Source organism: Paenibacillus sp. FSL R5-0908 (assembly GCF_038006245.1).
In the GTDB taxonomy this organism is placed as follows: domain Bacteria; phylum Bacillota; class Bacilli; order Paenibacillales; family Paenibacillaceae; genus Paenibacillus_AQ; species Paenibacillus_AQ odorifer.
This window is the reverse complement of the sequence record NZ_JBBOUV010000001.1, coordinates 1,037,583-1,095,253: the sequence shown is the minus strand read 5'-3', so window position 1 is coordinate 1,095,253 and position 57,671 is coordinate 1,037,583. Positions and strand designations below refer to the sequence as shown.

The 57,671-nt window shown below is 47.8% G+C and carries 35 protein-coding genes, 15 tRNA genes, 3 rRNA genes and 1 pseudogene (2 of these 54 cut by a window edge); 15 read left to right on the top strand and 39 right to left on the bottom strand.

Features of this window, described 5'->3' with window-relative positions; genetic code table 11:
* On the top strand, positions 1 to 139 hold the end of the coding sequence (locus MKZ09_RS04925; protein WP_076207938.1) for a PucR family transcriptional regulator. 1,136 nt of this gene lie to the left of the window's left edge; only the last 139 of its 1,275 coding nucleotides appear in the window; its start codon lies beyond the left edge, outside the window; its stop codon occupies positions 137 to 139.
* An 87-nt stretch (positions 140 to 226) separates the two neighbouring features.
* Here MKZ09_RS04925 and thrC read toward each other — a convergent pair whose 3' ends face one another.
* From thrC to MKZ09_RS04900, 5 genes are all read right to left on the bottom strand, one after another.
* A complete protein-coding gene (gene thrC / locus MKZ09_RS04920) occupies positions 227 to 1,618 on the bottom strand; it encodes a threonine synthase (RefSeq protein WP_076207939.1) in 1,392 nt (463 codons plus the stop codon).
* A 249-nt stretch (positions 1,619 to 1,867) separates the two neighbouring features.
* Positions 1,868 to 2,371, bottom strand: a complete 504-nt coding sequence (locus MKZ09_RS04915; protein ID WP_076105418.1) for a CYTH domain-containing protein — start codon at positions 2,369 to 2,371, stop codon at positions 1,868 to 1,870.
* 1,492 nt (positions 2,372 to 3,863) lie between these two features.
* Positions 3,864 to 4,829: an alpha/beta fold hydrolase gene (locus MKZ09_RS04910; protein WP_076208535.1), complete on the bottom strand. Its 966-nt coding sequence runs from the start codon at positions 4,827 to 4,829 to the stop codon at positions 3,864 to 3,866.
* A gap of 443 nt (positions 4,830 to 5,272) precedes the next feature.
* On the bottom strand, positions 5,273 to 7,426 hold the full coding sequence (locus MKZ09_RS04905; protein WP_076105419.1) for an alpha-galactosidase: 2,154 nt from the start codon (positions 7,424 to 7,426) through the stop codon (positions 5,273 to 5,275).
* 25 nt (positions 7,427 to 7,451) lie between these two features.
* The gene (locus MKZ09_RS04900; protein ID WP_076208527.1) at positions 7,452 to 10,004 is read right to left on the bottom strand and encodes a beta-mannosidase; all 2,553 of its coding nucleotides are present in this window, start codon (positions 10,002 to 10,004) and stop codon (positions 7,452 to 7,454) included.
* A gap of 246 nt (positions 10,005 to 10,250) precedes the next feature.
* On the opposite strand from MKZ09_RS04900, the gene MKZ09_RS04895 reads away from it, so the two are divergent.
* The 6 genes from MKZ09_RS04895 to MKZ09_RS04870 all read left to right on the top strand — a co-directional run bounded on the left by MKZ09_RS04895 (position 10,251) and on the right by MKZ09_RS04870 (position 17,570).
* Complete coding sequence (locus MKZ09_RS04895) at positions 10,251 to 11,597, top strand: ABC transporter substrate-binding protein (protein ID WP_076138783.1); 1,347 nt, start codon at positions 10,251 to 10,253, stop codon at positions 11,595 to 11,597.
* 107 nt (positions 11,598 to 11,704) lie between these two features.
* Entirely contained in the window at positions 11,705 to 12,598 is an 894-nt protein-coding gene (locus MKZ09_RS04890) for a carbohydrate ABC transporter permease (RefSeq protein WP_076105422.1), read from the top strand.
* Between the two features lie 2 nt (positions 12,599 to 12,600).
* The gene (locus MKZ09_RS04885) at positions 12,601 to 13,434 is read left to right on the top strand and encodes a carbohydrate ABC transporter permease (RefSeq protein WP_076105423.1); all 834 of its coding nucleotides are present in this window, start codon (positions 12,601 to 12,603) and stop codon (positions 13,432 to 13,434) included.
* 35 nt (positions 13,435 to 13,469) lie between these two features.
* On the top strand, positions 13,470 to 15,302 hold the full coding sequence (locus tag MKZ09_RS04880) for a cache domain-containing sensor histidine kinase (RefSeq protein WP_076105424.1): 1,833 nt from the start codon (positions 13,470 to 13,472) through the stop codon (positions 15,300 to 15,302).
* A 17-nt stretch (positions 15,303 to 15,319) separates the two neighbouring features.
* The gene (locus MKZ09_RS04875; protein ID WP_076105425.1) at positions 15,320 to 16,819 is read left to right on the top strand and encodes a response regulator transcription factor; all 1,500 of its coding nucleotides are present in this window, start codon (positions 15,320 to 15,322) and stop codon (positions 16,817 to 16,819) included.
* Positions 16,791 to 17,570, top strand: a complete 780-nt coding sequence (locus MKZ09_RS04870) for a spermidine synthase (protein WP_081386788.1) — start codon at positions 16,791 to 16,793, stop codon at positions 17,568 to 17,570. Before MKZ09_RS04875 ends, MKZ09_RS04870 begins: the two co-directional genes overlap by 29 nt.
* An 87-nt stretch (positions 17,571 to 17,657) precedes the next feature.
* Here the strand turns inward: MKZ09_RS04870 and MKZ09_RS04865 are convergent, their stop codons facing one another.
* The 5 genes from MKZ09_RS04865 to MKZ09_RS04845 all read right to left on the bottom strand — a co-directional run bounded on the left by MKZ09_RS04865 (position 17,658) and on the right by MKZ09_RS04845 (position 23,200).
* The gene (locus MKZ09_RS04865; RefSeq protein ID WP_076105426.1) at positions 17,658 to 18,545 is read right to left on the bottom strand and encodes a sugar phosphate isomerase/epimerase family protein; all 888 of its coding nucleotides are present in this window, start codon (positions 18,543 to 18,545) and stop codon (positions 17,658 to 17,660) included.
* Positions 18,546 to 18,581: 36 nt separating this feature from the next.
* Entirely contained in the window at positions 18,582 to 19,604 is a 1,023-nt protein-coding gene (locus MKZ09_RS04860; RefSeq protein ID WP_076105427.1) for a LacI family DNA-binding transcriptional regulator, read from the bottom strand.
* Positions 19,605 to 19,672: 68 nt separating this feature from the next.
* Positions 19,673 to 21,250 carry a DUF3502 domain-containing protein gene (locus tag MKZ09_RS04855; protein WP_076105428.1) on the bottom strand — a complete coding sequence of 526 codons (1,578 nt, stop codon included), beginning with the start codon at positions 21,248 to 21,250 and terminating at the stop codon, positions 19,673 to 19,675.
* An 80-nt stretch (positions 21,251 to 21,330) separates the two neighbouring features.
* Positions 21,331 to 22,227, bottom strand: coding sequence for a carbohydrate ABC transporter permease (locus tag MKZ09_RS04850; RefSeq protein ID WP_076105429.1), 897 nt, complete (start codon positions 22,225 to 22,227; stop codon positions 21,331 to 21,333).
* A 28-nt stretch (positions 22,228 to 22,255) separates the two neighbouring features.
* A complete protein-coding gene (locus tag MKZ09_RS04845) occupies positions 22,256 to 23,200 on the bottom strand; it encodes an ABC transporter permease (RefSeq protein WP_305953532.1) in 945 nt (314 codons plus the stop codon).
* A 642-nt stretch (positions 23,201 to 23,842) separates the two neighbouring features.
* On the opposite strand from MKZ09_RS04845, the gene bglX reads away from it, so the two are divergent.
* The 4 genes from bglX to MKZ09_RS04825 all read left to right on the top strand — a co-directional run bounded on the left by bglX (position 23,843) and on the right by MKZ09_RS04825 (position 28,955).
* Positions 23,843 to 26,002: a beta-glucosidase BglX gene (bglX, locus tag MKZ09_RS04840; protein ID WP_076105430.1), complete on the top strand. Its 2,160-nt coding sequence runs from the start codon at positions 23,843 to 23,845 to the stop codon at positions 26,000 to 26,002.
* 116 nt (positions 26,003 to 26,118) lie between these two features.
* On the top strand, positions 26,119 to 27,087 hold the full coding sequence (locus tag MKZ09_RS04835; RefSeq protein ID WP_076208528.1) for a metallophosphoesterase family protein: 969 nt from the start codon (positions 26,119 to 26,121) through the stop codon (positions 27,085 to 27,087).
* 186 nt (positions 27,088 to 27,273) lie between these two features.
* Positions 27,274 to 28,026 (top strand): 3'-5' exonuclease, encoded by a 753-nt coding sequence (locus MKZ09_RS04830; RefSeq protein WP_076208529.1) that lies wholly within the window; start codon positions 27,274 to 27,276, stop codon positions 28,024 to 28,026.
* A 176-nt stretch (positions 28,027 to 28,202) separates the two neighbouring features.
* Complete coding sequence (locus MKZ09_RS04825; RefSeq protein ID WP_076208530.1) at positions 28,203 to 28,955, top strand: MerR family transcriptional regulator; 753 nt, start codon at positions 28,203 to 28,205, stop codon at positions 28,953 to 28,955.
* Positions 28,956 to 29,045: 90 nt separating this feature from the next.
* On the opposite strand, the gene aroD is transcribed toward MKZ09_RS04825, so the two are convergent.
* Both aroD and rbsK read right to left on the bottom strand, forming a co-directional pair.
* The gene (gene aroD, locus MKZ09_RS04820; protein ID WP_076138776.1) at positions 29,046 to 29,810 is read right to left on the bottom strand and encodes a type I 3-dehydroquinate dehydratase; all 765 of its coding nucleotides are present in this window, start codon (positions 29,808 to 29,810) and stop codon (positions 29,046 to 29,048) included.
* A gap of 61 nt (positions 29,811 to 29,871) precedes the next feature.
* Entirely contained in the window at positions 29,872 to 30,801 is a 930-nt protein-coding gene (rbsK, locus tag MKZ09_RS04815; RefSeq protein WP_218643151.1) for a ribokinase, read from the bottom strand.
* 256 nt (positions 30,802 to 31,057) lie between these two features.
* On the opposite strand from rbsK, the gene glgP reads away from it, so the two are divergent.
* Together glgP and katA are read left to right on the top strand one after the other, a co-directional pair.
* Positions 31,058 to 32,674 carry an alpha-glucan family phosphorylase gene (gene glgP / locus MKZ09_RS04810; protein WP_076208532.1) on the top strand — a complete coding sequence of 539 codons (1,617 nt, stop codon included), beginning with the start codon at positions 31,058 to 31,060 and terminating at the stop codon, positions 32,672 to 32,674.
* Positions 32,675 to 32,936: 262 nt separating this feature from the next.
* Complete coding sequence (gene katA / locus MKZ09_RS04805) at positions 32,937 to 34,394, top strand: catalase KatA (RefSeq protein WP_076138773.1); 1,458 nt, start codon at positions 32,937 to 32,939, stop codon at positions 34,392 to 34,394.
* A gap of 151 nt (positions 34,395 to 34,545) precedes the next feature.
* Here katA and MKZ09_RS04800 read toward each other — a convergent pair whose 3' ends face one another.
* The gene (locus MKZ09_RS04800; RefSeq protein WP_036686883.1) at positions 34,546 to 34,740 is read right to left on the bottom strand and encodes a sporulation protein Cse60; all 195 of its coding nucleotides are present in this window, start codon (positions 34,738 to 34,740) and stop codon (positions 34,546 to 34,548) included.
* Between the two features lie 396 nt (positions 34,741 to 35,136).
* Here MKZ09_RS04800 and MKZ09_RS04795 point away from each other — a divergent pair, with 396 nt between their 5' ends.
* Entirely contained in the window at positions 35,137 to 35,592 is a 456-nt protein-coding gene (locus MKZ09_RS04795; RefSeq protein WP_076208533.1) for a GreA/GreB family elongation factor, read from the top strand.
* Positions 35,593 to 35,657: 65 nt separating this feature from the next.
* Here MKZ09_RS04795 and MKZ09_RS04790 read toward each other — a convergent pair whose 3' ends face one another.
* The 19 genes from MKZ09_RS04790 to MKZ09_RS04700 all read right to left on the bottom strand — a co-directional run bounded on the left by MKZ09_RS04790 (position 35,658) and on the right by MKZ09_RS04700 (position 42,662).
* The gene (locus tag MKZ09_RS04790; protein ID WP_076208534.1) at positions 35,658 to 36,125 is read right to left on the bottom strand and encodes a YdeI/OmpD-associated family protein; all 468 of its coding nucleotides are present in this window, start codon (positions 36,123 to 36,125) and stop codon (positions 35,658 to 35,660) included.
* A gap of 102 nt (positions 36,126 to 36,227) precedes the next feature.
* Positions 36,228 to 36,298: transfer RNA gene (locus MKZ09_RS04785), tRNA-Gly, on the bottom strand.
* Between the two features lie 12 nt (positions 36,299 to 36,310).
* Positions 36,311 to 36,384: transfer RNA gene (locus MKZ09_RS04780), tRNA-Pro, on the bottom strand.
* Positions 36,385 to 36,416: 32 nt separating this feature from the next.
* Positions 36,417 to 36,493, bottom strand: a tRNA-Arg gene (locus MKZ09_RS04775).
* 10 nt (positions 36,494 to 36,503) lie between these two features.
* Positions 36,504 to 36,578: transfer RNA gene (locus tag MKZ09_RS04770), tRNA-Gly, on the bottom strand.
* A 7-nt stretch (positions 36,579 to 36,585) separates the two neighbouring features.
* Positions 36,586 to 36,670: transfer RNA gene (locus MKZ09_RS04765), tRNA-Leu, on the bottom strand.
* Positions 36,671 to 36,685: 15 nt separating this feature from the next.
* Positions 36,686 to 36,761: transfer RNA gene (locus tag MKZ09_RS04760), tRNA-Lys, on the bottom strand.
* A 7-nt stretch (positions 36,762 to 36,768) separates the two neighbouring features.
* A tRNA-Gln gene (locus MKZ09_RS04755) sits at positions 36,769 to 36,843 on the bottom strand.
* 16 nt (positions 36,844 to 36,859) lie between these two features.
* Positions 36,860 to 36,937 (bottom strand) — tRNA-Asp (locus tag MKZ09_RS04750).
* 25 nt (positions 36,938 to 36,962) lie between these two features.
* A tRNA-Met gene (locus MKZ09_RS04745) sits at positions 36,963 to 37,039 on the bottom strand.
* A gap of 71 nt (positions 37,040 to 37,110) precedes the next feature.
* Positions 37,111 to 37,187: transfer RNA gene (locus MKZ09_RS04740), tRNA-Met, on the bottom strand.
* A gap of 15 nt (positions 37,188 to 37,202) precedes the next feature.
* Positions 37,203 to 37,278 (bottom strand) — tRNA-Val (locus MKZ09_RS04735).
* A gap of 6 nt (positions 37,279 to 37,284) precedes the next feature.
* Positions 37,285 to 37,356: transfer RNA gene (locus MKZ09_RS04730), tRNA-Glu, on the bottom strand.
* Positions 37,357 to 37,372: 16 nt separating this feature from the next.
* Positions 37,373 to 37,465 (bottom strand) — tRNA-Ser (locus tag MKZ09_RS04725).
* A 5-nt stretch (positions 37,466 to 37,470) separates the two neighbouring features.
* Positions 37,471 to 37,546: transfer RNA gene (locus MKZ09_RS04720), tRNA-Asn, on the bottom strand.
* A 3-nt stretch (positions 37,547 to 37,549) separates the two neighbouring features.
* A tRNA-Ile gene (locus MKZ09_RS04715) sits at positions 37,550 to 37,626 on the bottom strand.
* Between the two features lie 57 nt (positions 37,627 to 37,683).
* Positions 37,684 to 37,800: ribosomal RNA gene (rrf, locus tag MKZ09_RS04710) — 5S ribosomal RNA — on the bottom strand.
* A 145-nt stretch (positions 37,801 to 37,945) separates the two neighbouring features.
* Positions 37,946 to 40,871 (bottom strand): 23S ribosomal RNA (locus tag MKZ09_RS04705).
* A 233-nt stretch (positions 40,872 to 41,104) separates the two neighbouring features.
* Positions 41,105 to 42,662 (bottom strand): 16S ribosomal RNA (locus MKZ09_RS04700).
* The 16S, 23S and 5S rRNA genes sit together here with 15 tRNA genes alongside, the layout of an rRNA operon.
* Before the next feature lie 476 nt (positions 42,663 to 43,138).
* Between MKZ09_RS04700 and MKZ09_RS04695 the strand changes: the two genes are divergently transcribed.
* The gene (locus MKZ09_RS04695; protein ID WP_076208088.1) at positions 43,139 to 43,426 is read left to right on the top strand and encodes a hypothetical protein; all 288 of its coding nucleotides are present in this window, start codon (positions 43,139 to 43,141) and stop codon (positions 43,424 to 43,426) included.
* A gap of 44 nt (positions 43,427 to 43,470) precedes the next feature.
* Here the strand turns inward: MKZ09_RS04695 and MKZ09_RS04690 are convergent.
* From MKZ09_RS04690 to MKZ09_RS04660, 7 genes and pseudogenes are all read right to left on the bottom strand, one after another.
* A pseudogene (locus MKZ09_RS04690) lies at positions 43,471 to 46,217 on the bottom strand (alpha-mannosidase).
* A 21-nt stretch (positions 46,218 to 46,238) separates the two neighbouring features.
* The gene (locus MKZ09_RS04685; RefSeq protein ID WP_370511189.1) at positions 46,239 to 49,400 is read right to left on the bottom strand and encodes an alpha-amylase family protein; all 3,162 of its coding nucleotides are present in this window, start codon (positions 49,398 to 49,400) and stop codon (positions 46,239 to 46,241) included.
* Positions 49,397 to 50,716: a glycoside hydrolase family 125 protein gene (locus tag MKZ09_RS04680; protein ID WP_076098666.1), complete on the bottom strand. Its 1,320-nt coding sequence runs from the start codon at positions 50,714 to 50,716 to the stop codon at positions 49,397 to 49,399. Before MKZ09_RS04680 ends, MKZ09_RS04685 begins: the two co-directional genes overlap by 4 nt.
* Before the next feature lie 36 nt (positions 50,717 to 50,752).
* Positions 50,753 to 53,911: an alpha-mannosidase gene (locus MKZ09_RS04675; protein ID WP_076208094.1), complete on the bottom strand. Its 3,159-nt coding sequence runs from the start codon at positions 53,909 to 53,911 to the stop codon at positions 50,753 to 50,755.
* Between the two features lie 4 nt (positions 53,912 to 53,915).
* On the bottom strand, positions 53,916 to 56,210 hold the full coding sequence (locus MKZ09_RS04670) for a glycoside hydrolase family 3 N-terminal domain-containing protein (RefSeq protein ID WP_076208096.1): 2,295 nt from the start codon (positions 56,208 to 56,210) through the stop codon (positions 53,916 to 53,918).
* Positions 56,207 to 57,130: a carbohydrate ABC transporter permease gene (locus MKZ09_RS04665; protein WP_036684927.1), complete on the bottom strand. Its 924-nt coding sequence runs from the start codon at positions 57,128 to 57,130 to the stop codon at positions 56,207 to 56,209. Before MKZ09_RS04665 ends, MKZ09_RS04670 begins: the two co-directional genes overlap by 4 nt.
* 24 nt (positions 57,131 to 57,154) lie before the next feature.
* On the bottom strand, positions 57,155 to 57,671 hold the 3' portion of the coding sequence (locus tag MKZ09_RS04660) for an ABC transporter permease (RefSeq protein ID WP_282579979.1). 389 nt of this gene lie beyond the right edge of the window; the window shows 517 of its 906 coding nt (coding positions 390-906); its start codon lies off the right edge, out of view — the gene reads right to left on this strand; the stop codon is at positions 57,155 to 57,157.

The following is a 57,671-nucleotide window of genomic DNA, read 5'->3' as shown; positions in this document are numbered from 1 at the left end:
ATATAAGCTCGATCTTATTAGCAGACTGCTGGACACCGACTTTACCGATTCTGAAAAAATGTTGGCGTACTATGTCTCTTACAAGGTCGCTGCTTTTTGTGAAAAAGCTAGGGAGCAGACCCGTACGCCGCAACGTTAATGTTAGAAGCTACTATAAACGCACAAACAGCCCCCGTTCTTATCCCAAGAACGGGGGCTGTGCTGTGAAGTAGAACTGTATATGATATTACAATCCGTAAAAAGCTTGCAGCTGACGTACGATTTCATCCTTGTCATGATCCACTACGGTTTGATGTTGTGGCATCTCGAACAATGCTTTAATCTGTGCCGGGAATTCCTGCTTAATATCGATCAAAGTAATTGCCTCATCGAACTTAGCTGGATGTGCAGTCGCAAAGGTAATGCCAATCTCATCCGGGCCATTAAACGCTTCGTAAGCCGCGATTCCACATGCTGTATGCGGATCAAGCAGGTAGCCGTATTCTTTTTGATACTTAGCGATCGTATTCAAGCATTGATCATTCTTCACACCCAGCGCTGCAAAATCCTTCTGCACCTGCTGAAGCGCCTCGCCTTCAACCGTAATCTTGCCTTCGGTTTGCAGCTTGGACATATACGCGGATAACTTCTCAGAATCCTCGCCTACCAGATAATACAGATACCGTTCGAAATTACTGGCCACTTGGATATCCATCGAAGGGCTGTAAGTGCTTGTGAAATTACCTGGTTTGTATTCGCCAGTATTCACAAAACGCTCCAAAATATTATTTTCATTTGTAGCAATGATTAGCTTGTTAATAGGAAGTCCCATTTGCTTAGCCAAATAGCCCGAGAAAATATTACCGAAGTTGCCGGAAGGCACGCTGATATTAATCTTCTTCTCGTTGCTGCCATCGACATGCAGGAATGCATAGAAATAATAAACAGTCTGCGCCAGAATCCGCACAAAGTTAATGGAATTGATTGCACGCAGATGATACCGACCTTTAAAGTCCAGATCTGCGAACAGATCCTTAATCACCTTCTGGCAATCATCAAAGTTACCATGAACAGACAAATTCAGGACATTGCTGTCGTCCACCGTAGTCATCTGCAGCTCCTGCACTTTACTTACCCTGCCATGTGGATGGAGAATACAGATCTTGATGCCTTCTTTGCCGCGTACACCTTGAATGGCCGCCGCTCCAGTGTCCCCAGAGGTTGCACCGAGAATGTGGATGATTTTGTTTTGTTTTTTGGAAATATATGAATACAGCTCACCCATAAACTGCAGCGCTACATCCTTGAAAGCAAAAGTAGGCCCATGGAACAATTCAAGGACATATAAAGATTCATCCACTTGGTGTATAGGTGTTACTTCAGGTGTGCGGAAATTGGCATAACTGGTGTTGACCATTTCCTGCAAATCCTCGTAAGGAATCTCATCATTGGTGTAATAGGCAACAATCTTCAGGAACAACTCCTGATAGCTAAGACTTCTCCACTCTTCCAACGTTGCTGCTGAAACCACTGGAATCTCGGATGGAACCATCAGCCCACCGTCGTCCGCAAGTCCCATCAACACCGTATCAATAAAACCTTTAGGTTCCACATTACCTCTTGTGCTTATAAACTTCATGCTCATCCTCCTGAACCCCTCGTTAATATATGACAAGAATATATGATAAGAAGAAAACCACGTTGTCGTTCTATGTAGAAGACAACTGTTTCTCGCAGAAATATAAGGCTATTATAGTTGCACCACTTATAAGTTCTTATAATTAACTATAAGTTTCACCCTAAACGTTATCCTTAAGCTAGTTAGGGATGATAAAGCTATTTCTGCTTGTTTTTCCTATATACTACCACGTTTACGCGCTAAAGTCCGTTAATTCTTTGTCTTATTTTGCAGCTCTCTCCAGACTGTTTTGTTGCTGTATTGCCGTTCTGTACTAACATCCTTGCCGAACCATTCCGGCTCTTTAAAGCTTTCCGCTTCCTCCAGAGATTCAAATTCAACCTCCAATACGGACAATTTCAGCTGGGAATATACGTCGATCTCAACCGTTGTGCCATTCCACACCGCTGTAATTCGCTCTTTGACCAAAGCTACCGCATTTACAGCTTCAATCATCTGATTATATAAACCCTCTGAGATAAAATATTCGATCTCTTCGCGTTTGATCCCTTTGCCATCCTTAAACGTATGCGTGTAGGTTACCTCACCTGAGTCCAGATCCGTAATTTTACGCACACGAAGCTCTTGCCCTCCATCTATCGCCAGATATGTCTGATCGATACTATGACGGGTAACAATCTTCAATTCTCCCTTTTGAATCAGCTGCTCCGGAAATTCCGGCAGCAGAAACTTGCGTTCGATCTCCAAAGCCATGATGTTTCGCTCCTCTTTGTGTCATATATTTTTATATTAATAATCATCATAGGGGTGTGACAAACCCAAGTCAATGTGGATTATAGGGAAATAGGACATGCTCTAGCTTAAAAAGGCTACCGTGGCGCTTATTGTGGGATTTATGGAGGTTGTGGAAAGATGAGGCTCACCATAGATTACTGGAAACTACGGATAATTAGCGAGTCAGCCGGCGATCATTGGGAAGCGCCATTTGATTAGTTGGTCACGCGATACTGGTCGTACTCACTCATTCGAATAGTTGGTCACGCTCCACTGGTCGTGCTCACCCATTCGATTAGTTGGTCACGCGATACTGGTCGTACTCACCTATATACCTACGGACCGTATAGCCACTATTTGCGAAAAAAGCACATATTTGAGATGCTATCGGACTCAGGTGCAGCTATTTACTCCAAAACACCCCATACGATCGCGATAATTAGCCAATAGCGTCGCTGGGGTCCGAAAGTAGACTCAATAGCCTCTTTTTTAGCAAATAAGGACTCCTGAGTCCGATCGGAAGCAGGGTACCTAGGTACCTAGTAGCAGCCAAGGGAATTCTCCATCAAATGTAATCGGCGCCTTCTCGTTCTTAACCCAGATCAAACCATAATGATGGAGCATCGTTAACTGGTGGTGCCTCCTCATACTTGCTCATACTTCCTCATACCACCCCTACTCCCTATTTACTTACGGACCGCACAGACGCTATTTGCGATAAAAACGCATATTTGAGATGGTATCGGACTCAGGTGCAGCTATTTACTCCAAAACACCCCATACGATCGCGATAATTAGCCAATAGCGTCGCTGGGGTCCGAAAGTAGACTCAATAGCCTCTTTTTTAGCAAATAAGGACTCCTGAGTCCGATCGGAAGCAGGGTACCTAGGTACCTAGTAGCAGCCAAGGGAACTCTCCATCAAATGTAATCGGCGCCTTCTCGTTCTTAACCCAGACCAAACCATAATGATTGGAGCATCGTTAACTGTTGGTACCTCCTCACACTCCCTCATACTCCCTCATACTTGCTCATTCTTTCTCATACTTACTCAACTTTCTCATACTCCCCCACTCCCTATTTACTTACGGACCGTATAGCCTCTATTCGCGAAAAAAACGCACATTTGAGATGCTATCGGACTCAGGTGCAGCTATTTACTCCAAAACACCCCATACGATCGCGATAATTAGCCAATAACGTCGCTGGGGTCCGAAAGTAGACTCAATAGCCTCTTTTTTAGCAAATAAGGACTCCTGAGTCCGATCCGAAGCAGGGTACCTAGGTATCTAGCAGCAGCCAAGGAAATTCTCCATCAAATGTAATCGGCGCCTTCTCGTTCTTAACCCAGACCAAACCATAATGATTGGAGCTTCGTTAACTGGTGGTGCCTCCTCATATCTTACGGACTAATAAAAAACCGAACGAAAATCAGAGGAAATCCTGAAATCCGGTCGGCTCGACAGCAAAACTTATTTTATTTCTTTCATAAATGCCTGAAAGTCTTCTACGATTTCTTTTGCTTTAGTGCGATATAAATAATGTCCCTCTTCAAACTTCACAATTTTTCCATGCACAGAGTCCTTGATTTGCTTTTCATGCTCTGGTATCCATCTATCCGTTGCTGGTTGATTCGCTTGTATAAAGAAAATAAGAGGAAGATTTTTAGGAAATGTTAAACTTTCAGCTGATTTAAAATTAGAATACATCATTCCAGCTTCATTTAATTGGGTGGGATTAAATATATTTTTGCGATTGATCAATCTCATTTGTTCTTTTGTTTTTTCATCAAATGGTAGTTCCGCAATTGGGTCAGCACTAAGTTTCAATTGCAATCTGATTAGACCTGATTTTTTGAGCAGATTTATAGATCTTAATTCAGAAGCTTCGATCTTCCTCTCACTTATCGATGGAACACTACTATCAAGCCCAACAAATGCACTAACTTCATTTTCATACTTGTTAACATAATCTAATCCGTATATACCTGAAATAGAGTGACCCATTAGAATATAACGGTCAATATTAAGAGCCTGTAAAGCTTCATGAATTTCACTTACAATATTCTCTTTGCTGCGCTCCTTTTTGGTCAGATCACTTAATCCATACCCAAAAGGCTCAATCATGACAACTTTGTAAAACGGCGACAGTTCATCTATTAATGCTTTAAAATCAAGAGCTGGCGCTGCTGTGCCATAACCCGGTAGTAGCACGACTGTTTCTTCACCTTTTCCTTGAATATAAACATTCATATTTTTCCCATCTACGGGTACTAACTGACCATAGGGTTCTATTTTACCTTGTTCCGATTTATTGCTGATCAAATTAACTGTATAGACAATAGCGAGAAAAAGCACGATGGCGATGATTATTGCTCCTACTACTTTAAGTAGTATGTTTAGTATTTTACTTGTTCTCGTGCCCGCCTTCATTTTCATTACTTCTTTTATTTCCACTCGTATCTTCTCCTGTCATCAGCTGTGTATTGGACTACCATAACTAACTGCTAAGCTAAGATTAACCAATGAAGATGTACTCCCTATGACCTCAATATGAACGGAATATGAACATGCAAAAAAGCTATAGCATCATACAAAAGGTAGCTTCACAGGATGCCATAACAGGAGGAATATATGTGTGAAGGTGGATACGATCAAGGCTGCTTTGCCAACCGCAGCTTCAACTGATTCAAATTCATCTTTGCCAACAAAAAAAAGCAAACCACGAGCTAGGCTCATAGTATGCTCGTGGTTTGCTCATGGCTTGCTCATGGTTTGCTCATGGCTTGCCCATTGCTTGCTCATGGCTTGCTCATAGCTTGCTCATGGCTTGCTCATAGCTTGCTCGTGCCCGTGGTTTGCTTCCTGTTTATCAATAAACTCTATTCCTGCACCTTCAATTTATAACATCCGCTAACAAAATCCTGCTGGATATCCGGCAGAGCCAGTCCAGCTTGCATTAGCCGATCACCACCGTAAACCTCACCACTTGCCTCCAGAATGTAATCCAGCTCCGGATTTAAACCATTCAGCTTCAGGCTGCGGCGGGGCGGATGCGGCACAGCCATTACCCGGAAGTAATAAACTAATGCCTCTCGCTGATCATCGGACACGAACATCCATGCTGTCTCATTGCCCTCAAACGGGCTTTGCAGCCGGTACAGATTCCCTTGCTGCACAAGACTGCGGATTTGTTTATAGTTCGCAACCTGTTCCTTCACAAGTTCCTTCTCTTCGTCTGTAAACTTCGTAAGATCCAGCTCATAACCGAAATTACCGGACATAGCTACATCTCCACGAAAAGACAGCGGAGTGATCCGTCCTACCTGATGATTCGGCACGGCAGACACATGCGCGCCTATCGAACTAACCGGATACACCAGACTTGTTCCATACTGAATCTTCAGTCGTTCCACAGCATCGGTATCGTCACTGGTCCAGGTCTGCGGCATGTAATGCAGCATGCCTGGGTCGAAGCGGCCGCCACCGCTACAGCAGCTCTCGAACAGGATATGCGGAAACTCTGAAGTTATTTGCTCCAATAGCTCATACAGCCCAAGCACATAACGATGTGCGGTTTCCCCTTGGCGTTCAGAAGGTAACTCTGCAGAGCCAATCTCCGTTAAACAGCGGTTCATATCCCATTTCACATAACTAATGGGCACGGTCGAGAAAATCCGGGACAGTGACTCATAAATGTACTGCCGAACATCCTCCCGTGTATAGTCCAGCACCAATTGCCAGCGAGCTTCGCTGCGGCGGCGTCCCGGCACATGCAGACACCAGTCGGGATGCTTACGATAGAGCTCGCTGTCTGGCGAGATCATCTCCGGCTCGAACCAGAGGCCAAACTGCAAGCCTAGATTATTCACGCGCTGTGCGACATCAGATAATCCGCCTGGAAGCTTGCGCAGATCCTCTACCCAGTCTCCGAGAGAGGAGTTATCTGCATCTCTTTTGCCAAACCAGCCGTCGTCCAGTACGAATAGCTCTATCCCGAGTTTCGCTCCTTCCGCTGCAATCGACTCCAATTTATCCGCATCGAAGTTGAAATAGGTGGCTTCCCAATTGTTGACCAGAATGGGCCGTTCCTTATCTCTATATAACCCTCTGCATAAACGGGTCCGGTACAGGCGATGATAGGTCCTCGACATTTCTCCGATCCCCTCGGAGGAATAAACCATCACTACCTCTGGGGTCTGGAATTGTTCACCCGGCTCCAGCAGCCAGGAGAAATCAAAAGAATTCAGCCCCATCGTAAACCGGGTCATCCCGAAGGAATCGACCTCTGCCTCAGCTTCAAAGCCTCCACTATATACAAGACTGAAGCCGTAGGCCTCTCCATGATTTTCATCCGTTTCAGGTTTCACCAGCGCAGCAAATGGATTTAACTGGTGGCTGCTCATCCCTCTGCGGCTCCCAATGGTCGTACCACCTTGCACCAGACGTCTACGGGTCAGATTACCTTCCCTTGACCAAGCTCCTGCCAAATAGATCATATCCATATCGCCAGACGGGAAATCGACACTAGCACTCAGTGCACGCTGCAATTGCAGCTGCGTTTCCCCTGCGTTGGTAAACTCCACAGAGCGGGTGATTACGTTGGTATGTTCAAAAACCGTATAGCGCAAAATAACACTCAGCTTGGCGTAATCATCCTTAAGTGTAAGCTCCAACGTCTGTGCTTCTTGCGCAGACTCAACATATACAGATGGCAGACCCGGCAGTGAGGGTTTACCCTCAAATACCCGGTACCCGCTGTATTTCAGCTCTGTAATACGAGTGCCGTCTTCGAGCCGAACTTGATAAGCAGGTGTTCTGAAATCTCCTGTGCCGTATTGGGGATATTCCTGCGGGAGCCGGTCGAGACCCGTATTTCCTCCCAGATTCAACAACCCTTCCAAATTGCTGTCACTCCGCAGCTTCTTGCCCCAATACACATGTGCCGGATAATCATTAACAAGCTGAAGAATATAACTCATCCCTGCGCTCTGTAAATGGAATAATCCCTTATCTTCCTGAACTAAAATCCCCATGTGCCAGTCCTTCTCTCCTTAGGATTTACAGCAAATCTTCGCTCACAAAATCAACCATCGATTGAACCTTTAGCCCCTTAGGTGCGGCAGGAATCCAGTCTCTTCCATCGTTCCCGCGTTGTGAGAACTCTATCGTCTTGGTCTGACCTGGGAGAAGGTCAAAATAATTGTCAGAGAATATTCCTTCATCTTCCGAAGTCAGATATACACCTCTAGCCAATACATCACTGGTCACGGTGAAGCTTAATCCACCGCTCTCTGGAGTTTCCAGCACGGTAATTACTGAGCGCTGCAATGGAATTTCTTTTTCCGGAGTAAAATAATGCAGCTTGTGATCTATCACCTGGCCATCCGCCTGCAAGCAAATTCCAAGCAAGACATCACCCACCCCTTGACCTTCTAGCAGGTCTGCCACAGGAGACGAGAATACGATAGCTGCAGAATCAGCTCCCAGCTCAACGGGATGTGCCCACTCTCGCAGCACCGAACCGTTAAACTGATACAAAGTAAGCACCAACTCAGCGCTCACTGCTGTTCTTAAATCAGATACGACATGAATGTCTACCTTCTCACGGCCTGTACCGTCGATAGACAACAGAACATCTTGGAAGCTTGAACGCACGGTATATTGCAGGGCTTTCCAGCGCCCGTTATAATCCATGCCCGCCCAAGAAGCCACCGGCCAGCAATCGTTCATCTGCCAGTATAAAGTGCCCATACAATAAGGTTTATTTCTTCTGTGGCTTTCAATCGCGATTCGGATCGCTTCGGCCTGCAGGATTTGACTCATATATAAAAAGGCTTTGAAGTCCTTTGGCTGCGGCAGATACATATCCATATATTCTTTGATCAGCAGATTACCGCGACCATTCTTCTGATGCGCCAGCATCACCTCTGAGGTAAGCTCCAAATCCTGCTCTTCCGCATAGCTCATTACCGTTTTTAGTTCCGGGAACGACTGGAAGCCATATTCACTCATGAAGCGGCCAACCTTTGTATTATAGTTCTCAAAAGGCTCGATTCCGTGCCAGACGCCCCAGTAATGCACATCCCCTTCGCCCACAATCCGCGTCGCATGCTGATTAACATCGCCAGTCAGCTCCCGCAACGGTGAAGACGGCCAGTAGTCCACTCCCGGATGGAATGTGGCTACAGCCTCCGGCAGAATTTGGTGGAAGATTTTAATATAATCGGCCCACATTGTCGCTCTTTGCTCAGCGCCGAGTTTTTCTTTCCAGCCCCAGCCCATATTTTCCTCGAACTGTGACCAGGCCGAATCAATCTCGTTGTTGCCACACCATAAGGCGATGCAGGGATGATTGCGCAATCTTTTGACGTTATATTCAGCTTCTTTTTTCACATTTTCTAGGAACGCCTCGTCCCCGGGATACATACTGCAAGCGAACATAAAGTCCTGCCAGACCAGCAATCCGTATTCATCACAGAGCTGATAAAAAATATCTTCTTCATATATACCGCCGCCCCAAACGCGCAGCATATTCATATTCGATTCTACTGCCGTGGCAATTTCATGCCGATACCGCTCCTCGGTTACTTCTGTGGTGAAGCTGTCATTTGGAATATGATTGGCACCTTTGGCGAAGACGGAAACTCCATTCAGCGCAAAAGAAAACGAAGCTCCTTTGGCATCACGCTCCCGAATCAATTCAATACTGCGGAGCCCAGTCCGCACACTTTTGCTAACCTCTACTTCCGCACCTTGTACCAATTCTGCCTGGAATGTATATAAATGTGGCTCTCCCAGCCCTCTGCACCACCAGAGCTGTGGCTCGGATATAACCATATTCATCTCTAATTGCTGCTTGCCTTCTTCTAAAGTAACCGCTTGCATCCACTCCAAACCATCGGCACTTATTCGCAGCATTCCCCGCCAAGCAGCAGGAGCATCCACTTCTACAATTGCGGTCAGGCGAGCTTCTTCCTTAGCAATCAAATTTTGACGGATATAGAGGTCTATAATTTGAACAGTGTCACGTCCCACCAGAGCTGCCGCACGCCATATTCCACTGGTCAAGAAACGCGGGCCCCAATCCCAGCCGTAATGATAAGGTGCTTTGCGCGCAAAAATACTAATTCGTTGTTCATCTAATCCCCCAAGCTCGGATTGATCATTTGAGGCAGGCAGCGCGTAACCCAGCCTCGCTAATTTCGGTAAATCTTCCTTAACCACAGAGCGGAACTTCACCCGAATATTATTTTCTCCAGTCTTCAACTGATCTTTGACATCCACTTTCCATGCCAGAAACATATTATCAGCAGCAAGCACATGTACATTATTCACGTACACATCTGCATAAGTATCCAGTCCCTCAAAAACTAGCTCCGTGCAAGCAAACTTCTGCCACTCTTCCCCCAACTGCAACGAGGTTTGATATTCCCAGTCCTTCTTATCGATCCACTGTAGATCATGTTCATTTGTGCCATAAAAGGGGTCTGAAATTTTTCCGTTCTTTAGTAAATCCGTATGGACTGTACCTGGTACAGTCGCCGGAAGCCACTCCTCATCACCACAGCCTCTAAATTCCCACTTCGCAAGATTCATATGCAAATGTTTCATAATACCTCCTAAAAGTTTTGTAAGCATAGACTTCTCAAAAATAGCATAAGACTTCAATTAATTCATTGAACCCTTTTGATATTCTTTGTATTTTGTTATCTGATTGTTAGGTACACGCTAATTATAAACGCAGAAACAAAACAAATAAAGACAATAAATAATAATACAATACATTTATTAACGGCTTCGATAAAGCTATAATGTTCATGTAAACGCTAACAATAAAAACGAAAAGGGGATTAAGCTATGAGAAATAAGTTATTTTCGTTATCCTTTGTTATGATTATGGTCTTATCTTCAACGCTTGCTGGCTGTGGTTCTAATAATGACAACAACACGAATAACGGCGCTGCCGCAACTGAAAAGCCCGCAGCAACTAACGCAGAGAATACCGGCGGTGACACGAATGCAACTGCCGAACCTGCAGCAGGAGCTGATATCAGCGGCAAAATCACCTTCCTAACTAACAGAACAGACATGATCGGCAAAGAATATGACGAATATTTAAAGCGCTTTAATGAAAAATACCCGAACATTAAAGTCGAATTCGAAGCTTCCCAAACCGACTATAACCAACAGGCTAAAGTCAGAATGGCCAGCGGCGAGCTTCCAGACGTTATGTTTATTCCTTCCATCCCTAACTCCGACCTGCCGAAATATTTTGCTTCACTGGATGATCTCGGCTTGAACGATCAGATCACCTTTAAAGACTTCAAATCCTTTGATGGTAAGCTTTACGGAATTACTACAGGGAACTCTACTTCCGGTATTGTTTATAACAAAACAGCATTCACCGATGCCGGCATCACCGAAACACCTAAGACTTGGGATGAATTCCTGGCTGCCTGCGAGAAGCTGAAAGCAAAAGGTGTTATTCCAATGTCCTCTAACTTCAAAGACAAATGGCCACTTGGTACTTGGGCTTATGACACACCACGCTTAATTGAAGGCAATCCTGATTTTCCAAATGCTAAGCTGAACTCTGAAACACCGTTCACTATGGACAACGGTTATGGCAAAGCCTTCAGCCTACTTAGAGAACTGAATGAAAAAGGCTATCTGGAAAAAGACATCAACTCCACCAACTGGGAGCAATCGAAAAAGGACATCGCTTCCGGCAAATTCGCCATGTACTATCTTGGCAACTGGGTTATTAACCAAGTCATCGGAGCAGGCGCTTCTTCAGACAATGTTGGCTTCTTCCCATTCCCTTATGACAATTCAGGTAAACCATCTGCTACCCTTAGCCCTGACTTCTTCTATGCCGTTGCTAAAAACAGCAAAAATTTAGAGGCAGCTAAAGCCTTCGTAAAATGGATGATTGAGGATTCAGGTTATGAGGATTTCGCCGGCTTTATCTCTCCATTAAAAGGCAAGGAATCCAATCTGACTCAGCTGAAAGAATTCCAAGCTACCGGAGTAGAACTGGTAGAAGGAACTGTTGACGATGCAAAGGTTACAGAGATCGGCAACAAGGCACAGCTGGATCTCCCTGCTGTTGTACAGGAATTTGTACTTGCCAAAGATCCACAAACCGTATTAGACAAGTGGAATAAAGCTTGGGCTAAAGCCAAGAAGGACCTCGGTTATTAATTTGAGCTTTTGATTCGAAGTACACTACGGAGCAAAATGGATTATTGCTTTTACGGATAATCCATTTTGCCTTTCCATACCACGTTTTTATGAAAGAAGGGCTAGCGATGTTCGGAACACTTTCCTATAACAAACAGAAGACGATTATCATTGTATCCTTCCTCACGATTCCTTTGTTGCTGCTCGCAACATTCACGTATTATCCGGCACTCAAGCTGATTTATTACAGCTTTACGAACTGGGATGGCTATAGCCCTGAGAAGCCTTGGGTCGGTCTCGATAATTACCGCGAAGTCTTCTCCAACCCCGATATTTTCAAGGTATTTACCCATAACTTTGCTTATTTCGCGATGGGAATTCTCCAGAATATCGTCGCTATTTATTTTGCGATTGTGCTCAATAGTAAGCTGAAAGGAAAAAATGCATTTCGAATCTTACTCTTCCTCCCTTACATTATGAACGGTGTCGCCGTCGCCTTTATGTTTGGTTATGTCTTTGACACCACCAACGGCTCTCTGAATATGTTTCTGAATAGCATTGGTCTTACCGGACTAGGACAGACCAGTTGGCTTGGAACAGAAGGACTGGTTAACTATTCACTGGCATCTACAGGATTTTGGCGTTTCATGGGTTATAACATGGTAATCTACATCGCCTCCTTGCAGGCCATTCCAAACGATATTTATGAGGCCTCAAAGATCGATGGTGCCGGACCTTTTCAAACACTTTGGAGAATTACTTTACCGAATATGAAGCCAGTCATCCAGCTTAACTTATTTCTTACCGTCACAGGGGCACTGGAAGTATTCGATCTCCCCTTCGTGTTGACCAAGGGCGGCCCTGCAGGCGCCAGCGAAACATACGTACAAAAAGTTGTAGATACAGCATTTGCTTACAATAATTATGGCCTCGCTTCTGCCATGAGTATTATCTTGCTCTTCTTTGTCGTCATCGTACTGTTAGTACAGCAACTAGTTCTTAGCCGGGGAGGGGACAAATAGATATGACATACACCAAATTTCGCTTCACAGATGTTATTAAATACTTCTCGCTGCTTATCGGCGTATTTGTTGTACTATTTCCTCCGTATGTGGTCATCGTCAATGCCTTTAAATCCACTGACGAATTTAACAGCAGCAGCTCCATGGCACTGCCAAAAAGCTTTTTGAATTTCGATAATTTCACTGCCGTCTTCCAGCGTGGGGGTCTACTTAACGGATTTGGTAATGTGTTAATCATTATAGCTATTACTTTAATTCTGAACATTCTGTTCGGCACTATGGTAGCATTTGTATTGGGACGCTTCTCTTTCAAATTGAAACCCGTTGTCTTCGGTGCATATCTAGTAGCCACCATTATTCCTAGTATCACGACACAAGTGGCGACTTTTGGTATCATCAAAAGTATGGGGCTTTACAATACACTCGGCGCCCCGATCGTGCTTTATATTGGAGCGGATGTAATTCAAATTATTTTATATCTGCAATTTATCCGTAATATTCCCGTGGATCTCGATGAAAGTGCGATGGTAGAAGGTGCCTCTCTTTTCAGAATCTATCGGTCGATTATTTTCCCTTTACTTACACCAGCTACGGCTACTTTGATTATTTTGAAAACCATTAGTATTTACAATGACATGTACATCCCTTATCTCTACATGCCGAAACAAAGCCTTGGTGTAGTTACGACGATCCTAATGCGTTTTCAAGGGGTCAATTCGGGGGAATGGAATTTAATCTGTGCGGCTATTCTGCTTATCCTGCTGCCAACAGTAATTCTATATTTCTTCCTGCAGCGTTACATCTTTGAAGGCGTAACCAGTGGAGCGGTCAAATAAGGTAGGTAGCTTATTACAGGAAAGGAACAACGCAAATGCTATCATACATCCGGTTAACTTTACGCAAAATGTGGTTGTTCCTTGCCAATCTACCGATGGAGCGCAAGCTGATCGTTATCTTTGTCTTTCTGATCTCTATGCCGATCACTTATGTAAGTTATCTATCGTCCCGCTCCATGTTCAACTCGGTTCTTGTGAATGCGACTGACGGTGCGGGTCAAATGACATCGAATGCTTCAGATACCATTGACCGATATATTGCCGACCTCAAAAGGTATACGGCCCTGCCGCTGTATAACACCGATGTGCAAGTCTACCTGACACAGCAAAATACCGACTGGGAAAAAAATACGGGCATGGCGATGTTCCTTAGCTATTTGAATCATACTAAGGAAGAGATCATTGCCGTGTATTTGGTGGATCAGTACGGCTCTGTCTTTTATGATAAAGACGCTGGAATAAATGAACTGTATCCAGAGGAACGATTAGCCAAATGGAGAACCATGAGTGAAGATGCCGGAGCAGCGCCTGTCATTCAGGGCAGACATACGATCCGCACCAACTCGAATGTCCATAAAGAGGTCTTTAGTGTTCTGCGTACAATTAACTCTGTAAGCACTTTGCAGAATATAGGAATTCTCGTTTTCGATGTAGACATCAATCTGTTTAAGGGCATTATCGATCCCGTAAATGCAGTTACGCAAGGAAACACGTTCATTGTAGATAACAATGGAGATCTGATCTATGCCAGTGAAGATTCCGCGGTTCCGAATCTGGCTGCCGAAACACAAACTCTGAATACAAAGCTGTTGCTGCAGCAAGTAAATCAGCAGCAGGATCATTTTCAAATAGACTTGAATGGCCAGTCTTATCTTGTAGTGTACACCGTCTCAAAACAGACCGGGTGGACCACTATGGTTACGATACCTTTAACACGTATCCTGTCCCCTGTACAAAAGAATCGTAATACGCTTATCTTGACCACACTGATTATTATTGCTTTTGCACTTTTTGTTGCGACTATAATTTCTCATGCCCTTACTAAACCCCTTAAATCCTTGGTCCGCTTAATGAAACGGGTGCAGCATGGTAATCTGGATGTCTGGCAGCATTCCAAATATAATGATGAGATTGGGATGCTGGGCAGTCATTTTAATCGGATGATCATAAGGGTCAAGGATCTGTTACAAGAAGTGTCTATCACGGAGAAACGGAAGCAAAAGGCTGATATGCGGGCGCTTCAGAACCAGATCAATCCCCATTTTATTTATAATACGCTGGAATCCATTCGCATGCTTGCAGAGAGCAATGATGATCCACGTGTGGCGAAGCTAACCTATTTACTTGGGCTTCAAATGCGTTACAGCATTGTCCGAAACGAAGAGGCTGTTACAATTAGACAAGAGCTGGATCATGTGAGAAATTATTATCAGCTGCTGGAAATCCGATTCCCAGACAAGTTCAGACTTAACATCGAAGTGCCGGACGAATTCCTTCATCTTCCTGTTATTAAGCTTGTCTTTCAACCGATCGTAGAAAATGCTGTCTTTCACGGTTTGGATCAAAAGGTAGGACTGGGCACCTTGAGCATCACCGCATGGAGCGAGCATGGAGATGCCGTATTCTGTGTAGAAGATGACGGGATCGGTATGGATGAAGCCACACTTCGTTCCTTAAACAATAGTCTGCAGACTGGAACGGACAATGAAAGGTTCGGGATTGGACTACGAAATGTAAATGAAAGAATTCGCCTGCATTACGGTAGCTCGTTTGGTCTGCTTGTTGAGAGTGAGCTTGGAATCGGCACTCGTGTTACCCTGCGCATTGCGGATATTAACGCTAAATACAGTGAAGATGAATTTATTTAGGAGAGGGGCTGCTCAGATTGCTGCGTATTGCGATTGTTGATGATGAGATCTTAATCCGCGAAGGACTGGCCCGAATGATCAGTAAAGAAAGCGCCGAATTTCTGGTCATCGGCACCTACTCCGACGGAAAACATCTATTAGATAAGTTAAGCACACTTCAACTTGATGTTGTGATTACAGATATTCGTATGCCGCAAATCAATGGCTTGGAGCTGATTAAACAGTTAAAAGCGACCCACCCGCAGATCTACTCTATTCTAATGAGTGGATTTGTTGAATTTAATTATGCCCGAGAAGCCATCCGCAGCTCAGCTGTAGACTATTTATTAAAACCAATTAATAAAGAGCAGCTGTTCGAGCTGCTTTATCGGCTAGACAAAGAACGGCAGCTCGCGCGCGACAAGGAAGAACGCCACCGTTCCGGGCTTTTATTGACATTCTTGCATATCGAAGAGCCCTCTTCCCCTCTGCTTTTATCCAGCCTTACCTTGCCCCAGCCTTATTTCTCGGTCTTTGTCCTCAAAGGGAGCGCCAGAGAAACCGTCTGCTCCTGCGCAGACAGTCTGCGGCAAGAGAAGGCGTTGAGCTTCGACAGCTTGGAGATTCAAAAAGGACTCTACGTCTGGATTGTATATTCTGCTGAGCCGCTGTCAGACAACGATTTAAAAGATATCGGTGACATTATGCGGATATCTGCACACGGAAAGATCCTACATGTAGGTACCAGCGGTTGTTATAATGAGGTATCCAAGCTTAGACTGGCATACCTAGATGCTAAACAAGCCTGCAACATGGGCATATATAATCCGGAGCCTGTGCATTACGCGAATATTCAGAATATTCAACAGCCGGAGATAAACCTCCTGGATCACTTTAATACAATTAGAGAACCGCTGATCCATAACCTGCAGATTCTGAATGTGACAGGCGTCTTAGAATGGGTTCATGACCTATTCTCAGTCCTGAAAGCACAACAAGCCGCTCCTGACCAAATTCTCCGAATCTGTCGATGGGTTGAAGAAACTGCACAAAAGGAACTGCAAGAATTCGAGGCCCGCAATAAAAGTGCTCCCGACCTCAGGTTGGATGACAGAATCGCGTCCAGCATGAGCTTTTGCGACATTGAGGAGATGTTTACCGCCCACTTCACAAGCATTCTGAACGAAATCAGAACCCATCGTCTGGAGATGTCCGGCACAGCCATAGAAACCATAAAACGCTGGATATCCTCTAACTATAATCAGCATGCGGATCTGAACACTTTGGCAAATATGGTTTTTTTGACCCCAAGCTATTTAAGCAAGCTGTTCAAGCAAGAGACTGGACTTACACTAACGGACTATATCACGGAAATTCGGCTGCGCAAAGCCAAACATCTGCTCAAGAATGCTCCGGACCTGAAGGTTCACGAGATTGGGGCAGAGGTTGGATATGGCGATCCTGCCTACTTCAACAAGCTTTTTAAACGTGTTGTCGGGGTTACACCCAATGAATATAAACGAATTAGTATTGTATAAGGAGATTGATCACTTGCATTCAGAGCTTCAAAGAAATAGCAAAAATCATGAAATAACCGTCTACGACACAACAGAACTATATGGTGAAAAAGGCTCCTTCCGCGTTATGCAGTTCTCGAATCATGCCACTCAAGGTGCGATGGATCTTAATGACCCGCAACGAATTCTCTTTGAATATCCGCGGGCCATCATTCACTTCATGGAGTTCAACCTCCCCTCTTTTGAGGATGTTTTTCTTATTGGGCATGGGATTGGAACAATTGCCGGGCATTTTCCGGAGAAAAGATTTAAAGTGGCCGAGCTAGACAGCGAAGTAGTCGAATTAAGCCGCCGCTGCTTCGGATACAGTCAAGATAACGTAGTGATCGGAGATGGACGTCAGATCCTTGAAGACGAAGACCCGCTGATATATGATTACATCATTTTGGATGCCTTTACTGCCGCTGGTACACCAAGGCATTTGATCTCCCGTGAATTTTTCAGTATTACCCGTTCGAAGCTGAACACAAGCGGATATATTCTCATGAATCTAATGGGAAAAGGTGAAAACGACCCGCTTATCAACGCGATTTATACGACACTTGCCGAAGAGTACGCCTATATCAAAGCCTTTTCCCTGCCTTCAGAAGGGGCCGCCGATATCCAAAATATCATTATGGTTGGCGGCAGCACCCCTATCCGCTTTCAAGCCCGCCATTTGGCTGGCTTCAAAGAAATACAGCTGGGACAAGGATATCTGATTCAGGATTAATTCAGGATTAACTATAAAAAATGACCTCATCCTCCACTTCACTGTGGATTTCGAGGTCATTTTTGGGTTGTTTTCATACGGCACCATTTAAACCGGATTAGGCACAAAGCTGCCACCACGGCAATATTTCAAGTAATTCAGTGCATGCACCTGGCCGGTCATTTCCAGCTCATCACGATACACTGGATCATGCCAGCCTTCGATATCAATCGTACCTTTATAACCCGCTTGGCGCAGGACGGTGATTACATCTACCCAATTGGTATCCCCGAAGCCAGGGGTCCGATCCCATACATAAGGTTTGGGGCCATGAATACCGTATTCCTTGACGATGTCCCAAGCGATGGTCGCATCCTTGCCATGCACATGGAATACTTTATCCATCCATTTGCGCAGCTGCGGAAGCGGATCAATCAATGCGATCAGCTGGTGGCAAGGCTCCCATTCCAATCCCAGATTATCTGCCGGAACAGCATTGAACATCTTCTCCCAGGCCGAAGGATTGTGAGCGATGTTCCACTCTCCGCTCTGCCAGTTTCCGCCCATAGCGCAATTCTCAAAAGCAATCCGCAGGCCACGATCTGCCGCTCTCTTCGCCAGTTCTCCGAACACCTCTGTAAACTTCGGGATCGACTCATCAATGGACAAACCTGGCAATCGGCCGGTGAACCCGCCTATAATATCTGTGCCAAATAAATGTGCATGATCAATCAGCCGCTCCCAGCTGGCCAATGTGTCGGCATTGTCGCCGCTGCCATTCAGCGGATTTCCATAGATGCCCACAGAGGAGATGACAAAATCATGTTCAGCAGCTAACTCCCTCAGTCGTGCAGCCGTTTCGATCAAATCAGTTTCGCCGGTGGTCTGCCAAAAGTTCAGATTAAATGATTCAAATCCATGCCCCACGATTTGTGGAATGACCTTAACGGCTTCTCCACCACGAACAATCGTACCTATTCTCAGTGTATCTTGCATTTCGGTTCCACTCCAATAAAAGTTTATAGTGTGATCTTAACGAGGTTTAATCATCTTGCAGGAACCACGTTTGAGCAATACCGCATCATAGACAATATGCTGATGATTTGACCGTCCGGAAATGAGATCAAACAGAACACCTACACTGGATAAGGCCATTTCCGTACCCGGCTGGCTGATTGTATCAAGAGAAGGATGATAATATTCAGCCATCTCGATCCCGTCAAAGCCAATGATCGAAATGTCATCAGGGATAGATAACCCCGCGGTAAGCACCGCTTTGGCAGCACCGATGGCAATCGTGTCGGAAGCGGCAAATATAGCTGTAATTCCCTTGTTCTTGTTGAGCAATCTTCGCGCAGCATTAAATCCCGAGCTGGGACTGTATTCACAATCCTCGACCAGCCCCGAATCATAGGGCAGACCCTGCTCTTCGAGTGCTTTTTTGTAGCCTAAATACCGCCGGTTGCCCGTGGTTTCATCCAATAAAGGAGACTTGGCTAAAAAGCCGATATTCGTATGACCTAATGAGATCAAATAATTGGTAGCCTTATAGGCTTCCTTCGTTTCATTGATAATAACGCTGGAAAAAATAAGCGGGTTCACCTGCTGCGTTGAGGTGATCGTTGTCAGCACAAACGGAACCGTCAGCTGTTTGAACTTCTCTTCAGAATGATCATAGGTTCCACCCATGAAGATAATCCCGCACAGATTTTTCTCCTTCACCAGTTGAATTGCAGCATTGATTTCATCGGTCCCATCCTCTACTTGCTGGATAAGAAACGGGTAGCCCCGCAGATTGACCTGCCGTTCAATTTCTCTGATCATATTAGAGAAAAAAGGATTGGTAATCCCCTTGACCATAAGTGCAATGTTCTTAGATTGTGTAGTTTTCAAATTCCGCGCGTTGGAATTAGGAATATAATTGTATTCCTTAACCACACTCATTACTTTCTCACGTGTAGACTTGCTCACCGGTCCCTTGTTGTTGATTACCCTGGAGACTGTCGAGATGCCCACACCGGAAATCCGCGCGATATCCTTGATATTTACATCCACTTTACTCCCCCATTTATGGGTAAAGGAGCTATATCGAATTATAGCTCCCTTACACCCCTTAACTTTCTTTAGTTGACAGGAACAAACGCAGCCAATTGCTTCTCTACTTCGGCAATGACCTTGTCAACTCCTGCTTTTTTCAGCTGATCGCGGTACTCCGCAACAGCTGCTTTTGGATCTTTGCTTGTTTTACCAAGCATCAATTGAATACCGAGCTGTGAATTCACGTTGGAAATCGAAGCAATTTCAGTTGTAACATTGGTTGGATCAAAGCTGAAGCCATTGTAAGGATCATCGATAGCCACTTTATCCCATTCTGCGAATAAGGAGTTACGGATTGGGTTTTCTGTATCCGTAGGAACTACGAATTTGTCATTACGAAGTGACCAAGCAGCGAAACCTCCGCCGTCCGTTTTATCGTTGAAGCCTGCAGGCTGCTTTTTAACACCATTTTCCATCACATATTGTTTGCCTTCAATACCGTTTTGGATGAGGTTGTAGTAGCTTTCATCGGTCATGAACTTCTCAATCACCATCAGAGCGCGCTCTGGATTAGCTGAGTTCGTGCTGATTACAGTCGAGTTGTCAACGCCCATTTTACGTTTGATCTTCTTATTGGCTTCCGCAAAAGTAAAGAAGTAAGGATCTGATTCCGGTTGTGCCTTCAAATCCGCACCGTATTGGCCGATCCAGTCCTGAGCATGAGTCAAATAACCTGCGGAGTTAGCTGCTCTGAAGTTATCCTTGCTGCCTAGGGTTGCAGACAGCACATCTTTACTCCAGTAGCCCTTATCCGCCCATTCACGCATCTTCACAGCCCAATCTTCAAATTCCTGAGTGAAGGCTGGATGGAAGACAGTCTTGTAGTCCTCTGGACTTTTAGTCACAAGATTCAGCTCATTCAAAGATATACCAGGAGCGTTAAGCCACATCCCTGTAGTATCTACGAGCATTCTGAACATATTGGCTGCATCTTCTGCCTTGCCGTTAATTGGTGGGAAGGACTCATTAGCAACCACATTATCCATGTATTTAACCATATCATCAATGGAAGTGATTTTGTCCATTCCATATTTTTTCAGCAAGTCAGAACGATAGGCATAACCGGCAGGTGTGTATTCGCTATAAAGACTTGGTACACCATAAATTTTGCCTTTGTATTTTGTATTTTCCCACACACTTTCCGGGATTTCCGCTTTCAGCTTAGGAGCAACTTTATCCAGCATATCTGTAAGGTCCACTAGAGCGCCTTCACTAGCCAATGTGAAATAAGATACCGGAGCTCCGGGAGATGCATGCGACATATCAAATTCTTCGCCTGAAGCAAATAGCAGCGGGTACTTAGTAGCGATATCCGGCCAGTCAATATACTTCACTTCAATCGTAGCGTTTAGGTCAGCCTTGAGCTTCTTGTTAATCTCAGCGAGGATTTCTTTATTTTTAACTCCTTCGCTGCCCCACAGGTAGTACACCAGCTTAGCTTCCTTGGAAGTATCCACTCCGCCTGCATTGGCTGAAGCCTCTGGAGCTTTCGTGGCTGCCGGATCATTACTCGGCTCATTGTTGTTCTTGGATGTGCAGGCTGTCAGTGCTCCAGTAAGCATGAGGACAGCAATTAAAGAAGACGCGATCTTTTTACCTTTCATTTAGGTAAGCCTCCCTTTTCTCTTCTATTTATGAAACTTTCATTTATAATAAACGCTCTTCGAAAAGAAGATTGCGTCCATTAACCCTTTACTGCCCCGATGGTGAGGCCTGTTACGAAATAACGCTGTACAAATGGATACAGGAGAATAATCGGTCCAGTGGCCAGCACAGCTGTAGCCATCTTGATGGATTGCGTCGGAAGATCAGCAGTATTGATGACCGCTCCCGAGTTGATTAGCGCTCCTAAGTTCGTCTGATTGACCATTCGCTGCAAAAAGTATTGGAGCGGATATTTCGTCGGACTGTCAATATACAACATCCCGTTATACCACTCATTCCAAAAGCCTAGTGCTGAGAAAAGCCCAATAGTAGCCAAGGATGGAACCGCCAGCGGAATAAATATCCGCCAATAGATGCGAAAGTCGCCAGCACCGTCAATGGTAGCGGATTCATATAAGGAATCCGGAATCGCCTTCATGAAATTACGCATCAGGAAGATGGACCATGCACCAACTACACCCGGAAGAATCATGGCGAATAAGCTGTCCTTCATATGCAGGTGCTTAACCATCAGGATGTATGTCGGAATCAAGCCGCCACTGAATAGTGTTGTAAAGTAAATCAAGAAGGAAAAGAAGTTGCGGTACTTGAAATCCTTACGGTTGAGCACGAATCCGGCCATCGACATCATAAACAGTCCGAGTACCGTACCCACTACGGTAATGAAGATAGTTACCTGATAAGCATTCACCAGCTGAGTAGAGTTGTTGAATAGCATCTCGTAAGCCTTAAAGGAAAATGCCTTCGGCAGCAGCTTGTAACCTTCACGAACAATTTCCTGCTCGTTCATGAACGATGAGGAGATCATCAACGCGAAGGGAAATAAACAGAATAGCGCAAAGATAGCGATACAGATATAACTGACTGCTTTTATGAGAATGCTTCCGGAATCCTGTTTGATTGTACTCTTTTCCATATTTATCACCCCTGTTTCGTGTCTAGTCTTAGAACAAAGCGCTGTCCGGTTCTACCTTGCGTACAATAAAGTTAACTACAAGCACCAGGATCAGACCGAATAAGGATTGGTAGAAGCCCACTGCGGCACCCATAGAGAAGTTGAATTGTCCCACCAGTGAACGGAAGACATAGGTATCGATGATATCTGTCTGCGGATACAGTACAGAGTTCGTACCGATCAGATTATAGAAAAGGTCAAAGGATCCCTTGAGAATTCCACCCATACCGAACAGTAGAAGCAGAATAAAGGTTGGCTTCAGAATCGGCAAGGTCATATAACGGATTCGCTGCCAGGTAGTCGCTCCATCCATATAAGCAGCCTCGTACAGATCATGATTAATCCCTGTGATCGTTGCCAGATAAACAATCATTCCATATCCGGTACCCGCCCAGATCTTGAAAGCCACAATAATATATTTCCAGATGCCCGGATCGGAATAGAACTCGTAACGGTCTAGCCCCATTCCAGTTAACATCGTATTGATAAACCCGGAATTGAAATTGAATATATTGTAGGCAAACACACCGACGATAACCATGGAGATGAAATTCGGTAACAGGATAACGGATTGTGATATTTTTTTGAACCACTTGCCTGAGATCTCAGACAACATAATGGCAAATACTATTTGAATGATATTACCTAATGCTAGAAAGACGATATTATAGAGCAGCGTATTCTTGGTAATATTCCATAGATCCCCATTTTGAACCAGAAACTCAAAGTTCTTAAGTCCGATAAAGTTACTTCCAAAAATCCCCTTATTGAGCTTGTAATCTACAAATGCGACGTAAGCTCCAGGCATTACAGCATAGTGAAAGATAACGAAATATACGATTACAGGCAGCAACATTAGAAAAAGAACTTTGTTCTTAATGACTTCCCGAACAATGTTTCCACCCACAAGCTTCAGTCTCGCCAAAGTGCCCACCTCCAATTTGAAAGATGCATTCAGTCACATGCATAAATTACCTTCCTTTCTTGTCCAGCAGCCAGAATAAAAACAGTTTGCCCAACCTTCAAAAAAAAGTGTATCGAGTGTTGTAGAAACGTTTCCAGTGTTTCTGTAAAACTCTCTGTGTGAGAAGCATACTCCCAAAATGTATGCGCTGTCAATTTATTTTATTTTCGAATTACAAGTACTAAAGTTACACATTTCACGTAAAAAAATATAAATTAGCTGTTTTTCCAAAGGCGATTGACTTTTTTTGGTGTTCAGACTAATATCGAGGTGTATCGTTTGTGGAAACGTTTTTATACTTTTCTTTCATAGACATGTCAGTCTCCATATGTAACATCTTAATGATGCAATCCTCTTCTGATTTAATTCATGCCTCATCCTGTATCCGAAGAGAGAACTGCTATGATTTTCACAACAAATGAACCTGAATATAGCTCAGGCCCATTCCGCATCTCGGAGCTGCGTGCCAGGAGAGTTAACGGTTCACTCCCATCCTTATCGCCTTTATAACGTAAGTTTTGCCAATAAAATCAAGCTTGCGCTGCCCGGCGGGGAAGTACACATCTATTTAACAAACTAACTTTCAATGCGCTCACGAGGAAGGAGTTAACCATGACTAAAACGTTTATCCAAGATCTTGTGAACGATATGACCCTGGACGAAAAGCTGGCCCAATTAACCCAGCTAGGTCCTCACTATTGGGGTTTGGACGATACCGTGGATTTAACCGGACCATTTAAGGAACTGAACATTAAGCCGCAGGTAATGGAGAGTATCGGAAGTGTTCTTAACGGTATTGGAGCCCGGAATGTAATCGAGCAGCAGACCCGGCATTTGCAAACCAGCAGACAAAAGATTCCTCTGCTCTTCATGGCGGATGTCATTCACGGCTACCGGACCATCCTCCCGATTCCGCTGGCCATGGGCAGCAGCTTTGACCTTGAAGCCTGTGAAAGGTTTGCTGAAATCGCCGCCAAGGAGAGTGCGGCTGCCGGCATTCACGTCACCTTCTCGCCCATGACTGATCTCGTACGCGACCCGCGCTGGGGACGCGTCATGGAGACATCTGGTGAGGATCCCTATCTGAATGCCCGTGTCACCGAAAGTATGGTGCGGGGTTATCAGGGCAAAGACCTAAAAGAAAAAGGACGCATCGCTGCCTGTGTGAAGCATTTCGCTGGTTACGGTGCTCCCGAAGGCGGACGGGAATACAACACGGTGGATATGTCCTCTGGCGTATTGCGTGAGTTCTACCTGCCAGCCTATAAGGCTGCCGTAGATGCTGGTGTGGCCATGGTGATGGCCGCATTTAATACCATTGACCGTATCCCGGCAAGTGGTAATTCCGAGCTTCTTCGCGGGATTTTACGGGAAGAATGGGGCTTCAACGGCGTTACCATCGCCGATTTCAATTCCGTTAATGAGCTGATTCCCCATGGCGCCGCGATAGATGGCCGTGAGGCAGCGGAGAAAAGTCTGGCTGCTGGGCTGGATATTGAAATGATGTCCACTCACTATCTAAACCACGGCGCTGCTCTGGTCGAGGAAGGAAAGCTTGATATCGCCTTGATCGATGAAGCCGTTATCCGGGTGCTTGAGCTCAAGGACGCGCTTGGCTTGTTCGATAATCCATTTAAGGATGCAGATCCGCTGGTGGATGAGGCTCCGAAACCTAGCGCGGAGCATCTGCAGGCTGCACGGGAGCTTGGAGCTAGCTCAGTTGTACTGCTCAAAAACGACAATGATGCTTTGCCCCTTAAACGTGGCATGAAGATTGGTCTGGCTGGTCCTTTCGCCACCTCCATTCATGTACTGGGCGGTTGGGCCGGGACAGAAAAAGATCCGGCTGTATCACTCTACACCGGCATTTCGCAAAAAACATCTGCCGAAAATATTTTCACGGCCATGACTGGTGAGCTGGGAAGCATGCTTGAGGGTGTTTTTGATGTGGAGGATGAAATTGAGGATGCCTACCAAGCGCTGAAGGATTGTGATGTAATTCTCGCCGCTGTCGGTGAGAATCAGCAGGATACCGGAGAAGGCGGAAGCAAATCCAATCTCCGCCTATCGGCCAATCAGGAGAAGCTGATCTGGCGTCTGAAGGATACCGGAAAAAAGATCATCACCATTGTATTCAGCGGCAGACCACTGGAGCTGAAACCCGTTCTTGATGCCAGCGACGCTCTGCTGCAGGCTTGGTTTCTGGGTACAGAGTCAGGAAATTCACTGGCCGATGTGCTGTTCGGAGATTATAATCCTTCCGGACGTTTATCGATGAGCTTCCCCTACTCGGTTGGGCAAATTCCTGTCTATTACAATGCGTATCAAACGGGACGACCTTATGATTCTAAGTATCCTAATGTGCGTTACGTGACCCGTTATCTGGACTGCCCGAATGACCCGCTGTTCTGTTTTGGTTATGGCCTGAGCTATTCCAAGTTTGCTTACAACAGCTTCAATGTTGAAGCTGCGGATCGGGTGGTTGCCTCCATTGAAGTAGAGAATACTTCGGACATCGCCGGCAAGGAAACCGTTCAGCTCTACATCCACGACGTCAGCGCAAGTGTCGTGCGCCCGGTCAAGGAACTGAAAGGTTTCCAGCAGATAACACTCGCACCGCATGAGAAACAGGTGGTTTCCTTCGAAATCACCAGAGAAATGTTAATGTTCTACGGGAAAGACGATCAGTTGGTCTTCGAGCCTGGAGAATATGATATTATGATCGGTAGAAACTCTGGAGATCATTGCACTCAGCGGATCTGGATCGGCTGACCTGCGTATAGCTATGCTTCTAACGACGTCATCCCTCAACGCCCTCTTGGCGCAATGAGTGGTTGGCGCCTCCACAGCTTGCTATTCAATATTCGATAGTAAGGGAGATTATTCTAATGAGACACAGTTTATCATTTCAGCAAGATGGCACTTTTAAAATCGTACAATTTACCGATCTGCACTGGATGGATGGAAGAGCTGAGGATCAGCTTACCGAGGCACTGATGGAACGCATTCTGGATGCGGAACAACCTGATCTTGTGGTTTTCACGGGAGATCTTATTTACACGGGTCCTGTATCGCCGGGAAACAAAGCATGCGAGCACCCCGCACAAGCTTTTCGTGAGGCTGTCGCTGCCGTGGAGAGATCCGGCATCCCTTGGACCTTTGTATTTGGTAACCATGACACAGAAACTCTGATTTCAAAGAGTGAACTGATGCAAATTGCTCTGGAACATCCCCACTGCCTGACCGAAGCCGGCCCAGAAGAGCTGGAAGGCTCGGGCAATTACACTCTTGAAATTAAAGATCAGGAAGACCACTCGGCCGCTATTTTGTATTTTCTGGATTCTGGCGGCTACTCCGAGTATGAGGATATCCCGGGCTACAATTGGATTGGGCGGAATCAGATCAACTGGCTGACGGCTGAATCTGCGCGGTTGAATCCGAAGAGTGCTGAGAACAGGCTGCCTGCCTTGGCTTTCTTCCATATCCCAATTCCTGAATATCGGGATGTCTGGTCTACACAAGTCTGTCATGGCCATAAGTTTGAGCGTGTATGCTCACCTGAGGTGAACTCGGGCTTATTCTCGGCTTTGCTGGAAATGGGTGATGTGCTTGGCGCCTTCTGCGGACATGACCATATCAACGATTTTAGCGGCAGCCTTTATGGTATACGTCTTTCTTATGGCCGTGCTACCGGTTACAATACTTATGGAAAAGAAGGCTTCATGCGGGGAGCACGCGTCATAGAACTGGTCAAAGGCACCCAAGACTTCAATACCTGGCTTCGTCTTGATGACGGATCTGTTATAAATGAACAGCCGATTCATATGCCTGAACCTGCTGCCGATTCAGGACATTAATCTTTTATAGGATTAAATTTAAATACTGATTAAATGAACCAGTGCGCAAATGTTGTGCTGGTTCATTTTTTTGTGCAAATATTAGCTTGTCTCCATATTCCCCATTACATCACTTTTTTTGTTAAAATAGAGAAGTCGACGTATTAAGCACTACAGCGTCAGTCATGGAAACGGAGGCAAGTACCTGTGGATTATATTATTCTGGACATCGAATTCAACGGCCGTAAGTTTGCCAGCGAGCACCCTATGGAGGTCATTGAGATTGGAGCCGTCCGGTTAGACTCTTCATTGCAGTATAAGGATGAATTTTCTTCCTTGATCAAACCTATATATTTCTCCACCCTGAATTCCTTTATTAAGAAAAAAACGGGTATCCCTCAAGAGGAAATTGACATTGCCGCCCGCTTCCCCAAAGTCATCACTGCTTTTAGAGAGTGGCTTGATCTAAGTACAGACGGAGTTCTGCTGCTTACCTGGGGTGGCGAAGACATGAAGCGAATCATTCAGGATGTGCGCATGCACAAGATGGACGAATCCTACTGGATGTCCGCCACGTATTTCGATTTGCTCAAAGGAGTTCTGCGTGCGCGTGGCCTTAGCAATGATGTCAGCGTGGAAAGCGCGATGGCATTGTTTGAGCTTGAGCCTACTGGATCTGCACACCGGGCGCTGGATGATGCACGGATGACGTCAGAGATCTTCCGCGCCGTGTTTAAGGATCTGGATTTTGAGCGTTCACAGCATTACGTAGATACCTTCTCCAATGCCAAAGAACGCAAAACAGTTAAGGTAGCCATTAAGGCTATGACCTCACAAAAAATTGTACCTACCTGGGACCTTGTCGTTGAACACTACTTCTCAGACAAAGCAACCCTTGCAGACCCTCGTAAGCTGGAGGAATTGCACAATTATTTTGCAGCACAAATGGGCCATAAATAAATTCAAGCAGCAGCAAAGCTCAACATTATAGACTTATTCATAGCAGCGGCAGACTTCCCCATGATCATTCAGAGGGTAGCTGCCGCTGTTTTGGATATGCTAAAAAAACCATTTGACCTTCACGTTACGTAAAGGTGTACATTTGATTTGTAGGAGGTGATACTACGGAATACACAGTGCAGAAGCTCGCAGAGTTAGCTGGAATCAGCACACGGACCCTGCGCTACTACGATGAGTTTGGCATTCTTAAGCCGGCGAGAATCAACTCTTCAGGGTATCGTATCTATGGCCGTACCGAAGTAGATCTACTACAGCAAATTTTATTTTATCGGGAGCTTGGCTTAAGTCTGGAACGTATCAAGGCTATTATGACAGAACCCTCATTCGACGGAGCCAAAGCGCTGCGGGAGCATCATGACAAGCTACTGGAAAAAAGACAGCAATTAGATCTATTAATCGCTAACGTCGAAAAGACGCTGGCTCAAAAAGAAGGGAGAATTACCATGAGTGATACTGAAAAATTCGAAGGCTTTAAACAAAAGCTGGTAGATGACAACGAAAAGAAATATGGTCAAGAAATAAGGGAGAAATATGGAGATGACACCATTAATCAAACCAACCAAAAGCTTAAAGGAATGACAGAAGAACAATATTCAGCTATACAACAGCTTGAAGAAGAGCTGTTTGAAACGCTCTTGCAAGCGATGGAGCATGGAGATCCTGCCAGTGTATTGGCGCAAAAAAGTGCTGACCTACACCGTGAGTGGCTCTCCTTCTACTGGAATTCCTATTCCAAAGAAGCTCATGCTGGTGTTGCACAATTGTATGTTGATGATGAACGTTTTACCGAATACTATGACAAACGCCGCCCTGGACTCGCTGCGTTTCTAAGAGATGCTGTACATGTATATACGGGAAAAAATGAGTAAGCTCACGAACAATAATTCAACTTTAAAAATAAAAAAAGGTATCCGGATTATCCGGACACCTTTTTTTGCGACAATAGCAATCAGCAGAAATCACAGACTGCGGTGCAGCAGCGACAATGTATTCCGAAGCTCAGCGACAGCTACCTGTCCAGGCGCAGAAGGTTTATGTGCAGCTCCGAAGGTAAGCGCTGAACCGAAAATTTCACCTGCCAAACGGCTGATCACCCCGGCTCCCGCCATAGACATCGTTATAATTGGGCGGTCTGCATATTTTTCCTTCATGATGTGTGTAGCTTCCAGCAAAGTTAGCACATCGCCTGCATCTCGGGGCATAACGGCAATTTTGGGCAAATCTCCGCCAAGCTCCTGCGCCTTGCATAACCGTGAGATGATCTCCTCTTTAGGAGGTGTACCATGAAAATCATGATTTGAAATAATGACCGACACGTTATGAGCATGAGCAGCTTCGACCAGTAGCTTTACATCCTGCTCATCATTAAATAGTTCAACATCTATTATATCTACTAGACCGCTCTCGGCAGCAGCTTTATTCAGTGCTGTGTAATATTCCGTGCTGACTTGCTTCTCTCCGCCTTCTTTTGCACTCCGAAAAGTGAAAATCAGCGGTAAATCTGGAATCACAGAACAGATTTCGCTTAGTGCGTTCTTAACAGCTGCAACGTCTTCCACTTCAGCAAAAAAATCCGTCCGCCACTCCACCAAATCAGGTTGCAGTACTTTCAGCGCTTCCGCTTCCTGCTTCAGCTCAGACAAGGTCACTCCAATTAGCGGAACACATATCTTAGGGATTCCTTCGCCGATGATCACATTTTTAACGGTTACTGTTCTGCTCATTATTTAAGCTCCTTATCCTATCTTATCTAGTATAGATCTTGAGTATCCTGTACTGTCTATTCTACAGCGAATTACGTTTTAGAAACTGCTCTACCTCGGACAACTGCGGCAATGAAGGGATCGCCCCTTCTTTCCCTACAGCCAATGCACCTACAGCATTAGCGAAGCTCACGGCTTCCTCCAAAGTCTTTCCTAAGACCAGCTGCTGGGCTAATGCGCCATTAAATGAGTCACCGGCAGCAACTGTATCTACCGCCTTTACCGGGAAGCCTGGAACAGCCTTGGCACCTTCAGCATTCACAATCAGGGCACCTTTTGAACCCAAGGTTACAATTACGTTCTGTACTCCTTTTTGCAGCAAAATCCGGGCTGCCTGCTCAGCAGTCTCTGCGCTATCTACAGTCATTCCGGACAAAATCCCGGCTTCCGTCTCATTAGGTGTCAGGTAAGATACCTGAGCCAGCATCTCATCCTTTAGCACTCTAGCTGGTGCAGGATTAAGGATGACCGGAATCCCCTTACGATGGGAAATCGCAATCGCCTGCTCACTCATCGCCAGATCCATTTCAAGCTGCAGCACAATGATCTTAGTCTGGCTAATCACAGCCTCCAATGCCTGAATATCCTCTACCGTAAGCTCAATATTCGCTCCAGGTACCACGATAATCCGATTTTCTCCATCTTCTTCAATAATGATCGAGGCGACTCCTGTTGCCTGATGTTCACTTACGGAAATATGCTCTATATGAATGCCTTCATTCCTGATAATCTCCAGCATTTCGCTACCAAAGGTATCTTTTCCAACTCTTCCGATCATACTAACCTCTGCACCCAGACGTGCTGCGGCAACGGCCTGATTTGCCCCTTTTCCGCCAGGAGATAAAGCAAAGGCTTGTCCAATCAGGGTTTCTCCTGCATCTGGTGACCGGTTTGTACGTACCACCATATCCATATTCAAGCTTCCAATCACAACTATATCCAACTTAGACACCACCATTAATTATTTCTTCAATCTCTTTATCTTAGGGGCTTCTGTCCACTTTATCAATCAATTCCGCTCAATTGGATCCAAAATGGGTGTTTTCACCAAATTGACGTTATGCTTTTATTCATCGAGTGTGCTAGAATAGTGGTGCAATCGCTTCCACAGTGATTGCCTGCACTATTTTGAGCAAACGTTTGCACCTAAGATAATGCCCGCAGCTTCACTGCAATTCAATCTAATCCGTGATTAGGAGGCTTATCAAGTGAACGAACAAAAATTACCGTCAGTCGCTTATTTTAGTATGGAGTACGGGCTGCATTCCGATTTCAAAATGTATGCCGGAGGTCTGGGCATTCTTGCCGGAGACTACATCAAGGGTGCAAAAGATATCAACGCCCCTATCATCCCTATTGGGCTGAAGTGGAAACAAGGTTACACGGACCAAAAGATTGATGCCAATGGCAATCCGTACGACTCCTATCACAATTATGTTTATGAGTTTCTTGAAGATACAGGGGTTAAGGTAACTGTTAAAGTCCGAAAAACCGATGTGGTATGCAAGGTATGGAAAACTGATTATTTTGGCAACAGCACATTGTATTTACTGGATACGGATATCCCCGAGAATAATGATGCCTGGATTACAGGCCAATTGTATGGCTGGTTCGGCGAGGAACGAATCGCACAAGAGATCGTGCTTGGGATTGGTGGAGTCAAAGCTATGCGTGCCCTGCAAATCCCTATTGATGTCTATCACTTCAATGAGGGTCATGCGGCTCTAGCGGCTATCGAGCTAATCCGTGAAAAAATGTCCGGAGGCCATACCTTCGAAGAAGCGTGGAAAGCCACTCGCGAAGAAGTAGTGTTCACTACACACACACCAATCAAAGAAGGCAACGAAACCCATCCTCTCGACCGACTTGAGTATATGAGTGCGTTCAACGGCTTAACCCGTGACCAGATGGAGCGGATCGGCGGCGAGCCATTTAATATGACGGTTGCAGGTCTAAGGCTGTCACGTATTTCCAACGCAGTAGCCCAGCTACACGCCGATACGGCTAATAAAATGTGGAAGGAAGTAGCCGGAAGATCGGAAATTATAGGCATTACTAATGCCATCCATACTCCTACCTGGGTAGATGATAGAATGACGCAAGCCTACGAACAGGATGGCGACTTATGGGCAGTGCATAAAGAGATCAAGGGCGAACTGATCCAATTCATCAAAGAACGTTCCGGCATTAGCTTAAATGCTGACAATCTACTCATCGGCTTCTCACGCAGAGCAGCTCCATATAAACGAAGCGACCTGATCTTCTCGCAGCCAGAAATTATCGAACCTTATCTGGAGTCTGGAAAGATACAAATTGTATTCTCCGGCAAAGCGCACCCACTCGATGATAACGGTAAAAAAATCGTCAGCAACCTAGTAGCGATGATGAAAAAGTATCCAAAGAGTGTTGTGTTCCTCGAGAATTACGATATGACGATTGGCGCCCAGCTGACGCGCGGTGCTGATATTTGGCTCAACAATCCACGCAGACCATTGGAAGCCAGCGGCACCTCCGGGATGAAAGCAGCAATGAACGGTGTATTGAACTGTTCTATTCTGGATGGCTGGTGGCCAGAAGCCTGCATCGATGGTGAGAATGGCTGGCAGATTGGTGACGGCTTCGAAACTACAGACTTCGAGGTGCTGGATAAGCATGATAGTGATGCACTGTACGACACCTTATTGAAACGTGTGCTCCCAACCTTTTACGAGAATCGTGAACAGTGGGTACACATGATGAAAAAGAGTATCGAAACCACCCGTACGGAGTTTGCCACCAAAAGAATGTTAGATGAATATTACAACAGAATGTACATTAAAGCCTAAGTACAAGAACCGAATATCTTCTATATCAAAAAATGCAGCGCACCCCTCCAGTGATGGTAGGGATGCGCTGTTTCTTTTTTAATTCTGCTAAGCAATTAATCACTTTGTCTATCATATATATCTGAATGTGCCAACGCTGTAATGACGATTACCACATATTGTAATGAGTCAATAATTTAAAAAGTGTTGCAATTTCTCAAAAAAACATTAATATAGAACTTATACTAAATCTAAAATCAAATCTCATGAGGTGATTCTATTAATGAGCTCCAATAATAATAATCTTACAACCAGCTGGGGTGCTCCAGTAGGCGACAATCAGAATTCAATGACAGCCGGTGACCGCGGTCCCACTTTGCTGCAAGATGTCCATCTGCTTGAGAAATTAGCCCACTTTAACAGAGAACGTGTTCCTGAACGTGTCGTTCATGCTAAAGGTGCTGGCGCTCACGGGTATTTTGAAGTTACAAAAGATCTGACCCAATACACAAAAGCTAACTTTTTGTCTGAAGTAGGCAAACGTACACCGTTGTTCATTCGTTTTTCTACTGTTGCTGGTGAATTAGGTTCTGCTGATACCGTACGCGACCCTCGTGGTTTTGCCGTGAAGTTCTATACGGAAGAAGGAAACTATGATCTCGTAGGTAACAATACGCCTGTATTCTTCGTTCGTGATGCGATTAAATTCCCGGACTTTATTCATACACAGAAACGTGATCCACAGACACATCTGAAGAGCCCGAATGCTGTATGGGACTTCTGGTCTTTGTCGCCTGAATCTTTGCATCAGGTAACGATTTTGATGTCGGATCGCGGAATTCCAGCTACGCTGAGACATATGCATGGGTTTGGTAGCCATACCTTCAAGTGGGTAAATGCCGAGGGCAATACAGTCTGGGTGAAATACCATTTCAAAACAGAACAAGGCATTAAGAATCTAGATGCAGACCTTGCTGCCAAAATCGCTGGGGAAAACCCGGATTATCATACAGAGGACTTGTTTAATGCTATTGATAAAGGAGATTTCCCTGCTTGGAAGCTCTACGTGCAAATTATGCCAATCGAGGATGCGAAGACTTACCGTTTTGATCCATTTGATGTAACAAAAGTCTGGTCGCAAAAAGATTATCCGTTAATCGAGGTTGGACGTATGGTATTGGATCGCAATCCGGAGAACTACTTTGCTGAAGTAGAACAAGTTACATTCTCCCCCGGTTCTTTCGTTCCTGGTATTGAAGCTTCGCCTGATAAATTGCTACAAGGCCGTCTGTTCGCTTATGGTGATGCACACCGTCACCGGGTTGGCCCTAACCATAACAGTCTACCTATCAACCGTCCAAAAGTAGAAGTGAAGAACTATCAACGTGATGGTGGCATGGCCTTGGGCAACAATGGCGGTTCCGGTGCCTATTACGAGCCTAACAGCTTAGGAGGACCTAAAGAATCACCACAGCATAAAACTTCGCCGTTCGAGGTTTCTGGTTATGCGGATAGTGTCTCTTACAATAGTGACGATCACTATACACAACCAGGTGACTTGTACCGCCTAATGTCTGAAGAAGAACGTACCCGTCTAGTTCAAAACATCGTGGGTGCTATGACTCCTGTTGAAAGTAACGATATCAAACGTCGCCAGATTGAACATTTCTTTAAGGCTGATCCAGACTTGGGACAGCGTATCGCATCCGCTTTGGGTTTATCTGTACCAGACGGAATGTAAGACTGTAAATGCATTTATAAACTAAAGAGGACCTTTGCCCGTAGATGGGAAAGGTCCTCTTTTTGCTAATTAGCTGAAAACATAATAAATGATGACAATCACAACGCCCAGCGTGGAGACAATGGATAGACATGAAAAAAAAGTGTTCCAGTTATTGCCTTTCATTTGTCTTATACACGACCAGTATAGTGGTTCTTTGGTGCTCTGCCCCATCACGTGATGATTTAACTACCGAACCGTAACAGATATTCACAATCTGTTCCTCCCGTAGTCCTGCCAGGAACTCATTAGCTTTATTCTCTGCATAAGAATTATCAGCATCTACAAACTCTTTAACTTGAATCATCCTGATCTCCTCCTTTAATAAATTAAGTAGTTATTTTATAGTTCTGGAATCTATATGTGAACTCAACGAAATGTACATGGCGTATCACTCCCCAGGTAACAATTAATGTAAAAATATCTACAAAATACAGTATAGGCATTTCGCAGTTTTCTACGAAATGCCTATGCATCAGCCTATCATAGCACCCAAGTATGTAATAGTCAAAGGTTTTCATTACAATATTTAGAAGGTTTTAATTCCCCTTTTAAAATGGATTGGATTTACAAATAGAAGCTGGTATACTGATCAGAAGGTCTCCATTGGGGGACCTCTATTTGTATAGGAGGGATTTTAAGATGGCAACACACCATATCAAGTTTACAAGGAATGTGCTACTTAGAGGAGGTGAAATCTACTATGAACCATAGTCTTATCTATGAAGGCTCACGGACACAGCTGCTTCAGCAGCTTATCTATTTTGATGAGGAAAAAATCGCATTTCTAAATCAATACTTTCCGGTACGGAGCAAGGATAGAAGCAACGCTGAAACGCTGTTGACCCGTTATTGCTCCGAGCTGGAACAATTACTAACTGAGTTCAATGGCGAAGATTTAAATTCACAGGTCTTTATCGGAAGTCAGCTGCAGCTTCGTTACTTGGACGATAATACTACAGATATCTATACCATCGTATTTCCTAACCAAGCAGAACCTAACGATAACAAGATTTCTATGTTGTCACCTATTGGCATGCAGCTGCTGCTGGCTGAGCTCGGCAGTACTTGTCAGCTAGCGATTCCTTCAGGTCAACTAGAGGTAAAGATCGAAAGCATAAAGTTCGTGAATAATGGTGAAGTAGGCGTTCTTATATAAGGACGATCCCTTATACCCCACTACAGCAACGTCCCTTTCCAGATATTAAGGAGAGGGACGCTGTTCTAATATTTAAGCCTCAAACCTTCTTCTAGCTTATTAACTGACTTCTGGATCCTTGCTGCTCTGGTTTCCGGTCTTTTCGCCCCTTCAATCCAGCTCACATATTCCTTCCGATAGGAATAAGCCAAGCTGTTATAATACACCTCTGCCTGCTCATTGCTGCTTAGTGCGTCCAGAAAATCTTCTGGAGCTTCTATCACTCGCAATTGATGATCTTGTTCCATTGTCACCCGAACTATATCTCCAGGTTGAGCATGGGCTAAGTCTCGCAGTTCTTTTTTCACAACCATAAAATGTTTCCCATTACCATGCGGCATAAGTGTTCCTCTATAGGGAATTTCATTCAGGCTTCCGTTAACTTGTATCCTTGATTTAGTTTCATATATTTGTTCAGCGTCAAAAGGAACTGTAAGATATGTCCAGCTCCCCTTCGTATCTGGTCTGACTAACCTTGCTTCAAATTCAAACATAGGTCCCTCCCTAAATAAAAATCTCTAGTCCCTATTGTATCTGTACGTGCTTAGTTATACAAAAAAACACCCGCCTAATACCGGCAGGTGTTTCTCTTTATAAGCGGGTGATGGGAATCGAACCCACGCTATCAGCTTGGAAGGCTGAAGTTCTACCATTGAACTACACCCGCAAAGGTATAAAATCGGGATGACACGATTTGAACATGCGACCCCCTGGTCCCAAACCAGGTGCTCTACCAAGCTGAGCTACATCCCGTTAACAATACTATAACTGCTTAGTAATAAAAATGGCGCGCCCTGAGAGATTCGAACTCCCGGCCTTTTGATTCGTAGTCAAACGCTCTATCCAGCTGAGCTAAGGGCGCAAAATCTATATGGAGCGGACGACGGGAATCGAACCCGCGACCCTCGCCTTGGCAAGGCGATGCTCTACCGCTGAGCCACGTCCGCAAAAACATGGTGCGCGTGAAGGGACTCGAACCCCCACGTCGTGAAACGCCAGATCCTAAGTCTGGTGCGTCTGCCAATTCCGCCACACGCGCACACTTTAAAGAAAATGGTGAGCCATGAAGGACTCGAACCTTCGACACCCTGATTAAAAGTCAGGTGCTCTACCAACTGAGCTAATGGCTCTCATAAATGGCTGGGGATATAGGATTTGAACCTATGCATGACGGAGTCAAAGTCCGTTGCCTTACCGCTTGGCTAATCCCCAATAATAATTAACTAAATGGCGGAACCGACGGGATTCGAACCCGCGATCTCCTGCGTGACAGGCAGGCATGTTAGGCCAACTACACCACGGTTCCATAGACATAATGCATAAGTGTAAATTGGTTGCGGGGGCAGGATTTGAACCTGCGGCCTTCGGGTTATGAGCCCGACGAGCTACCGGGCTGCTCCACCCCGCGTCATTAATAAGTATATACTATTCATTTTCACCATACCAGCTTATCCCTAAACATAATGTATAAGAGTAAATTGGTTGCGGGGGCAGGACTTGAACCTGCGACCTTCGGGTTATGAGCCCGACGAGCTACCGGGCTGCTCCACCCCGCGTCAGTGAAAATAATATGGTGGAGGCTGAGGGGATCGAACCCCCGACCCTCTGCTTGTAAGGCAGATGCTCTCCCAGCTGAGCTAAGCCTCCATGATATGACCCGTATGGGATTCGAACCCATGTTACCTCCGTGAAAGGGAGGTGTCTTAACCCCTTGACCAACGGGCCATGCTAATGATTTTTATGGCGGAGAGAGAGGGATTCGAACCCTCGAGACGCTTGTGGCGCCTACACGATTTCCAATCGTGCTCCTTCGGCCAAACTCGGACACCTCTCCATAAATGGCTCCCCGAACAGGACTCGAACCTGTGACAACTCGATTAACAGTCGAGTGCTCTACCAACTGAGCTATCAGGGAATATGGTGGGCCTTAGTGGACTCGAACCACCGACCTCACCCTTATCAGGGGTGCGCTCTAACCAGCTGAGCTAAAGGCCCTTCTAAGACATATTAATATTAAGGGCAAAAAAAATACCACGGGTAATGTGGTTGTCCGCTTGGCGGCGTCCTACTCTCCCAGGACCCTTCGGTCCAAGTACCATCGGCGCTGGAGGGCTTAACGGTCGTGTTCGGGATGGGTACGTGTGGAACCCCTCCGCTATCGCCACCAAACGGGCATTTACAGCGTAAATGCTCAGGCTTAATCGCCTGAAAACTGAATCCGAATTGAATTTGCGTCGCCCGTCATCTCTTCGGGGCCCCCGGAAAGTATTCGGAATTAGCTTCGCAGCCTTTTCTTCACTTTTTGGGGTATTTTTAGGATAAGCCCTCGACCGATTAGTATTGGTCAGCTCCATGCATTACTGCACTTCCACCTCCAACCTATCTACCTCGTCGTCTTCAAGGGGTCTTACTAATTGGGAAATCTCATCTTGAGGGGGGCTTCACGCTTAGATGCTTTCAGCGCTTATCCCGTCCGTACGTAGCTACCCAGCCATGCTCCTGGCGGAACAACTGGTGCACCAGCGGTACGTCCATCCCGGTCCTCTCGTACTAAGGACAGCTCCTCTCAAATTTCCTGCGCCCACGACAGATAGGGACCGAACTGTCTCACGACGTTCTGAACCCAGCTCGCGTACCGCTTTAATGGGCGAACAGCCCAACCCTTGGGACCTACTTCAGCCCCAGGATGCGATGAGCCGACATCGAGGTGCCAAACCTCCCCGTCGATGTGGACTCTTGGGGGAGATAAGCCTGTTATCCCCAGGGTAGCTTTTATCCGTTGAGCGATGGCCCTTCCATGCGGTACCACCGGATCACTAAGTCCGACTTTCGTCCCTGCTCGACTTGTAGGTCTCGCAGTCAAGCTCCCTTATGCCTTTGCACTCTGCGAATGATTTCCAACCATTCTGAGGGAACCTTGGAACGCCTCCGTTACTCTTTAGGAGGCGACCGCCCCAGTCAAACTGCCCGCCTGACACGGTCCCCGTACCCGATTAGGGCACTAGGTTAGAACCTAGATACGATCAGGGTGGTATCCCAACGGCGCCTCCACCGAAGCTTGCGCTCCGATTTCTACGGCTCCCACCTATCCTGTACAGATCGTACCCAAATTCAATATCAAGCTGCAGTAAAGCTCCATGGGGTCTTTCCGTCTTGTCGCGGGTAACCTGCATCTTCACAGGTATTAAAATTTCACCGGATCTCTCGTTGAGACAGCGCCCAAGTCGTTACGCCATTCGTGCGGGTCAGAATTTACCTGACAAGGAATTTCGCTACCTTAGGACCGTTATAGTTACGGCCGCCGTTTACTGGGGCTTCGGTTCATAGCTTCGGGTTACCCCTAACCACTCCCCTTAACCTTCCAGCACCGGGCAGGCGTCAGCCCGTATACTTCGCCTTGCGGCTTCGCACAGACCTGTGTTTTTGCTAAACAGTCGCTTGGGCCTTTTCACTGCGGCCCCCTCGTGCTATTCACACTACCGGGGCACCCCTTCTCCCGAAGTTACGGGGTCATTTTGCCGAGTTCCTTAACGAGAGTTCTTCCGCGCGCCTTAGAATTCTCTTCTCGCCTACCTGTGTCGGTTTGCGGTACGGGCACCTTCTCCTGGCTAGAGGCTTTTCTTGGCAGTGTGAGATCATGACCTTCGCTACTATAATTTTCGCTCCCCATCACAGCCCAGCCTTAACGATGTGCGGATTTGCCTACACACCAGCCTCACTGCTTAGACGGACATCCATCAGTCCGCGTCACTACCCTCCTGCGTCACCCCATCGCTCATAGCGGATTACGGTGGTACAGTAATTTCAAACTGTTGTCCTTCGACTACGCCTTTCGGCCTCGCCTTAGGTCCCGACTTACCCTGAGCGGACGAGCCTTCCTCAGGAAACCTTGGGCTTTCGGCGGATCAGATTCTCACTGATCTTTTCGTTACTCATACCGGCATTCTCACTTGTGTAGTGTCCAGCGCTCTTTTCAGTACACCTTCAACCCCTACACAACGCTCCCCTACCCCAGATGCAAAGCATCTAGCCATAGCTTCGGTGGTGTGTTTAGCCCCGTTACATTTTCGGCGCAGAGTCACTCGACCAGTGAGCTATTACGCACTCTTTCAATGGTGGCTGCTTCTAAGCCAACATCCTGGTTGTCTGTGCAACTCCACATCCTTTCCCACTTAACACACACTTGGGGACCTTAGCTGATGGTCTGGGCTGTTTCCCTTTTGACAATGGATCTTAGCACTCACTGTCTGACTCCCGGCAATAAGTATATGGCATTCGGAGTTTGACTGAGCTTGGTAATCCTTGCGGACCCCGCACCCAATCAGTGCTCTACCTCCACTACTCTTATACCGAGGCTAGCCCTAAAGCTATTTCGGGGAGAACCAGCTATCTCCGAGTTCGATTGGAATTTCTCCGCTACCCCCACCTCATCCCCGCACTTTTCAACGTACGTGGGTTCGGGCCTCCAGTGCGTGTTACCGCACCTTCACCCTGGACAGGGGTAGATCACACGGTTTCGGGTCTACGTCCACATACTAAGTCGCCCTATTCAGACTCGCTTTCGCTGCGGCTCCACCTTCTCGGCTTAACCTTGCATGTTAAACGTAACTCGCCGGTTCATTCTACAAAAGGCACGCCATCACCCATTAATAGGGCTCTGACTTTTTGTAAGCACACGGTTTCAGGTTCTATTTCACTCCCCTTCCGGGGTGCTTTTCACCTTTCCCTCACGGTACTGTTTCACTATCGGTCGCCAGGTAGTATTTAGCCTTAGCAGATGGTCCTGCTGGATTCATACGGGGTTTCACGTGCCCCGCACTACTCGGGATCCGTCTCGGAGAGAACACAGTTTAGGTTACAGGGCTTTTACCTCTATCGCGGGCCTTTCCAGACCTCTTCACCTACCATATTCCTTTGTAACTCCATGTGAGACGTCCCACAACCCCTAAGAGCAAGCTCTTAGGTTTAGGCTGTTCCGCGTTCGCTCGCCGCTACTGACGGAATCACTATTGTTTTCTCTTCCTCAGGGTACTTAGATGTTTCAGTTCCCCTGGTCTGCCTCTACATTTCCTATGTATTCAGAAATGAGTAACTGCGAATTACCACAGCTGGGTTTCCCCATTCGGACACCCCCGGATCAAAGCTTGCTTACAGCTCCCCGAGGCAGTTTCGTTGTTCGCCACGTCCTTCGTCGGCTCCTGGCGCCTAGGCATCCTCCGTGTGCTCTTATTAGCTTAACCTTGATTTTTCCGAAGAAAAACCTCACTAATAACATTTACTTGTTTACACAAGTTGCTAAAAGATGTTCTAAAACGCAAATTCGTTTCGGTATCCAGTTTTCAAGGATCAAGTCTTACTTGAGAGCTTAAACTCTCAAAACTGAGCAACGAGTGAGTAACAGGCCTAAACCTGAGTTTGTGGAAGTTAAACTTCCGATTTGAATGTTCTCATTGCAGAGAACGATTCTCCATAGAAAGGAGGTGATCCAGCCGCACCTTCCGATACGGCTACCTTGTTACGACTTCACCCCAATCATCTACCCCACCTTCGGCGGCTGGCTCCCTTGCGGGTTACCCCACCGACTTCGGGTGTTGTAAACTCTCGTGGTGTGACGGGCGGTGTGTACAAGACCCGGGAACGTATTCACCGCGGCATGCTGATCCGCGATTACTAGCAATTCCGACTTCATGCAGGCGAGTTGCAGCCTGCAATCCGAACTGAGACCGGCTTTGATGGGATTGGCTCCACCTCGCGGCTTCGCTTCCCGTTGTACCGGCCATTGTAGTACGTGTGTAGCCCAGGTCATAAGGGGCATGATGATTTGACGTCATCCCCACCTTCCTCCGGTTTGTCACCGGCAGTCACTCTAGAGTGCCCAGCCTTACCTGCTGGCAACTAAAGTTAAGGGTTGCGCTCGTTGCGGGACTTAACCCAACATCTCACGACACGAGCTGACGACAACCATGCACCACCTGTCTCCTCTGTCCCGAAGGCCGCCGCTATCTCTAGCGGATTCAGAGGGATGTCAAGACCTGGTAAGGTTCTTCGCGTTGCTTCGAATTAAACCACATACTCCACTGCTTGTGCGGGTCCCCGTCAATTCCTTTGAGTTTCAGTCTTGCGACCGTACTCCCCAGGCGGAGTGCTTACTGTGTTAACTTCGGCACCAAGGGTATCGAAACCCCTAACACCTAGCACTCATCGTTTACGGCGTGGACTACCAGGGTATCTAATCCTGTTTGCTCCCCACGCTTTCGCGCCTCAGCGTCAGTTACAGCCCAGAAAGTCGCCTTCGCCACTGGTGTTCCTCCACATATCTACGCATTTCACCGCTACACGTGGAATTCCACTTTCCTCTTCTGTACTCAAGCCACCCAGTTTCCAGTGCGACCTCAGGTTGAGCCCAAGGTTTAAACACCAGACTTAAATAGCCGCCTGCGCGCGCTTTACGCCCAATAATTCCGGACAACGCTTGCCCCCTACGTATTACCGCGGCTGCTGGCACGTAGTTAGCCGGGGCTTTCTTCTCAGGTACCGTCACTCCGGTAGCAGTTACTCTACCGGACGTTCTTCCCTGGCAACAGAGCTTTACGATCCGAAAACCTTCATCACTCACGCGGCGTTGCTCCGTCAGGCTTTCGCCCATTGCGGAAGATTCCCTACTGCTGCCTCCCGTAGGAGTCTGGGCCGTGTCTCAGTCCCAGTGTGGCCGTTCACCCTCTCAGGTCGGCTACGCATCGTCGCCTTGGTGGGCCGTTACCCCACCAACTAGCTAATGCGCCGCAGGCCCATCCCTCAGTGACAGATTGCTCCGTCTTTCATTCTTCTCTCAGGAGAAAAAAGAAATTATCCGGTATTAGCTACCGTTTCCGGTAGTTATCCCAGTCTGAAGGGCAGGTTGCCTACGTGTTACTCACCCGTCCGCCGCTAAGTTACTTTGAAAGCAAGCTTTCAAAGTAACTCCGCTCGACTTGCATGTATTAGGCACGCCGCCAGCGTTCGTCCTGAGCCAGGATCAAACTCTCCAATTAGTATTGAAAAGAGCGATATGCTCATTTTGAAACATCTGACGAGAAAATTAATTCTCTAATTTGGATTTCACTTACGTGATTTCCTACTCACTCGTTGTTCAGTTTTCAAAGATCAAGTTCTCGTTGGCGCCGGTTAATGTCTCAGCAGCAACTCTTATACTATATCATGTTCGTCCATTTAATGTCAAGCTCTTTTTTCAACTTCTTTTTCGAGCTCGGCATGTGTACTTCTTGGCCGGACTTAGAATATACCATGTATGGAGATGCATTGCAAGCTTTATTTTAAAAAAACTAAACACATACTTCTCCGCAATTGTATCGCAACCGTATTCCCCTTTTCCGCGTCTATCTATTAACATCAGAGCCCCTTCATACATAGGTATCAATCAATTCCATTATTTTTTTGGCAAAGAGGTGATTCATATAAAGACCTTGCATGATCTCTAGCTTCCCTCAAAAAGGAGGTTGGAGAATCAATGAGCAGAAGTGTGAAAAAGCAACCCGTGTGCAGCGATCAACAGAAACACGGTTCCTCATGGGCAAAAGAACAAGCCAATAAAGCCGTCCGCCGCTACCATGGCGACATCCCTAAAGGGAAATGGTATCAGAAACTGTATAACAGCTGGAACATTTGCGACTACAGCTTTTACCAAACTAAACAGCAGGCGATTCATGAATGGGAAACAAACAATTGGATCCAGATGAGATCCCCCTCCCGCCAAGAGGCCATTCAAGATTGGCATAAGTCTTATAGAAGAAAGTAAATCAAAAGATGCCCCGGCAGGGAAGCGCCGGGGCATCTTTTTACTTAGAAGCTTAATTTCGCACCTACAGTTACAATCTCAGATGGTCCGATCTCTAAATGGTGAACCGAAGACGTTGCTCCTTGTAAAGCAGGGTTAGACTGCTCTAAGATATTGCTTTTAAATAAATACTCTTGAGGACTGTTCACTTTCAGTTGCAATTGTGTCCGCTGAGCGGACATATTGTACCAACGCAAAAACAAGTCGCCGGAAGTTCCGTTCATTTTCATGGATGAGAAGGCCATGTTATCTCCCTCCAAACCAATGGGGTATATCCAGAGTTCAACTTCCCGCTATGCAGGCCGGTCTGACATACCGTCCAAGGGATCTGGAATTGATAGGCCTCTGTAAATGCCCGCTGTTCACTTCCCTCACCAGAATGAGGAATCAGCTCCAGTTGTGCTGTATATTCGCCCAGGCACTGAGCTTCCGGTGTTGGGAACCAGCCCCAATCCCCCAATTCCCCTACGCTGCGTAGCAAGGTGACGGCAATAGTATTGCGTCCATCCCGCAGAACCTCATATTCGTTCAATCCCTGGTTGGCTACCGTAAGTCCTACATCGCCATTGCTGACATCCACAAAGGATTGCTGATGTTGAGTGTTGCTCGGATTTGCCCATTCTGGTGCCGGATTATTGTCCCGCGTAGCCACTTCGAACATAGAATCTACACGATGCACATCGGTAGACAGATCGGTCGGGAACAGCATTCGCACCCGGTGATCCTTGGCTTGGTTATTAATTGTGGATTCAATATGCACACCTTTGCCTTCCCGCTCCAGCGAAACGACGGTACGAAGCTTCAAAACCACCGTGTTTACACTCCGCTGCGCTTTACGCTCAGGATAATACACAAGTGCACGCTGTTCCGCCTCCAAGGTGTCATCCGCCGAAGCCGGAATCTCCCAGTCTATTCGGATCTCAATGGCAGCACGGAAGGGAGAGTCTTCAATCACCTTAATGACTGCAGGCTGGCCTTTGGTCGTCAGCGCTTGTTCACCTTCTGGCTGCTTGTACATGTATTCATTGCCTACGTCTCCGGTATTCTCGTAAATCCCCAACTCACGATAAGTGGTACCGCTATGCTTATCCAATAACGTAAATGAACCATCCTCAGCAACAACTACCTTGAGAGATGCATTCTCCAAGCTGCGCTCTCCTTCTATTAAAGAGCTTCCCTGAGCGGATTCCGTAGTTGATTGTACCCAAGCGTAAGTACAGAGCCCAAGTGCAGGCACATTGCGTGCTTCAAAAGTAAGTCTCACCTTGCGGCACATATACGGCTGGCGGAATTGGTCATCAGGCAGATCGTAACCAAAGCTTAAACCCAGGTCTTCCACTGTAGACGCTAATTCCTCCCCTGTGTGATCGACGAGAATCCGGCCGGACAAATCAACAGCCAGCATTCTGCGGGCGGTCTCATCCAAAGGATAACCCTCGCGCAGATATAACCGTTCAGCATCCAGCTCTATAGTCACCGTTCCCGTACGCTTCCACCCTGTGGTATTCATCACTACAAAAGGAACTGCATCTTCCCCGTAGGCGGAAAAGCCCGAAGTCTCCACTTGATCTGCGATAAACTTAGCACTGTCATCTATGATGCTTTCGGCAACATGCCGGCTTTTATCAAAACGAGTTACCATCTCACGATGCACTTCATCCACACTACAACCACAGATACTGTCATGCGGATGGTTCTGCATCAGCGTCTTCCAGGCATAGGTGAATAGATGGTGCGGGTAGTCTTGTCCGGACAGGCGGGCGATGGAGGCCAGCGGCTCGGCTACTTTTTCCAAAAGAGTCTGGCCCAGCTGGTTCATCTGCTTCAAATAAACCCGGGCTGAGGCTGTGTTCACTAAGGTGCCCCATCCGTCTGTACGCTGGCTGCGCAGTTCCCCTGTAACGGTGGAGAGCTCCCGCTGACCCGAGGATAATTGCTGATCCAAGGCTTGCAGATAGTCCGGGAAATTTGAATGCACGAACTTCACCTCAGGGTATAGCTTTTCGGCGGTGCGAATAGCTTCCGGCAAATCCAATTGCAGAGGCTGGTGGTCGCACCCGTTCATGAACAATAACTCCCCCGTTGAAGCATACTTCTCTGCATCCGCAAGCTTACGGTCCCAGAATTCCCGAGCCGCACCTTCCTCAACAGGAACTTCATTGCCGTTAGAATACCAGTTGGCAAATAGGATACCGAGAATTTTAGATCCATCCGGTCCTTCCCAGATCAGCTCGGAGAAAGAGGACTCATAACCCGCATCCGATACAGTGTTGTTAAATCCCGTAGGCTTCACCCCGCGTCCAAAAAAAGCATTCGTAATCCCTGACTGCAACATCAGCTGCGGAGTCTGTCCAACCAATCCAAAGGTATCAGGAAAATAACCGATTTTGGAAGGCTTGCCGTATTTCTCGGCATCCTGATGGCCGATCTGCATATTCCGCACATTTGCCTCGCCGCTCGTCAGGAATGCATCCTGCAAAATGTACCAAGGTCCAATCAAGATTCGCCCATCCCGGATATACTTCTCCAGCTTCTCTTTGTTCTCTGGCCGAACCTGAAGATAATCCTCCAGAATAATGGTTTGCCCATCGAGGTAAAAACTGCAGAAGGCGGAATCTCCGTCCAGCTTCGCAAGCAGTGCATCCACCAGCTGAACCAGACGGACGTGGTGTTTCTCATAGGGCAAATACCATTCACGGTCCCAGTGAGTATGGGACACGATATGGGCTGTTTTGGTTGTTGCGTGGGTCATCTGTGTGTACACCTCAGTTCTTCAGCATTTATTAAGCGTAATGTTAACCTCTTCAGGTCTATAGACAGCTACCAGCTTGCCCGCTGAATCAGCTGCAAACAACACCGAACGTTCTTTCTCCAGTAAAAATGAGTAGTGAGCTCCAGTTGCAGGATCTTTTATTTCAAGTTCGGCATCCCAGGCGTATTCAGATACGAAGATATACAATGAACCTTCTGCAAAAGCAAGCTTCCGCCCGTACACACCTGGCAAGTCTCCCCCGCTGATCCACTCCAGCTCGGTTACGATACCTGCGGCTTGTGCAGCATATTGGTAGAGCGTGGCGATCGGCTCGTCTCGGTCATTCAGTTCTAAAGGTAGCGGGCACCAGAGCAGGCGACCTGTGCCAAGCTGGCGTTCGATGAGGTAATCACCTACACCGCCTGAGCTAGACGAATCAACATCTGCATTTGCTGGCGTTTCTTTGACTAGCTCCGCGATTCGCTTCTGTCCGTAGGACACTGCAAACTTGCGTCCGTTCAATAGAAGTTGCTCCTCACGGCGCATGTTGCCAAGTTTACGGGCTCCTACTATTGCGTCCATACGATCCGAAGGCTGCCAATACGCATCAACCCCCAATGCTCCAGTAATGAGTAGAACGGCACCTGTACGCTCCACTATGTCCAGCAATTGCTGAAGAGCGTCATTATCCAGATTGTGCACACTCGGCAGGAGAATCAACTTAGCCGGCTCTGCCTCCAGCGGAGCCAGATCGTATTCCGATACGGCGCGGAAAGGCAAATGAAGCTGATAAGATAAGATCCGTGTCAGGCGGGTAGTCGCATCATAGGCGAGCTTCCGGTTCGAGAAGTCATTAGAGTAAGGGAAAACCACGGAAATCTCTTCCAGCTTCCGCCCGTCAAATAACCCCCCCGCTTCGCCGATGAACCGCCCAAAATCATAAGACACATCCGCTTCCGGCTTCTCAGTCCCATCGGCCCGCAGCGCACCGATCTGCGATTCATTGGCATTATCCATATAAAAGTTCGTGTTCCAGATCCATTGCACAGCCCCGGCACCTCCAGAAGCAAACGCATAGGCATATTTGCGCTCCAGCATGGCCCGCAATTCTTCCTCACTGCGTTTAGCCCGTCCGTCTGGCGTCTCTACGTACATGATGCCGGTCTCCTGAATGAGGTTCGGTTTGTGATGGGTTTTGGCAAAAATCCCATCCCAGAGCAGATTGTCATTCAACCACCAGCTGTGAACAGTGGTGTAATCGACATCGCGCTCATAAAAGAACGGCGATGGCCGTTGGGCACCCAAAGCTTCATCCTGCCCTACGGTCACTAAATGATCTGGGCAGAGTTCCTTGATAGTACCGCTTAGCTCCCTTGCCCATACGTTGTGCATGTCCATGGAGAACAGGCAGTAGTCGAGCCAACGTGTGCCGCGCTTCCCGGAATGAATATCCTGCACACTAAAGTTAATCTCTTCTTGCTCAGGAGGTTGTGCAGCCGCAAAATCCGGCAATTCCAGCGGCGTCATATTCCAGCGCTCTTGCAGCGAAGTTATATCACCATGGCGTTCTTCCAGCCAAGCAGAGAAAGCAGCGCGTTCATATTTATCTCGCGCCGAGCTCGGTCCGTCCGAGAAAATCCGCGGCGGATCGAACATTGACGGTTCATTGATCAAATCCCAATCGACATGGGTTGTCGTGCGATGCCGTGCGACGATGGAGCGGATGAACCGTTTTTGCGCTTCTACACTGCGCGGATCGAGATAAGGATTCGTCCCTTCCCAAGTCTCCGGCGTAAAGGAGAAGAACGTAAAGGTAACCTGCAGCTCATGCCGCTTCGCAGTCAGTAGAAAAGCATCAATCGCCCGCAGCACTTCTTCCGAGGCATGACCGTCTACCTGCATAATATTGCGGTAGGCTGTCCAGATGCCGGTACGAATCCAGTTGATGCCTGCCTTCCGCATCTGTGCCATATCCCGATCCCAGACATCAGCATTTGGCAGAAATAGAAACTTCCTCGCTACGTCAGAGGTCATGTAAGTCATGCCGACAACAGGTAAAGGCTGACCGTCTTTGATAAAATAATCTCTTCCCGCCTTAATCGGTTCCCCCTGCGATAACAGGCCCACGTCATATCCCCAAAAGCCTTGACGCAACATCCGCACTTCGCCTTCTTCCGATACAGCATGGCAAGAAAGATGATACAGGCCAGGTTGAATTTCTACAGCAAGCGGTACACGTAGGAAGTTCAGCTCGCGACTAACCTCAAGCTTGCACTCGTGAGTGAAACATGGGATAGACTCCCCGTCTTTGCTCAGAGTGATGTTCAGGGTCCACTGCGCTGATGTCGGTGACGATTGGCTACGGCTTAGCCGCTGGCCCTGCAAAAACAGCAGCGGCCGCTCGCCTTCTTCATAAGAAGCATAGTTGGGCTTCAGCCACAGCTCTGTTACACCCCGAGCGGCAAAGGTTGCCCAGCGGGTTAATGCTTCCGTTCCGCCTTGATTCCAGAAATCAGGCGTAAGCGGTTGGCCGATGAAGAGCCAGCGGCCACCGGCAAAAGGCCCGCCGATATGCTCCCACAGCACAGCTGGAGCAGAAACTTCACGCCCGGCGGCGGTAATGCCCTTAAGCAGCGGATAGATCCGCGTGTCCATGGGGCCACTGGAACCCATCTGCTCCGGCAGGTCACTGCTTTTAGTGACATGCGGCACCAGGTTCCAGGTATCCGACAGGGCCAGCAGCTGCTCATCGCCTACAAAGAGCGGAATGTCTCTAAGCGCGACATGCTGCTGTATGCGATCTGCGCTGCTCACACGCAGCGCTTCATGGATATGCAGCTGGCGGTGATAGGCAGTCTGCTCAGCTTCGATCCGCCACTCTTCAGCGACTAGGCGGACTGGATACTTAAACGGGGCACCGCCAATGCTGATCAAGCTGCCGCCTCTGCTCAAATAGGCGACGATGGAAGGCCAAGCCTCCTTCGGAAAGTATGGAGCATGGAAGCTAACGAAGCAGTCCCCGGCCTTGGCGCTGTCTAGCGTTGCGGCCAGCTGTTCTGCATAAACAGGAGGGTCAGTATGATGTATTCCTATAGACTGTGCCTGTTCCGTTGTCAGTCCGCCCGCTGCGGTATACCCGGGAAAAGACGGATCCGCGAACAGGATGATGCGGCCCCCGCTCACAGAATACCTTCCTTCATCGCCCGATAGACAAGCTGCGAGAACAAGCTGTTCGACCATGCAAACCAGCTGCGGGTAAATACACTAGGATCATCCACATGGAAACCTTCATGCATATATCCGGTTCCGGCATCCGTACTTTCCAGCATGGCAATCAGTTCCAGCTTCTCTTCGGCAGTCTGAGCCGTAATGCCCTGCATAGACAACGCCATATGCCAGATATAGTTCTCCGGAGTGTGCGGGCTGCCGATCCCTTTAGCAGCTGTGCCTTCATAATAGAACGGATTTTCTTTGCTCAATGCGAAACGTCGGGTGTTCTGATAGATGGGATCATCCGCCGAAGCGTAACCCAGATACGGAATGGAGATCAGTCCGGGCGTTCCCGCATCGTCCATCAGGCAGTAATTGCCGAAGCCGTCGGTCTCATAAGCATAAATCGGACCAAACTCCGGATGGCGATAAATGCCGTAGAGCTTGATGCCATGATCCACTTCAAATTCCAGCTCTTTAAGTTCAGCCAGGAAGTCTAGATCGCGGAAGACCCACTCCGCGAATTCCTGCATCTGGCGCAGCGCGACAACGGCGAACATATTGCCAGGAATGTTGTAGTGGAAATCACAGGCATCATCGCTGGACCGGAAGCCCGACCAGATCATTCCGGTATAGTTCACCGGCATGCCTAGACCGCTGTTGCGCAGAGAATCTTCCGGAATGCCGTTATTGCGGCTGAACCGGTACGGAGACTGCTCGAAATGCCGCTGCTCTCTTTTGAACAAATCGAAGATCTGGCGCATGGCCGACTTGAACCCCGCGTCGAAGAAATCCGTCAGGCCCGTCTCTTTCCAGTAGGTATAAGCGAGGCGCACAACAAAACATAACGAATCAATCTCAAATTTACGCTCCCACACCCATGGTGACATCTCGGTCACATCCGTAGTGTTCCAGTGCCAGTCATTGGCCGACTCATTAAATGCATTGGCGTAAGGATCGATATGAATATACTGAATATGGCGTTTGATAAGACCGCCGATGATGCGCTGGAGATCGGGATCGTTTTTGGCCAGAGGCACGTATTGAATTACCTGCTCCACTGAATCACGCAGCCAGGAGGCCGGAATATCGCCGGTAATCACAAAGGTGGTTCCGTCATCCAGCAGTTTAGTAGTCGTCTCCAGCGTATTCGGAAAGCAGTTCTTGAACAGCTGCAACAGCTTCGGGCGATGTGCCAGCTTCTCCTCCGCTTCGGCAAGCACTTCTTGTACGGCCTGCGGCAGCGGCAGCTGGGGCATTGCTATTTTGGGTAATCGGAATTGTTCCAAGTGAGTTATGCTCCTTTGCATCTGTGATGTGATTATTTAATTTCTGATGTAGATTGTTTTGATCTCGTAAGGGGCAAAGTGAAGTTCCAATTCACCGCCAGCCGTGTGTCCGATCAGTTCCAGCTGCTCTTCCAGAGCATTGGACAGGTAGAAGCTTTGAACCGGATGCTGCCATTTGAGCTGAACCCGCTCGCGGCCTCCTGAGGATTCGTAGAAACGGAGAACAGTCCCCTGCCCGTCCTCGGATGGCTTAATCGTATCCAGCACCACATGCTCACCGGAGAATCCGATAAATGAGCCTGTTGGCGGCAGCTGCCCCTGTGTTGATGAAGCTGCAAAAGTATACAGCTCATGATTTAGCTCTGCTGCACGGTGAACAGTATGAGCCTCCCGCCAATCCCCACGGTGCGGATATAGCGAATAGGTGAAGTCGTGCTCGCCGAGATCCGCAGTAGCATCCGGCCATTTCGGCGCGCGCAGGAGCGACAAGCGAATGGTGCTGCCTTGGATGTCATAGCCGTATTTGCAATCATTCAGCAGACTGGCGCCATATCCACGTTCGGATACATCGGCAAAACGGTGCCCGCAAACCTCATACTGCGCCTGCTCCCAGCTGGTGTTGCGGTGTGTCGGACGTTCCAGCGCACCAAATGGAATCTCGTAAGTCGCCTTATCCGCGACAACATCAATCGGAAACCCTACCTTAAGCAGCTTATGGGCTTCGTTCCAGCTCACATGCGTCTGGAAATCAATCCGGGAACTATGGTGATGTAGAATCATATCCTGAGTAATCTCGGATTGGCCCAGCTTCCAGCGGAAGCGCAAAATATCCTGCACCGCACCAGTGCGGATCACTGCCTTTTCTATAAGTTCAGCCTCCCCGGCGGGTTGGACTTCATAACGGTTGTCAATGTCCCAGGCATCCCAAAGCGTCGGACGGTCATGGAAAAAGTGGAAGCGGTTCGCCGGCTCACCGGATTTTACGATCTCCCGGTTTCCTTTTTTATCAAAAAGACTGGTGATTTCTCCCCGCTCATTAAAGGTAATACGATAATAGTCCGTCTCCCAACGGTCGCCGAAGGGAACAGCTCCTGCAGCTGTTTGATTATGTTCAGCAGCGGCAGGTTCTGCATCACTTTCATCGGATGTGTTCTGTGACAGATCACGAATCCAGATTGTTTTGTAGCCAAAGGCCGGAATCTCCGGAACGAGAACCGAGACACCAGAAACTGCTGCCTCCTCCGTCAGGACATCTGCTTCCAGCAGTACGTTATCCTCGCCATACACCGCAAAGTTTCCGCTGGCGGCTACTTCTTCGCTGAGGGTAAGTTCGACCACGGCATCCCGCGCCCAACCCAAACTATTAAAAACAATGTAGGGTGTGCCCTCGCCTGACGTGTTAATGTTCCCGGCCAATGCCGCAAGCCCCGGCTGAAGCGCAACACGGCCAAGCTCAAACACCTCTGCGTATTCCTTCTCCGAGGTCTCGTAAGCTTCGGTAATCGCCGAGCCCGGAATAATATCATGGAACTGGTTCAACAAAATCAGCTTCCAGCCCTGATGCAGCTGCCCGGCAACTACGGCATGTTGCTCCGTGTCCAGCTGCGGCGAAGCTAATGTCTGCCACAGCTCTGCTTCACGGTACAACACTTCCGCCTTGCGGTTGTTCCGCTTGTTGCGGCCGTGCGTAGTGTAGGTGCCGCGGTGCAGCTCCAGATACAGATCACCCCGCCACTGCGGCAGCTGCGGCTGACTGCGCGTAATACCTGCGAAGAAATCCGCGGCATTACTGTATTTACTCTCCGGCTGGCCGACCATTAGCTCGGCACGCTGGATATATTCCAGCATCTCGCGGGTGACCCCGCCGCCGCCGTCACCATGCCCATAGAGCAGCATCTGCTCATTATGTTTATCTTTTTCGCGGAAGGACTGATAGTGTTCATGAACATCTTTGGGCAGCGTATTCTCATTGACCCCATGATTCAGGTAAGACAACATCGGCGTGCCGTCAATGCCGACCCAATGGAACAGATCGTAAGGGAAGACATTTGTGTCATTCCAGCCCAGCTTGGTGGTCATAAAATATTTGATTCCACCATGCTGCAGAATCTGCGGCAGAGAAGCGCAGTAGCCGAAGGTATCCGGCAGCCACTCAATCTGCGAGGTCCGCCCGAACTCTTCGAGATAAAAGCGTTGGCCATACAGCATTTGCCGCATTAGTGATTCTCCGCTCGGAATGTTCAGATCCGGTTCGATCCACATCCCACCGACCAGTTCCCAGCGTCCTTCACGGATGCGTGCCTTGACCTTCTCATAGAGTACCGGGTCATTGTCTTTCAAATATTCGAACAGCAGCGGCTGGCTCTGTGCATATTGATAATCAGGATATTCGTCCATCAGGGCATTCACCGTCGAGAACGTCCGGCTCGTCTTGCGCACGGTCTCACGCGCAGGCCACAGCCAGGCAATATCGATATGGGACTGGCCCACCATGTGGATTGTTCCTTCGGCATGACCGCCGATCTCCCCGACTCTGCCCCGCAGCTTCTGCTCGATTCGCGTAATCTCACCACCCTCGCGGATCTCCTGCGTGGTAAGACCAACGAATTCATCCATTGCCACATACAAAGCTTCCAGCATCCGGTTACGGCGCTGGTCCTGCTCAGGCAGCAGAATTGCCGAATCGCGAATCACTACTGCCGTGTACATTAGACTCTGCACAGGTCTATTCACCAGCACCAGCTGGCTGTGGATCATCCGAATCGGCGGCTGGATCACCGCCTGTTGATTTAATGGATCCACCGGCTCGGGGACCGGATCGAAGAGTTCGATTTCCAGGTCCAACGGACGGCCAGATGGATCACCTGCCAGAGTCACGAAGGTATGATTACGGTCGAGTCCTTGCTGCGATTCACCGTTCACCCGCAGCAGCCCTTCCCCACCTGAAGCAAAAATCAGCCCGGTGTGGCCCGGTAGCCAGTTAACCGGAATCTCTAAAGTACGGCGGAAGAAATAGGTCGTTCCTTGCACACTCGGGAACAGATTATAATTGCCGCCTTCTTTGTAAGGCTGCAGCTTGTCATACTGTCCCGGCAATTGATACACCGAGGACAGAATCTCCCAATCGCGCAATTCCTGCACCTCTAGCCATTGCTGCTCGGAGAGCTCGCGGATGAAGCGTTTAATGCGTTCCATGTCTTTACCCCCTCACCGTCAAATCGGTGCTCAGTGTATCATTTACATGCTTACCCACCAGCACTTTAAACGCTCCTGGCTCTACAACAGGTCTTAAGTCCGGTCCGATATATTGCAATTGCTCCGGTCCTACCGTGAACAACACGGTTTGCTTCTCACCCGGAGCCAACTTAATTTTGTCAAAAGCCTTCAATTCCCTGGCGGGACGGGTGACCTTACTGGCGACATCGGAAATGTACAGTTGCACCACCTCTGCGCCCTCACGGTCTCCTGTATTCTGAACGTCCACGGAAACTGTAGCCGTCTCCCCAGCCGCAATTACTTCCGGCTCCACCTTCAACCCGGAGTACGCAAATTCAGTGTAGCTAAGCCCGAAGCCGAACGGATATTGAGGCTGGGAATCGGCCTCCAGATATCTTTTGCCACGGGAACGTTTGCCGTTGTAATAGACCGGGAGCTGGCCCACATGCTTCGGCACGGATACAGTCAGCTTCCCGGACGGGTTCACATCGCCGAACAGGATATCCGCAACAGCGTGCCCGCCTTCTTGGCCTGGATACCAGGCTTCCAGAATGGCATGTGCATGCTCGTCAATCCATGGCTCACTCACCGGACGGCCGTTAATATAAACGACGATCACAGGTTTGCCGAGCTGATGAACCCGCTGGATCAGTTCCAGCTGCACTCCCGACAGGGTCAATGACACCCGGTCAATGCCTTCGCCGCAGTCCATATCATTCCAGGCATTCTCCGTCACCTTGGACGCGCCTGTCTTGAGATCAATACTGCCTTCCCCGAAATCGCGTGCACTGGAGCCGCCGACGACCATAACAACGGTATCGGCCTGCTCTGCACAAGCGAGCGCGGCTTCAAAACCTTCGCGCGAATCGCCTTTGATCCGGCAGCCCGGTGCATAGAGCACCCGCTCCGGCTCTGCAGCCAGCTTGCTGCGGATGCCGCTGAGCACGGTCGCTACCTTAGCCGGAGGCTGCGGTGAGGTATAATCGCCGAGCTGGTTATACCCGGCATCGGCGTTAGGGCCAATGACGGCGATCGTGCCGGCGGTCTTGGACAATGGCAGCACACCTGCTTCATTTTTCAGCAGGATGATGCTCTCGTCCGCCACTTGCCGGGCCAGATCTTGATGCGCTTTGCTGCCGATGACGCGTTCAGCCGCATCAGGATCAGCGTATGGCTGCTCGAACAGGCCCAGCCTGAACTTGAGCGTCAGCACGCGGCGGACCGCACGATCTAGCAGTGCCAGGTCCAGCTTGCCTTCACGAACGGCGGCCACCAGGTATTTGCCGTACATTTCCCCGGACATCTCCATGTCGATGCCGGCTTCCAGTGACTGCACAGCTGCATCCATGCCATCTTCAGCCACATCATGCCCAGAGGCCAGCATCTCGATAGCTCCGCAGTCGGTAATGATTAGACCCTCAAACCCCCATGCTTCGCGGAGTATATCCTCTAGTAGCTCTGTATTTGTCGTGCAAGGCACGCCGTCTATTTCGTTATAAGCAGGCATAATGGAGACTGCACCCGCTTCGACCGCTTTTTTGAAGGGCAGCAGATCCACTTCCAGCAGTTCACGCCAGCCCATGTGCACAGGTCCGGCATTCCGGCCGCCTTCTGAGCTGCCGTATCCCACAAAATGCTTCAGCGTAGCCCCCACGCTGCCGCCGCTCTGCAAGAATTCCCCCTGCAGACCTTCAACGGCCGCAACCGCCATCTCGCTGATCAGGTAAGCGTCCTCGCCGAAGCACTCCTCGGTGCGGCCCCAGCGGGGATCGCGCACCACATCCAGCACCGGCGAGTACGTAACCGCGCCGCCCTGACTGCGTGTCTCCAGCGCTACGGCGCGGCAGACCTCACGATACAGCTCCACATTCCATGAGCTGCCGAGCGACAGGGGCACCGGGAATACGGTGGCCCCGATCGCCATGTGGCCATGCGAGCACTCCTCGCCGATCAATACCGGAATGCCCAGCCGCGAATGCTCCAGCACATACCGCTGGAGCGTATTCACCGCTTCCGCACCTTCACGCGGAGACAGGCCAGTGGCCAGCGTCACACCGGTCCACGGGTCAGCGCGCAACATCCCGTAAAGCGAGCCCACGCCGCCCCCCGCAACCTTCTCCTTGAAGCTTTCTGTCAAGGTCATCTTACCGTCTCTATGTTCATAGGCCTGCCAGCCGAAAGGCTGAATCAGCTGGCCGGCCTTCTCTTCCAAAGTCATCAGTCCGAGCAGATGCTCCGCCCGTTCTTCAGCAGGTAAATTCGGGTTTGTATAACTCATTCTTTAACAGCCCCTACAGTAAGACCTTGAATGAAATAACGCTGGAAGAACGGATAAGCAAAAATAATCGGCCCTGTCGCCAGCACGACCATCGCCATCCGCGATGTATCCTGCGGCATGGAGCGAAGAGCTTCCAGACTTAGCGAACTGTTCTGGGAGTTCTGCAAAATAAACTGCATACTGGTCTCGATCCGCATCAGCATCGATTGCAGCGGGACTAAATTCGGGTTGTCGATGTACAGCAGCGCATTGAACCAGTCATTCCAATAGCCGAGGGTGCTAAACAAGGCAATCGTAGCCAGACCGGGCAGTGATAAAGGCAGCACTAATTTCAGGAAGATACGGAACTCGCCCGCCCCGTCGATTTTGCCGGATTCGATAATGGCATCAGGCACACTCGTGCTGTAGAAGGTGCGCAGAATCATAATGTAAAAAGCATTCACCGCCAGCGGCAAAATCAGCGCCCAGATCGTATCCTTCAGGCTTAGAAACTGCGTAACGATAATATAAGTCGGCACAAGTCCACCGTTGAACAGCATGGTAAAAAACGCGAAGAACGAGAAAAAATTGCGGTAACGGAAGCTTTTCCGGGAAATGGCATACGCATAAAAAGCGATAAACAAAAGGCTGATGATCGTCCCGATCACCGTTACAAAAATCGTCACACCATAGGAACGCAGCAGCATATCTCCGGATTCAAACACATAACGGTATGCGCCGAGACTCCATTTTGCCGGAATCAGCTTATAGCCATCCCGCGCCAGCGCCACCTCATCGGTGAAGGAGATGATCACGACGAACAGAAACGGAAACACGCACAGAAACGCAAAGATGCCGGCTATCAGATTAAAAGTGATATTCCAGGGCGTTGAGAGATGGTGGAAATCACGTTCTTTTTTAGTCTTAGTAATGGAAGACATATGGCCCACTCCTTTCATGAGGTTCTAGAACAAAGCGCTATCCTTGTTGTATTTGCGGACAATATAGTTGGAGGTCATGACTAGCGTAAAGCCGACAACCGATTGATACAGACCTGCGGCAGTGCTCATACCAATCTCACCCGTTGTTTTGAGGCCTTGATAGACATAGGTATCAATAACATTCGTGACACTGTAGAGCGTACCGGAATTACGAGGCACCTGGTAAAAGAGACCGAAGTCGGCGTAGAAGATTTTACCGATGGCCAGCAGGGTCATGATCGTAATAATCGGACTCAGCAACGGCAGTGTAATATTGCGAATCTGTTGGAACTTACTAGCTCCGTCGATCATCGCCGCTTCATACAGCGACTTGTCGATCCCCATAATAGCTGCGAGATAAACTACGCTGTTGTAACCAACCGCTTTCCACAGATAGACTAAGATCAGGATGAACGGCCAGTAGGCTTTTTCCGAATACCACTGAATTGACTCTGCGCCAAAAAAGCCCATGATCTGGTTCAGCATCCCGCGTTCGGAGCTC

Excerpts from the sequence above, each read along its gene's own strand:
- thrC (WP_076207939.1), bottom strand. The coding sequence starts at position 1,618 with ATGAAGTTTATAAGCACAAGAGGTAATGTGGAACCTAAAGGTTTTATT.
- MKZ09_RS04915 (WP_076105418.1), bottom strand. The coding sequence starts at position 2,371 with ATGGCTTTGGAGATCGAACGCAAGTTTCTGCTGCCGGAATTTCCGGAG.
- MKZ09_RS04910 (WP_076208535.1), bottom strand. The coding sequence starts at position 4,829 with ATGAAAATGAAGGCGGGCACGAGAACAAGTAAAATACTAAACATACTA.
- MKZ09_RS04905 (WP_076105419.1), bottom strand. The coding sequence starts at position 7,426 with ATGGGGATTTTAGTTCAGGAAGATAAGGGATTATTCCATTTACAGAGC.
- MKZ09_RS04900 (WP_076208527.1), bottom strand. The coding sequence starts at position 10,004 with ATGAAACATTTGCATATGAATCTTGCGAAGTGGGAATTTAGAGGCTGT.
- MKZ09_RS04895 (WP_076138783.1), top strand. The coding sequence starts at position 10,251 with ATGAGAAATAAGTTATTTTCGTTATCCTTTGTTATGATTATGGTCTTA.
- MKZ09_RS04890 (WP_076105422.1), top strand. The coding sequence starts at position 11,705 with ATGTTCGGAACACTTTCCTATAACAAACAGAAGACGATTATCATTGTA.
- MKZ09_RS04885 (WP_076105423.1), top strand. The coding sequence starts at position 12,601 with ATGACATACACCAAATTTCGCTTCACAGATGTTATTAAATACTTCTCG.
- MKZ09_RS04880 (WP_076105424.1), top strand. The coding sequence starts at position 13,470 with ATGCTATCATACATCCGGTTAACTTTACGCAAAATGTGGTTGTTCCTT.
- MKZ09_RS04870 (WP_081386788.1), top strand. The coding sequence starts at position 16,791 with ATGAATATAAACGAATTAGTATTGTATAAGGAGATTGATCACTTGCAT.
- MKZ09_RS04865 (WP_076105426.1), bottom strand. The coding sequence starts at position 18,545 with ATGCAAGATACACTGAGAATAGGTACGATTGTTCGTGGTGGAGAAGCC.
- MKZ09_RS04855 (WP_076105428.1), bottom strand. The coding sequence starts at position 21,250 with ATGAAAGGTAAAAAGATCGCGTCTTCTTTAATTGCTGTCCTCATGCTT.
- MKZ09_RS04850 (WP_076105429.1), bottom strand. The coding sequence starts at position 22,227 with ATGGAAAAGAGTACAATCAAACAGGATTCCGGAAGCATTCTCATAAAA.
- bglX (WP_076105430.1), top strand. The coding sequence starts at position 23,843 with ATGACTAAAACGTTTATCCAAGATCTTGTGAACGATATGACCCTGGAC.
- MKZ09_RS04835 (WP_076208528.1), top strand. The coding sequence starts at position 26,119 with ATGAGACACAGTTTATCATTTCAGCAAGATGGCACTTTTAAAATCGTA.
- aroD (WP_076138776.1), bottom strand. The coding sequence starts at position 29,810 with ATGAGCAGAACAGTAACCGTTAAAAATGTGATCATCGGCGAAGGAATC.
- katA (WP_076138773.1), top strand. The coding sequence starts at position 32,937 with ATGAGCTCCAATAATAATAATCTTACAACCAGCTGGGGTGCTCCAGTA.
- MKZ09_RS04800 (WP_036686883.1), bottom strand. The coding sequence starts at position 34,740 with ATGATTCAAGTTAAAGAGTTTGTAGATGCTGATAATTCTTATGCAGAG.
- MKZ09_RS04795 (WP_076208533.1), top strand. The coding sequence starts at position 35,137 with ATGAACCATAGTCTTATCTATGAAGGCTCACGGACACAGCTGCTTCAG.
- MKZ09_RS04790 (WP_076208534.1), bottom strand. The coding sequence starts at position 36,125 with ATGTTTGAATTTGAAGCAAGGTTAGTCAGACCAGATACGAAGGGGAGC.
- MKZ09_RS04695 (WP_076208088.1), top strand. The coding sequence starts at position 43,139 with ATGAGCAGAAGTGTGAAAAAGCAACCCGTGTGCAGCGATCAACAGAAA.
- MKZ09_RS04675 (WP_076208094.1), bottom strand. The coding sequence starts at position 53,911 with ATGGAACGCATTAAACGCTTCATCCGCGAGCTCTCCGAGCAGCAATGG.
- MKZ09_RS04670 (WP_076208096.1), bottom strand. The coding sequence starts at position 56,210 with ATGAGTTATACAAACCCGAATTTACCTGCTGAAGAACGGGCGGAGCAT.
- MKZ09_RS04665 (WP_036684927.1), bottom strand. The coding sequence starts at position 57,130 with ATGTCTTCCATTACTAAGACTAAAAAAGAACGTGATTTCCACCATCTC.